Origin of the sequence: Terrabacter sp. NPDC080008, from assembly GCF_040702505.1 — a bacterium.
GTDB lineage: Bacteria > Actinomycetota > Actinomycetes > Actinomycetales > Dermatophilaceae > Terrabacter.
The window spans coordinates 557,644-613,207 of the sequence record NZ_JBFBLC010000002.1 but is presented as its reverse complement, the minus strand read 5'-3'; the positions used below and the strand labels follow the sequence as shown (position 1 = coordinate 613,207).

Sequence of the window (55,564 nt, the reverse complement as noted above, 5' to 3'; positions counted from 1 at the left end):
CGGTTCCGGGCGCTGGTCGTCGACCTGCTGGAGATCTCCCGCCACGACGCGGGGGAGGACCTGCTGCTCGAGCCCGTCGACGTGGGCGAGCTCGTGCGCCGGGCCGCGGACGGCACGGCGGGGCGACCGGTCACCCGCGTCGACCCCTCCTCCGACCTCGAGGGGCACGTCGACAAGCGCCGGCTGGAGCGGGTCGTGGCCAACCTCGTCGGCAACGCCGAGCACCACGGGGGCGGGTGCATCGCGGTGTCGGTGCGTCGGGAGGGCGACTTCGCGCGCATCTGCGTCGACGACGCCGGTCCGGGCATCCCCCGCGCCGAACGAGGCCGCGTCTTCGACCGCTTCGCCCGGGCCGGCGGCAGCGGCGAGCTGGGCGTCGGCCTGGGGCTGGCCATCGTCCAGCGCCACGTCGCGGCCCACGGAGGCACCGTCCACGTCGAGACGAGCGACCGGGGAGGCGCGCGTCTTGTCGTCGAGCTGCCGCTGCGTTGACCCTCTTGCGGGCACCGGCGGCCGTGCAGGCCACCGGGCCGCCGCAGCCAGGGGGTCGTATGCCGTGTGCCCGCCGACCGGGCCCAGGCGTCGGTGCGGCGTGCGCCTGGGTGTCGCGCTCGCGGTCGTCGGGCCGCTGCTGGCAGGGTGCACCCTCTCGGCGCAGTCGGAGCCGGAGCGGGTCGTGGTGTCGACGGCCGCCCAGGGCGGGGCGGCGTCGGGCGCCTCGAACGAGTCCGGCGTGCCCCTCAGCATGCAGGTCTACCTCGTGCGGGGGAACCGGCTCGAGCGGGTGACCCGCGTGGTGCCACCGGGCACGGGCCTGGAGCCGGCGCTGCGCGCGCTGGCAGCCCCGGTGAGCGCGGGGGAGCTGGCTGCCGGGCTGCGCACCGCCCTGCCGGCGACGAGCCGTAGCCTCGGGGGGACCATGGGGGACCCGCACACCGCCGACGTCGCGGTGCCGGTCGGCTACGACCGCCTGTCGCTGGGCGAGCAGCAGCTGGCGATGGCCCAGATCGTCTTCACGGTCACCGCCGACACGCTGGCCGACCGGGTCCGGCTCGTCAGCGGCTCCCGTCCGGTGGCCGTACCGGTGGCTCACGGCGATCTCGTGACCCGTCCGGTCTCCCGGCAGGACTACGCCGTCGTGGGGCCGACCCGCTGACCCGCCGCGCCGACCCTGCACAGAGGCTCCGGCGACGGGACGAGGGCCGCCTAGAGTTGGTTCATGGAGCGGCGGATCTTCGGGATCGAGAACGAGTACGGCGTCACCTGCACGACGCAGGGCCAGCGCCGGCTGACCCCTGACGAGGTGGCCCGCTACCTGTTCCGCCGCGTCGTGGCGTGGGGACGCTCGAGCAACGTCTTCCTCGGCAACGGCGCTCGCCTCTACCTCGACGTGGGCTCCCACCCGGAGTACGCCACGGCCGAGTGCGACTCGGTGCGGGAGCTCGTGGTGCAGGACAAGGCGGGGGAGCGGATCCTCGAGGGCCTCGTCGAGGACGCCCAGGGGCGCCTTCGCGACGACGGCGTCGAGGGCGAGATCTTCGTCTTCAAGAACAACACCGACTCGGCCGGCAACTCCTACGGCTGCCACGAGAACTACCTCTACGGCCGCACGGGAGACTTCCAGCGCGTCTCCGACATGTTCATCCCGTTCCTGATCAGCCGCCAGATCGTCTGCGGCGCAGGGAAGGTCGTCACGACCGCCCACGGCGCCAGCTTCGCCGTGAGCCAGCGCGCCGACCACATCTGGGAGGGCGTTTCCTCGGCGACGACGCGCAGCCGTCCCATCATCAACACCCGCGACGAGCCACACGCCGACGCCGAGCGCTACCGCCGCCTGCACGTCATCGTCGGCGACTCCAACATGTCCGAGACGACCAACCTGCTCAAGGTCGGCAGCGCCGACCTCGTGCTGCGGATGATCGAGGCGGGCGTGGTCATGCGCGACCTGTCGATGGAGAACCCCATCCGGGCCATCCGCACCATGAGCCACGACCCCAGCGGCCGCGCCACCGTGCGCCTGGCCAACGGCCGCGAGCTCTCCGCCCTCGACATGCAGCGCGAGTACCTCGACAAGGTGGTCGAGTTCGTCGACCGCGAGGGGATGCACAGCCCGGACACCAAGCAGGTCATCGACCTCTGGGGGCGCGCGCTCGACGCCATCGCGAATGGTGACCTCGGTGCCATCGAGACCGAGATCGACTGGGTCATCAAGTACCGCCTCATCGAGCGCTACCGGGCCAAGCACGGCCTGTCCCTGACCGACGCCCGGATCCAGCAGCTCGACCTCGCCTACCACGACATCAACCGGCGGCGCGGCCTCTTCTACCTGCTGCAGCGCCACGGCCGCACCGCCCGGGTCGCCTCGGACGTCGAGATCTTCGAGGCCAAGGTCCGGCCCCCGCAGACCACCCGCGCCAAGCTGCGAGGCGACTTCATCCGAGCCGCGCAGGCGCACGGCCGGGACTTCACGGTGGACTGGGTGCACCTGAAGCTCAACGACCAGGCCCAGCGCACCGTGCTGTGCAAGGACCCCTTCCGGGCCGTGGACGAGCGCGTCGAGCGGCTGATGGAGAGCATCGACCGCTCGCCGGCGAACCACCGCCCGCTCTGACCGGCGCCCCTACTCCGGGGCAGCTGAACCTGTCAGTGCGCTGTGCGACCCGCACAAGGGTGGGCGTTACAGTGGCCGGGCTCTGCCCTGCGAGGCCCTCCGGGCCCCGCCCACCCCGACCGAAAGTCTTCCCTGTGCGTTCCAACCGTCCGGCCTACCGCATGGCCGTCCTCCTGACCGCCGCTCTCGGGCTCGGCACCGTCGCCGCGTGCGGCACGAGCTCGAACGGGTCGGGCGCTGCCTCGTCCACCGCCGGCGCCACGGCCAGCGCCGGCGCCACCGGGGCCTCGCTCCAAGGCGTCACGGCCACCGGGCCGGTCGACTTCAAGACCGCACCCAAGGTGACGCTCGGCAAGACGCCGATCAGCTCCACGAACGTCGAGCACAAGGTGCTGACGCCCGGCTCGGGCAAGGCGGCGACCAAGGCCGACACCGTCAAGCTGCGTGCGGAGATCTACAACGGCACGAGTGGCAAGCTCCTCGACGACGGCTTCAAAGCAGGGCGTCCCGAGGAGAGCTACCGCCTGGCCCGCACCGACATCGTCCCCGGGTTCACCGAGGGCCTGGTGGGCGCGACCAAGGGCGGCCGCATCGCCTTCACCATCCCGCCGGCCAAGGGTTTCGGCTCCGCCGGCAACCAGCAGCTCGGCATCAAGGGCACCGACACCATCGTCGTCGTCGCCGACATCGTCGACGTGCACACCCCGATGACGAAGATCGACGGCGCCCAGTCCCCGTCGCCGGCGGGCCTGCCCACGGTCGAGTTCAAGAACGGCCCGACCAAGGCGCCGACCGTCACCGTCCCCAAGACCAAGGCGCCGACCACCACGCAGCAGGCGACCCTGGTGCAGGGCACCGGCCCCGTCGTGCAGAAGGGCCAGACCATCAGCGCCCAGTACGAAGGGGTGCTCTGGAAGGACGGCAGCGTCTTCGACTCCTCGTGGCAGCGCGGCACCCCCGCGGACTTCCCGATCGGCGTCGGCGGCGTCATCAAGGGTTGGGACTCCACCCTCGTGGGCAAGAAGGTGGGCAGCCGCGTGCTGCTCGTCATCCCGCCGGCCGACGGCTACGGCAAGGCCGGTAGCCCCCCGAAGATCTCCGGCACGGACACCCTGGTGTTCGTCGTCGACATCCTCGACGCGTACTGACCCCATCCCGACCCAGACCACCCAGACCCGAGCTCGACGAACGGAAGGCACCGCAGCATGGCACTCGACCCCAACCGCACGAAGCCCGAGATCGACTTCCCGGAGGGCGACGCGCCCGCCGACCTGGTCGTCGAGGACCTCATCGAGGGGGACGGCCGCGAGGCCAGGGCCGGCGACACCGTGCGCGCCCACTACGTCGGCGTCGCGCACTCGACCGGTGAGGAGTTCGACTCGTCGTGGAACCGCGGCGAGCCCCTGGCCTTCCGCCTCGGCGTCGGCATGGTCATCCCCGGCTGGGACAAGGGCATCGAGGGCATGAAGGTGGGCGGTCGCCGCAAGCTGACGATCCCCTCGCACCTGGCCTACGGCGAGCGTGGCGCGGGCGCCGCGATCAAGCCCGGCGAGGCCCTGATCTTCGTCGTCGACCTGGACGATGTGAGGTAAGGGCTCTACCCCTTCAGCAACAAGGCCGCATACCGCCCTGCGACGGCCGCGCCGAGGAAACCGGCGCGGTCGTCGTCGTATCCGCGGCCCATGGTGCGCAGCGGGACGGGGGTCTCGCGCAGCGCTGCCTCGAGGCCGTCGACGTCGACCTCGTGCAGGGCGAGCCTGCCTGCGCTGGAGTCGCACAGCCCGCGAGCCTGTTCGAGCACCCGCGTCCCCAGCGCGCCGGGCAGCCGAGGCACGGGCACGTCCGCCGGCACGAGCGAGACGCGGCCGTACGCCGTCAGGCTGTGGTGCGAGATGCCGCGGTGCCGCTCGCGCGGGTCGGCCTCCGAGATCCGCAGCGAGCACACGGGCCGGCCGCCCAGGGTGCCCGCGGCGTTGACGGCCTCACCGGCCGACGTGCCGGAGAAGCCCCAGCGGGTGCCGGTGCCGAGGTTTCCGGGCCCTTGCGAGACGACGGCCACGTCGGCGCCCACGACGTGGTGGGCGGCGAGCAGCCCGGTGTGGACGTTGACGGCCTCGAGGTCGCCGCCGTAGGCCTGCCCGACGGTGACCGAGGCAGCCAGCCAGCCGGCCTCGCGCAGCCCCGCGACGGTGCGGGAGAAGTCGACGGGCAGGGCGCCGCCGTCGGTCATGACGTAGGCGACGCGCATGGCGGGCGAGCTCTCCCGCAGGCCCGCCAGCACGGCAGGCAGCGCCGAGTGCAGGTCGGCGACGACCACCGGCATGCCCGCGAGGTCGTCGGCGTCCGCGAGGACCGCGTGGTGCTCGCTGTCCTGCTCGTCGACGCCGAGGACCATCGTCTGGCTCGGGGTGTAGCGCGCCTTGACCAGGTGCCCGGCCACCTCCGTGACGTCGTCGACCGGAGGGGGCAGCGCCTCGGGGGCCGCCACGACGAGGGCCAGACCACCCGTGCCGAGGCCCCGCTCGAGCGCCGTCGTGTTGAGCAGCACGTCGGTGCCCTGGGCCAGCGCGCCGACGGCGTCGACGTAGCCGAGCGCGCGGACGGTGTCGCCGGAAGGGAGGCGGACGGCATACTCGATCGCCCCCGCCCAGCGGGAACGCACCTGCACCACGACTCCCCGGCGCCACTGGATCATGCGGTGACCCTATTCGATCGCATGTTCGGGTAGCGTCGGACTGCCCGCGTGCCGCCCCCCGTCAGGAAGGTCTCGATGAGCCCTGCGTCTGCCTCGGCCGAGAAGACCGAACGGCTGCTCAACCTCATACTCGCGCTCAAGTCCGCACGCCGTCCCGTCTCGAAGCAGAAGATCCGCGAGTCCCTGCCGGCCTACGCCCAGGCGAGCTCCGACGAGGCGTTCGACCGGATGTTCGAGCGTGACAAGGACGAGCTGCGCGAGATGGGCATCCCGATCACGACGACGGTGCTCGACGTGCTCTTCGACGACGAGGTCGGCTACCGCATCGACGCGAGCGAGACGTCGCTGCCGGCCATCAGCTTCGAACCCGACGAGATGGCCGCCCTGGCCCTGGCCGCCCGCGCCTGGTCGACGGCGAGCATCTCCGGTGCCGCGTCGGCGGGCCTGCGCAAGCTGCGCCTGTCGGGCGTCGAGATCGATGAGTCGGTGGCCGCCGGGGCCGAGCCGCGCATCCGCACCAAGGAGCCGGCCTTCGAGGCCGTGCACGCCGCGGTGTCGGCGCTGCAGCCGATCACCTTCGAATACCGCCGCAACGACGGCGAGCTGACCACCCGGCACGTCCAGCCGTGGGCGCTGAAGAACTGGCACGGCCGCTGGTACCTCACCGGCTACGACCTCGACCGTCGCGGCGAGCGGGCCTTCCGCCTCAGCCGCTTCGAGGGCCCGGTGACCCGCAAGGGCCGTCCGGGGTCGTATGCCGTCCCGACCGGCCACGTGCCCGAGGTGGCCCTCGAGGCCGAGCAGCCCGAGCCCGAGGGCACTGCGGTGGTGCGGGTGCGGCATGGGCGCGGCCACACCCTGCGCCGCCACGCCACGCGCACCACCGAGCTGGACGACTCGTGGGCCGAGATCGAGCTGCCCTACCGCCGCGGCACGACCGAGCGCGACGTCGTGGCCCTCGGAACCCATGCGGTCGCCCTGTCACCGCCCGAGCTCGTCGACGGGGTCCGCTCGGCCCTGCTGGCGGTCGCCGAGGCGCACGGGGCTCAGGGGGCTGACGGGGACCAGGAGGCACACGAGGGCCTGCAGGCACGGACGGGGGAGGGCGCATGAGCGCGGCGCGACGCAAGACGGCTCGCAAGCCCGCCGAGACCGCCACCCAGCGGCTCGGTCGGCTGCTCGACATGGTCCCGTGGCTGCTGCAGCACCGCGGCGTGGCCATCGCCGACGCCGCCCGCGAGTTCGGGGTCGACGAGCAGCAGATCGTCGAGGACCTCGAGCTGCTCTTCGTGTGCGGCACGCCCGGTTACGGCCACTCCGAGCTCATCGACGCCCAGTGGGACAGCGGCTACATCTACCTGGACAACGCGGACGACATCGCGGCCCCGATGCGCCTGACCCGCGACGAGGCGGTCACGCTGACGGCAGGCCTGCAGGCGCTGGGCTCGACCCTCGTCGGCTCCGATGTTGCCGAGCGCACCCTCGACAAGATCCGGGCGGCCGCGGCCACCACCGTGGGCGAGCCGACGGGCCGCATCGCCCTCGACCTCGACGACGGCAGCCAGCACCCGGCGATGGCCCCCCTCAAGGACGCCTTCGCCCGCGGGCGCCGGGTGCACCTGCGCTACTACGTCGCCACGCGTGACGAGTCCACCGAGCGCGACGTCGACATCATGCGCATCCTCAACCTCGACGCGCAGTGGTACGTCGAGGGGTACTGCCACCGGGCCCGCGGGGTGCGCCTGTTCCGGCTCGACCGCATCGAGGACGTCACGGTGCTCGACGTGGACGGCACGCCGCCTCCAGACGCCCGTCCCCGCGACCTCGACGACGTGTTCGTGCCGGGGGAGAACGACGTCACGGTGGTGCTCGAGGCCAGCCGCTGGGCGGCCTGGATCGCCGACTACTACCCCAACGAAGGGGTCGAGCGCGGGGCCGACGGCTCCCTTCGGGTGACGCTCAAGGTCGCCGACCCGGCCCTGGTGCGCCGCCTCGTGCTGCGCCTCGGCGGTGAGGCGAGGGTGGTCGACCCGCCCGAACTCGTCGAGGCCGTGGCCCGTGAGTCGCGCGAGGCCCTGGCCGCCTACGGCGGCGCGACCACCTGACCCGCAGGCTGAGTCGCGGGCTGAGTCGCGGGCACGCGGTGGACACGTACACTGGGCGTGGCCCCGGACCTGTCCCGGAATCCGGCCACGGACCTCGCAAGGAGTCGCCGCCATGCTGCGGAACCTCACGCCAGCACACATCACGATCCTCGTCGTCGCCCTCGTCGTGCTCTTCGGCTGGAAGCGCCTGCCCGACATGGCCCGCAGCCTCGGGCGGTCGGCGCGCGTCTTCAAGTCCGAGGTCGACGAGCTGAAGAAGGACGGCAAGCCCGCCCCGAGCGAGGCCTCGCGGTCCACCGTGCCGGGCGACGTCGTGGACGCCGACGCGGAGCGCCGCGCCGCCGAGGCGCGCCTCGCGGAGGCCGAGCGGCGCGCCGAGGAGGCGCGCGCAGAGGCCGAGCGCCTGCGCGCTGCGGCGTCCGCGAGCCGGCCGTCCGCTCCGGCCGCCGGGTCCACGGCTGCCACCGGCAGCCGGCCCGACGCCGCCGACGAGCTGCGCACCGACACGACGCTCTGAGCCTGCCCGTTCCGCACACCCCTCACCCGGACCACTGAATGCCGTCACTCCGACGCCAGCGCGACCCTGACGGCCGCATGTCGCTGGCGGACCACCTGCGAGAGCTGCGCAACCGCATCTTCGTGGCCGCCGTCGCCATCCTCGTCGGTGCCGTCGTCGGCTGGCTCAACTACGAGCGTGTGCTCGGCAAGCTGACCGAGCCGCTCTACGACCTGGCCAAGCGCCGCCAGGGCGTCGTGAACATCAACTTCACGACGATGACCGACGCCTTCAGCATCCAGCTCAACGTCTCCATCTTCGTGGGCCTGATCCTCGCGTCCCCGATCTGGCTCTACCAGATCTGGGGCTTCATCGTCCCGGGGCTGACGAAGAAGGAGAAGCGCGTCGCGCTGCTGTTCATCGTCGCCTCGGTGCCGCTGTTCCTCGCCGGGTGCGCCCTGGCGTTCTTCTTCCTGCCGCACGCCGTGGACGTGCTGCTGGGGTTCACCCCGCCGGGGGCGTACAACCTGCAGCAGGCGACGGACTACCTCAACTTCGTGCTCAAGCTGGTGCTCGCGTTCGGGCTGGCGTTCCTGCTGCCGGTGTTCATGGTGGCCCTCAACCTGGCGCACGTGCTGTCGGCGAAGGCGATGATCCGTGGCTGGCGTCCCATGGTCATGGTCATCTTCGTCTTCGCGGCCGTGATGACTCCGACCCCCGACCCGTGGTCGATGCTCTTCCTGGCGATGCCCATCATCGCGCTCTACTTCGCGGCGGTCGGGGTGTGTGTGCTGCTCGACCGGCGCCGGGCCAAGGCCGAACCCTCCTGGCTGGAGCTGCCCGACGACGAGGCGTCGACCCTCTGACGTTTCGGCCCTGTAGCGTTCGGGTGTGTCCCAGCGTGTCGCCCTGATCGTCAACCCGACCGCGGGCAAGGGCGCGGGGCGTGTCATCGGCGGCCAGGCGGCGCAGCTGCTGCGGCAGGCGGGCCACGAGGTCGTCGACGTCTCAGGACGTGACTACGCGCAGGCCCGCGCGCGAGCGCGTGAGGTCGTCCGCGACGGAGTGGACGTCGTGGCCGTCGTCGGTGGCGACGGGATGGTCCACCTCGGTGTCAACCTGTGCGGCGGCACGTCCACGCGCCTCGCCGTCGTCGGCGCGGGGACGGGCAACGACTTCGCCCGCAACCTGGAGCTGCCGGTCCGTGACGCGCGCGCCGCGGTCGCGCTGCTCGACGAGGGCCGCACCCGCCGGGTCGACCTGGGTCGGGTCAGCCACGCGGTCGCGGGGGAGCGGTGGTTCGCCGGGGTGCTCGGTGCCGGCTTCGACGCGGTCGTCAACGCCCGTGCCCAGCGGATGCGCTGGCCGCACGGCCAGATGCGCTACAACCTGGCGGTCCTGCGCGAGCTGCCGGTCTTCCGGCCGATCCCGTATGCCGTGGAGCTCGACGGCGCTCGCTTCGAGACCCGTGCGATGCTCGTGGCCGTCGCCAACACCACCAGCTTCGGTGGCGGCATGCGGGTGTGCCCGAGTGCGGACGTGGCCGACGGGTACTTCGACGTCATGATCGTGGGTGCGCTGTCGATCCCGGCCTTCCTGCGGGTCTTCCCCAAGGTCTACTCCGGCACCCACACCACGCATCCGGCCGTCCAGATCCACCGGGCTCGACGAGTTCGACTGGAGGCGGCGGGCATCCACTCGCAGGCCGACGGCGAGATGTTCGCCGACCTGCCCATCGACGCGGAGGTCGTCCCCGGCGCCCTGCACGTCCTGACCCCGACGGAGGTGCCCTCGTGATCGCGAGCTGGCCACGCCTGACCGAGTTCGCTGCGCAGCTCGACTTCCCGCTCGACGACTTCCAGACCGAGGCCTGCCGTGCCGTCGAGGAGGGCCGCGGCGTGCTCGTGGCCGCGCCGACCGGTGCCGGCAAGACCATCGTCGGCGAGTTCGCCGTCCACCTGGCCCTCGCGACCGGGCGCAAGGCGTTCTACACGACGCCGATCAAGGCCCTGTCCAACCAGAAGTACGCCGACCTCGTACGCGTCCACGGCGCCGACCGGGTGGGCCTGCTCACGGGCGACTCGTCGATCAACGGGGAGGCCCCGATCGTCGTCATGACGACCGAGGTGCTGCGCAACATGATGTATGCCGGGTCGACCACCCTGCGGGGCCTGGGCTGGGTCGTCATGGACGAGGTCCACTACCTCGCCGACCGGTTCCGCGGGGCGGTGTGGGAGGAGGTCATCATCCACCTGCCGGCCGACGTCAGCGTCGTGTCGCTCTCGGCCACCGTCAGCAACGCCGAGGAGTTCGGCGCGTGGTTGGGCGAGGTGCGCGGTGACACCGAGGTGATCGTCTCGGAGCACCGGCCCGTGCCGCTCTGGCAGCACATGATGGTCGGCCAGACGCTCTTCGACCTCTTCGTCGAGGAGCGCCCGTCCGACGAGGACGAGGACCTCGACGCCGACCCCGGCTTCCTCCCGGTCAGCGTCAACCCCGACCTCGTCCACGCGATCCGCGGCTCGGAGGGCAGGGGGGCGTGGGACTCGCACTGGGTCAGCTCGAGGGGTGGCCGCGACAAGGGCCGCCCGCGTGGCAAGAACGGGCGCGGTGGCGGGCGCGGTAACGGGCACGGCAGCGGACACGGCAACGGCCGAGACGACTGGGGCGGCAGAGGTCGCCGCGGCGCGGACTCCTCGGGCGGCCGCGGCCCGGGAGGCGGCGACGGCAGTCGCGGGTTCGCCCGCGGTGGTCGTCCCGGCGGCCAGGCCACCCGCACGGAGGTCATCGACCGCCTCGAGCGCGAGGGCCTGCTCCCGGCAATCACCTTCATCTTCAGCCGCGCCGGCTGCGACGGCGCCGTGGGGCAGCTGCTTTCCAGCGGGATGCGGCTGATCTCCGAGGCCGACGGCGAGGCGAACCGCCGTCTCGTCGAGGAGCGCATCCAGGGCCTGGCCGAGGAGGACCTGTCGGTGCTCGGCTACTGGGACTTCGTCGACGGCATCTCCCGCGGGTTCGCGGCGCACCATGCGGGGATGCTGCCGACCTTCCGCGAGGTGGTCGAGGAGCTGTTCACCGCGGGACGGATCCGTGCGGTCTTCGCGACCGAGACGCTCGCACTCGGCATCAACATGCCGGCTCGCACGGTCGTGCTCGAGAAGCTCGTGAAGTTCAACGGCGAGAGCCACGTCGACATCTCCCCGGCCGAGTACACCCAGCTGACCGGCCGCGCCGGTCGCCGTGGCATCGACGTCGAGGGCCATGCGGTCGTGCTGTGGAACCGCGGGCTCGACCCGGCCGCGGTCGCCGGCCTCGCGTCGACCCGCACGTACCCGCTGCGCTCGAGCTTCCGCCCGACGTACAACATGGCGGTCAACCTCGTGCGCCAGTTCGGCCGGGAGAACGCCCGCAAGATCCTCGAGACCTCGTTCGCGCAGTTCCAGGCCGACCGGGCGGTGGTCGGTTTCGTGCGCACCGTGCGCCGCAACGAGGAGGCCCTCGCCGGCTATGCCGAGCAGATGACGTGCCACCTCGGCGACTTCTCCGAGTACGCCGCGATCCGCAACGAGATCCGCGACCTCGAGAAGGAGGGCGCGCGGGCGCGGTCCGCCTCGGCGCGTGCTGCGGCCGCCATCTCCTTGGAGTCGCTCAAGATCGGTGACATCGTCCGCATCCCGGCGGGGCGGCACAGCGGCCTCGCCGTCGTGGTCATGCCCAACCGTGGCGGCAAGGGTGAGGCGGCGTCGCCGGCCGTCGTCACCGAGGACCGCCAGCTGCGGCGGCTGACCCTGCACGACGTGCCGACCCCGCTCGAGCCGCTCGGGTCGATGCGCGTGCCGAAGCAGTTCAACGCGCGCAACCCGAAGGCGCGCCGGGACCTCGCGGCCACGCTGCGCACGACGATGCCGCACGACCCGCCGCCGCGCCGGCGCGACACCGGGCAGGACCCCACCGACGAGCGCATCGACGAGCTGCGCCGGCGCATGAAGGCCCATCCCTGTCACCGGTGCCCCGACCGCGAGAACCACGCGCGGTGGGCCGAGCGGTGGTGGCGGCTGCGTCGCGAGACCGACGGCATCCAGCGCAAGATCGACGGCCGCACCAACTCCGTCGCCAAGACCTTCGACCGCATCTGCGAGCTGCTCGTGACGATGGGCTACCTCGGCGACGGCGGGCAGACGGTCACCGAGGAGGGCAACCGGCTGCGCCAGCTCTACACGGAGAAGGACCTCCTCGCGGCCGAGTGTCTGCGGGAGGGCACCTGGCGCCGGCTCGACGCGGCGTCCCTGGCCGCGATCGTGTCGACCCTGATCCACGAGCCGCGCCGCGAGGAGGGCGGCCTCACGCCACGCTGGCCCAATGACGACGTGCGTGAGGCGTACGACCGGATGGTGGAGATCTGGTCCGACCTCGAGGACGCCGAGGGCGCCCTGGCGCTGCCTCGCACCGGTATGCCGGACGGCGGGATCGCCTGGGCCATGCACCGGTGGGCGAGCGGGCGGCGGCTCGAGGACGTGCTGCGCGGCACCGACCTGGCGGCGGGCGACTTCGTGCGGCGCTGCAAGCAGGTCATCGACCTGCTCGGCCAGCTGACCGACGCCGCCGATCCCGAGCTCGCCAAGACGGCCCGGCGCGCCACCGACGGCGTCATGCGTGGCGTCGTGGCGGCCGACCGGCTGGACTGAGCGGCCCGACCGACCGGCTCGACCGACCGGTTCGACCGACCGGTTCGACCCGGGGGTGCGATTGTCGCCGGAGTGCCCCGCTCGGCTATGGTTGCGGGACCGGTCGACGTTTTTGGTGCTCGTGTCTTCACACGCTCGCAAGGAACGACATTGCGAGCGCAACTGTTTCTTCAGGGTTTCTTGAAGTGGTCGCGTCTCTGCCGACCGGGGGTCGCTGACACGCAACGGCTCACTTCACCCCAAGGAGAGAAACATGGCACAGGGAACCGTCAAGTGGTTCAACTCGGAGAAGGGCTTCGGCTTCATCGCCCCGACCGAGGGTCCCGACGTCTTCGTCCACTACTCGGAGATCTCGGGCAACGGCTACCGCAGCCTCGAGGAGAACCAGGCCGTCGAGTTCGACGTCGAGCAGGGCCCCAAGGGCCCGCAGGCGATGCGCGTCCGCGCGCTCTGACCTCGCGCTGATCCTTCGCGGACCCACGGTCCGCACGACGAGGGCCGGTCCCCACACGGGGGCCGGCCTTCGTCGCGTTCGTGGTCGGGAGGGAGGCGGCGCGGGACGGCGCATCCTCCTCCGACCCGGCCGCCTCAGAGACGGGTCACACGTTCGAAGGGACTGTTGACGCGCACGGCTCCCGACTCGAAGCGCACCGTCAGCGTGTGGTCGGTCCGCGCGATGACGACCCCGAGGCCGTGGCGCTGGTGCGACACCCGGTCTCCCACGGCGAACTGCTCGACGTCCGGTGTCGGGGCCGGGCGGAACGGGCTGTTGGGGAGGTGGCGGCGGCGGTCTGCAGATCCGTGAGTGGGCACCCCCCAGTATGCGCCATGCGACGGGCGCGACCCGTCACTCGATGCCCAGCGCTGAGATGACGCGGTCGAAGGACGAGGTGAGGCCGTGCTCGAGCGCCAGCCTCGACATGAGCACGGGGTCAGCCACGGCCGCGGGCGTCGCGAGGTCGTGGTCGGGCACGGCGGCGTCCTTGGCCACCGCCACGACCCGCGGAGCGGCGTCGAGGTAGTCGGCCGCCGCCTCGAGCCGCGCACGCTGGGCGCCCTTGAGCGCCGGATCGCCGCCGTCGATCGCCGCGCGGATGGCCTCGAGCGTGCCGTAGGTCGCGATCAGCTTGGCGGCCGTCTTCTCCCCGATGCCCGCGACGCCCGGCAGGCCGTCGCTGGTGTCCCCGCGCAGCACCGCCATGTCGGCGTACGCCGGACCCGTGGGGACGCCGTACTTCGAGGCGAGGAACGCCTGGTCGACGAGGTCGGGCGAGCGCACTCCTCCTCGCGCGGTGTAGACGACGCGCACCTGGTTGGCGTCGTCGACGAGCTGGAAGAGGTCACGGTCGCCGGTGACGATGTCGACCGGCATCCGTCCGCTGTAGCGGGTGGCGAGCGTGCCGATGACGTCGTCCGCCTCGTAGCCGTCGACCCCGACGCGGGCGATCCCGAGCGCCTCGAGGGCCTGCACGATGATGGGCACCTGCACGCCCAGTGCCTCGGGCACCTGCTCGCCGGCGAGGTCGTCGTCGCCGGGCTCGGCGACGCGGTGCGCCTTGTACGACGGGATGGCCTCGACCCGGAAGGCGGGGCGCCAGTCGTTGTCCCAGCACGCCACGAGGTGGGTGGGCCGGCCACGCTCGACGAGCGAGGCGATCATGTCGAGCAGCCCGCGCACGGCGTTGGTCGGGACCCCGCTCGGGCCGACGACCTCGGGAACGCCGAAGAACGCGCGGAAGTAGAGCGACGCGGAGTCGAGCAGGAGCATCCGGGGGGCGGGGGACGGCATACGCGAGAGGGTACCGGCCCGCCACCGGAGGGACGGGGACGCGCGGGACGTACCGCGATGAGGAACGCGGGCTCCGGTGGACGGGCCCTGCACTAGCCTGCGCCCATGGAAGATCTCGACCGCCGCCTCGTCGGCCTGCTGCTCGCGGACGGCCGGATGAGCTACACCGACCTCGGCAGGGCCACGGGGCTGTCCACCTCCGCCGTGCACCAGCGGGTGCGCCGGCTCGAGGAGCGCGGGGTCATCACCGGCTACGCGGCTCAGGTCTCGCCGGACGCGCTGGGGCTGTCACTGACGGCGCTGATCTCCGTGACGCCCTTCGACCCGAGCGCCCCGGACGACGTGCCCGACCGGCTGCGGCACGTGGCCGAGATCGAGGACTGCCACTCCGTCGCGGGTGAGGAGAGCTACGTGCTCAAGGTGCGGGTCGGCACGCCCGCGGACCTCGAGGACCTGCTCGCCCGGATCCGGTCGGCCGCCAACGTGTCGACCCGCACCACGGTCGTCCTCTCGACCCCGTGGGAGGGGCGCAGCGCCTCGGCCCTGCCGCCCGAGAACGCCTGAGGCCCAGTCAGTTCCGGGCGATGCCGGCGCGGACGGCGCGGGTCGCGGTCGCGAGGTCCTCGGGCGCCAGCTCGATGTCGAAGCCGCGACGCCCACCCGAGACGAGGACCGTCGCGAACTCGTATGCCGTCTCGTCGAGGACCGTGGGCAGCGCGCGCTTCTGCCCGAGCGGCGAGATCCCGCCGACGACGTAGCCCGTGCTGCGCTCGGCGGCCGCGGGATCGGCCATGGTGACGCTCTTGGCGCCGAGCGCGCCGGCGAGCGCCTTGAGGTCGAGCTGGCGGTCGACCGGCACGATGCCGACGGCGAGGCCCCTGCCGGTGTCGACGAGCAGGGTCTTGAAGACCCGTGCCGGTTCGACGCCGAGGGCATCGGCGGCCTCGAGGCCGTAGCTCGACGCGGACGGGTCGTGGTGGTAGGGGTGTCGCTCGTAGGGGATGCCCGCGCGGTCGAGCGCGACGGTCGCCGGCGTGGCGGGGCCGGCGCCGGGCCGCTGGCGGGCCATCAGGCGCCGGGCACGGAGCAGAGCCCGTCCCAGATCGTCGTGACGACGAGGTCGGTCGCCTCTGCGGCCGAGGTGCCGGGATGGCTGGTGCGCCACACAGCGAGCCGCTCGCAGCCGCCGATGAGGATCTCCGCCATCACGGTGACCCGGCGCGGCTCCAGGCCGGCGAAGGCGGGCAGGGTGGCCAGCCCCTCGGCGAAGGCCTTGGCGGTCTGCTGGCGGATGCGCTCGACCGATGCCGAGGCCTCGCCGATGAGCGCCCCCTCGGTGCGCAGCAGGGCGAAGGCCTGGGCGTGCTCGTCGACGAAGCTGAAGAAGGCGTGCACGGCGCCGTGCACCCGCTCGCGGGGCGTCGCCGCCGGCCGTGCGACCCAGGAGTCGATGAGGGCGGTGAGCAGCTGACCCCGGGCGCGCTCGATCGTGGCGACGAACAGCCCCTCCTTGGAGCCGAAGTAGTCGTAGATGAGCGGCTTGGTGACGCCGACCAGCTCGGCGATCTCGTCCATGGTGGCGGCCTGCATGCCGCGCTCGGCGAAGACCTGCTCGGCCACGGCCAGCATCTGCGCCTCGCGTTCGAGACGGGGCACGCGGACGCGCGCGCCGGGGGAGCGGGTGGTCACCGGCGCAGTCTACGGTGACGGCGCCCGGCCCCTGCCTCAGCCGAGCTGGCTCTCCGCGGCGGCCCGGCTCCCGGCGGCGGCTGCGGCAGCGTGCGCCGACACCGACGCCTCGTCGACCCGGTCGCGCCACCACCGCTGCCCCGACTCGGGCAGGGTGTAGATGGGGTCGTAGTAGACGTACTCGCGCGACAGCGCCTCGGTGTCATCGCCCTCGATCGAGGTGCGGTAGTTCTTGCGCCAGTAGGAGATGCCGCGCTCGGTGTCGTACTCCTCGACCTGGTGCACCCAGCGCTTGCCGACGAACGGCACGTCGCAGACGATCCGCGGCGTGGAGAAGCCGGGGAGGTAGCCCATCATCGAGTGCTGCAGGTGCTGGGCCTCGGCGAGCGAGAGCCGCCAGTGCTCGGCGAACGGGATCATGTCGCACATGTAGAAGTAGTACGGCGTGACCGAGGCGCCGTCGGCCAGGGCGAAGCACAGGTCGAGCAGCTGCTCGGTCGAGTCGTTGACGCCGCGCATGAGCACGCCCTGGTTGCGCACGTCGCGCACCCCGGCCTCGAGCATGGCCCGGGCCGCGCGGGCGACGGACGGCGTCACCGACTGGGCGCTGTTGACGTGGGTGTGGATGGCCAGGGACACGCCTCGGGACCGGGCCTTGGTCGCCACCCGCGCCACGCCCTCGACGACGTCGTTCGCGAACCAGTGCTGCGGCAGCCCCATGAGCGCCTTGCTCGCGAGGCGGATGTCGCGGATGTTGTCAATCTCGAGCAGCTGGTCGACGAACGACTCGAGGTGCTTCCACGGCATGTTGGCGACGTCGCCGCCCGACACGACGACGTCGCGCACGACGGGGGTGGCGCGGAGGTAGTCGAGGATCGCCTCGTGCCGGGCGACCGGCTTGAGGTCGAAGCGCAGCTTGGCGACCTGCTGCGTCGAGTTGCCGACGAGATCCATGCGCGTGCAGTGCCCGCAGTACTGCGGGCAGGTCGGCAGCAGCTCCGCGAGGACCTTGGTCGGGTAGCGGTGCGTGAGCCCCTCGGCCACCCACATGTCGTGCTCGTGGAGGGAGTCGCGCACCGCGTGGGGGTGCGAGGGCCAGTCGGTGCGCCGGTCCGAGAACACCGGCAGCATGTAGCGCCGGACCGGGTCGGCGTAGAACGCCTCGGTGAAGTCGTGACCTGCCGCCGGCGGCGGCGCGTCGGTCGCAGGGACCATCGTGTTGAGCATCTGCGGCGGCAGGAGCATCGACATCGTCGCGCGCTCTGCCTGGTCCCGGACGAGGTCGTCGTAGAACCGCTCGTCAAGCAGGTCGCCCATGACCGCGCGCAGCTGCCTGACGTTCTTGACGCAGTTGGCCCGCTGCCACTGGGCGCTGTCCCAGTCGGCCTGGGCCACGTGGGCCCAGCCCGGCAGCCGGGTCCAGTCCGGCTCCACGAGCTCACGACGGGTGTACGCGTACGGCTGTGACACCAGTGTCATGAATCGACGATAGCCGAAGGGTCTGCCCGTCCGGCCCCTATGATGCGAAAGGATCTCGCCCCTGCGTCCCATGCGACCGAAGGATCTTCGCCGTGACCCGACCGACCCCACCGAGCCCGGAGAGCCCGGAGAGCCCGGAGAGCCCACCGTTCACGCGTGCCTCCTCGCCGGTCGGCCTGCATCGCGTGCTCGACCCCAGCAGGGACGAGATCACGCTGCCCCAGGCGGCGCGACGCCTCGACGCACGCCCGCAGCTGTGGCCCGACGAGGTCCGCATCGCCGTCGACACGCTCAACCTCGACGCCGCCTCCTACCGCCAGCTCGCCGAGAAGCACTCGACGGGCGGGCGCGTCGACGGGAGAGCGGTGCGCCAGGAGGTCCTCGACATCATCGCGACGCGCGGCAAGATGCAGAACCCCGTGACCGGGTCGGGCGGCATGCTCATCGGCACGGTCGAGGAGGTCGGCCCCGAGAGCCCCCTCGGCCTGCACGTCGGCGACCGGGTCGCGACGCTCGTCTCGCTGTCGCTGACCCCGCTCGTCGTCACCGACGGCCTGGAGCGCTGGGACGGCCTCTCGGAGCAGGTGCCGGCCCGGGGACACGCGATCCTCTTCGGCCGCAGCATCGCGGCCACGCTCCCGGCCGACCTCGACCCGCGGCTCTCGCTCATGGTCATGGACGTCTGCGGCGCGCCGGCGCTCGTCGAGCGGGTCGTGGGGGAGTATGCCGCCCGCGGCGTCGCGCCCACCGTGGCCGTCCTCGGCGGGGCGGGCAAGTCCGGCTCGCTGTCGCTGGCCGCGGCGCGCGCCGCCGGCGCGGCCCGCACGATCGGAGTCGTGCCGGTCGAGTCCGAGCGGGCGGCGCTCGAGGCGAGCGGCCTGGCCGACGCGGTCGTCCTCGCCGACGCCCGCTCGCCGCTGGGTCTGGCCGCGGCCGTCGAGTCGGCCGGCGGCCCGGCCGACATCACCGTCGTCTGCGTCGACGTGACCGGGTGCGAGCAGCCGGCGATCCTGGCCACGGCCCAGGGCGGCACCGTCATCTTCTTCAGCATGGCCACGAACTTCGCCGCCGCGGCGCTCGGCGCCGAGGGGCTCGCCGCCGACGTGCGGATGCTCGTCGGCAACGGCTACACCCCCGGCCACGCGGAGCTCGCGCTGTCGCTCGTGCGCGACGTGCGCGCAGTGCGGTCGCTGTTCGAGGCGCGCCTGGCGCAGGAGACAGGCGACGAAGCGGGCACCGAGACGGCAGGATCGGACGCGTGACCTCCCGACCCGCGCCGCTGCTCGAGCTCGACCCGGCCGTCGTGCGCCGGGCCCGGTCCCTGGCCCGCAAGGCGGCCGCGCCGGTCGTCGAGATCGCCCGGAGCCACACGACCGTCTCGGTGGAGCGCGCGACGCTGCGCCTGGCCGGCCTCTCCGGCGCGGACCACGAGCGGGTGCCGTGGGTCAACCACCTCGTCACCGCGGTCCGCGACGAGGTGGGCCTCGAACACGGCGTCACCACCCCGGTCTACGACGCGCTGCGGCGTGGGGAGGCGCCCGACCTGACGACCCTCGCGCAGAAGGCCGCGAGCGGCAACGTCTCGTTCCGGCTCCCCGCGGGGCGGGACGCCGCGGCGGCGCGGCGCGCGGCGGCCAGGGGCGTTGGCGCCGGCCTGCGCAAAATCGACCGGGCCCGCGCGACCCGCGAGCGGCTCGTCAAGCGGCTCGGCGACCCCCCGTCGAAGCCGTGGGTCTACCTCATCGTCGCCACCGGCGACATCCACGAGGACATCCCGCAGGCCCAGGCCGCGGCCCGGGAGGGCGCCGACGTCATCGCCGTCATCCGCTCGACCGGCCAGTCCCTGCTCGACTACGTCCCCGAGGGTGCGACGCGCGAGGGGTTCGCCGGCACGTACGCCACGCAGGAGAACTTCCGGCTCATGCGGGCCGCGCTCGACGACGTGAGCAAGGAGCTCGGCCGCTACGTGCGCCTGACCAACTACGCCTCGGGCCTGTGCATGCCCGAGATCGCGGCGCTCGCCGGCATGGAGCGCCTCGACATGATGCTCAACGACTCGATGTACGGCATCCTCTTCCGCGACATCAACCCGATCCGCACCTTCGTCGACCAGCGCTTCTCGCGCCAGGTCCACGCCCGTGCCGGGATCATCATCAACACCGGCGAGGACAACTACCTCACCACCGCCGATGCCGTCGAGGCCGCGCACACGGTGACCGTGAGCCAGCTGCTCAACGAGGAGTTCGCCAAGGAGGCCGGCCTCGAGGACTGGCAGCTCGGGCTCGGGCACGCCTTCGAGATCAATCCCGACCTGCCCGACAGCTTCCGGATGGAGCTGGCCCACGCCCTGCTGGCCCGCACACTGTTCCCCGACGCGCCGCTGAAGTGGATGCCGCCCACGAAGCACATGACCGGCGACATCTTCCGCGGCTACCTGCTCGACGGCTTCTTCAACCTCGTCGGCGCGATGACCGGCCAGGGCATCCTGCTCGTCGGGATGATGACCGAGGCCGTCGTCACCCCGTTCCTCTCCGACCGCGACCTGGCCCTGCAGAACGTCCGCTACGTCATGAACGCCGCCGGCGGGCTCGCCGAGGACTTCCACCCGCCCCGCGACGGCTTCATCCAGACCCGCGCCCGGCAGGTGCTCTCCGAGGCCGTCGACCTGCTCGACCGGATCGTCCACGACTCCGACCCCGCCGGGGACGCACCGTTGCTGGCCGCCATCGCCGACGGCACCTTCGGGCTGATGAAGCGGCCACCCACGGGCGGCAAGGGCCTCGACGGGGTCTGCGAGCGCGCCGACGACTACGACAACCCGGCGATCACCGCCCTCGACGCCTGCACACCGCCCGCGGGCACACGGCATACGTCCTCGGAAGGGGGCGAGCTATGAGCAGGGTGATCCGGCCCTACGGCGACACGACGGGCGACGGGATGGTGCAGGTGTCCTTCACCCTGCCGCTGCCGCACGACAAGCTCGCCGAGGGCGCCGCGCTGCAGCTCGCGCGCAAGATGGGCCTCGACCCGGCCCTGCTCGTCCACGCCAAGGCGATGGGACCCGACTTCACCTTCTTCGTCGTCTACGGCAGCTCGACCCACCTGGTGAACCTGGGCGATGTGCACGTGGTCGAGCGCGAGTACCCCCTGCTCTCGGCCAAGGACGCCAACCTCGCGATCCGCAAGCAGCTGCGTCGCAAGCTGGTCGTCGTGGGGGCCTGCATCGGCACCGACGCGCACACGGTCGGAATCGACGCGATCCTCAACATCAAGGGGTTCGCGGGGGAGAAGGGCCTCGAGTACTACCGCGAGGTCAAGGTGGTCAACCTCGGCGCCCAGGTCCTCGTGCCCGACCTCGTCGCCCGGGCCCGCGCCGAGAAGGCCGACGCCGTGCTCGTCAGCCAGGTCGTGACGCAGAAGGACGCCCACGTCCACAACACGACCCAGATGTCGGCCGCCTTCCGCGAGGCCTACCCGGCCGGCCAGGTGCCGATCCTCGTCGTCGGCGGCCCGCGCTTCGAGGAGGGCTCGGAGCAGAGCCTCGGCGTCGACCGGATCTTCGGCCGCGGCACCACGCCCGCGGAGGTCGCCAGCTACCTCGTCCACGAGATCACCGAGCGAAAGGCGAGACGATGAGCGCACCGGAGTCGGAACGGGCGACCACGGCCAACGTCGGGATGCGGGTGGTGCACCGCCGCTACGTGCCCTACTCCCACGCGCACTACGCCGGCAACCTCGTAGACGGCGCGTACTCGCTCGCCGCCTTCGGCGACGTCGCCACCGAGATGTGCATCCGCGCCGACGGCGACGAGGGGCTCTTCGCCTCCTACAGCGACGTGCAGTTCCGCGCACCCGTCCGCGCCGGCGACGTCATCGAGATCTCGGCGGAGCTTGTCCGCGTCGGGCGCCGCTCCCGCGAGATGGATTTCGAGGTCCGCGTCGTCGCGCGCGGCGACGAGCAGCACGGCAGCTCGGCGTCGCGGCTGCTCGACCCGCCGGTCGTGGCCACCACGGCGCGCGGCGTCGTCGTCGTGCCCTGAGGGCGGCGTTCGCAGCGGGGCCGATTACGGTGATCCCGTGCTGCCACTCCTGCTGTCCCTGCTCGGCGGGGGTCTGCTGTGCTTCGCCTTCCCCACGTTCGACGTGTGGGTCGCGGCGCCGCTCGCCCTGACGCTGTGGGCGTGGTCGTGGACCGGCGCGCCCGGCCGCCGCGGCTTCCTGCTCGGCCTGGCCGGTGGCCTCGTGTTCTTCGTGCCGACCCTCAGCTGGTCGGGCATCTACGTCGGCTCGCTTCCGTGGCTCGCGCTCGCCACGCTGGAGAGCCTCTTCCTCGGCCTCGCCGGGGCGCTCTACGGCTGGCTGAGCCGGCGTCGGGGGAGTGTGCGCCCGCTTGCCTTCGCGCTCGTCTGGGTGGTGACGGAGGGGCTGCGGGGCCGCGCGCCCTACGGCGGCTTCCCGTGGGTCAAGCTCGCCTTCAGCCAGGCCGACTCGCCCTTCGGGCGCCTCGTCGCGCTGGGTGGTGCACCGTTCGTCGGCTTCGTCATCGCGCTCACCGCCGGCCTGCTCGCGCTCGCCGTGCAGCGCCGGCTCACCCCGCCGGCCGGCAGGGGAGGGCGTGCCCCAGAGGCCCCGGCCGCGCGCCGATTCCGTATGCCGTCCCGCACGGTCTGGGCGCCGGCGCTCGCCGTGCTCGTGCTCGCCCTCGCAGGCTTCGCCGTGCCGCTGCCCACCGACGGCCCGACCGCGCAGTTCCTCGGCGTGCAGGGCAACGTCGCCCGCCCGGGACTCGACTTCAACTCCGAGCGCCGTGCGGTCCTCGACAACCACGTCGTGGCCACGCTCCAGGCCCAGCAGGACGTGGCGGCCGGGCGGGCACCGGCCCCCGACCTCGTCGTGTGGCCCGAGAACGCCTCGGACATCGACCCGCTGCGCAACGCCGACGCCAAGGAGGAGATCCTCGAGACGGTGCAGACGCTGCAGCGGCCGCTCATCGTCGGCGGCCTGCTCGAGGAGCCCGTCGGGTTCCTTTCGAACGTGGCGCTGCTCTTCGAGCCGGGCAAGGGCAACACCGCCCGCTACGTCAAACGGCACCCTGTCCCCTTCGCCGAGTACATCCCCGACCGGTCCTTCTGGCGCCGGTTCAGCGCCGAGGTCGACCTCGTGCGTCGCGACTTCGTGCCGGGCACGAAGCCCGGGGTCTTCACGGTGACCACCACGTCGGGCCAGCAGGTGCGGGCGGGCCTGGCCATCTGCTTCGAGGTCGCCTACGACGACATCATGCGCGATGCCGTGCAGGCCGGCGCCAACGTGCTCGTCGTGCAGACGAACAACGCGACCTTCGGCTACACCGCGGAGTCGCCGCAGCAGCTCGCGATCAGCCGGGTGCGGGCCATGGAGTTCGGTCGCTCGGTCGTGCACGTCTCCACCGTGGGGCAGAGCGCCCTGATCACCCCCGACGGAACCGCACACCAGGTCACGTCGTTGTTCACACAAGCGGTGGTCCGTGGGGCATTACCCTTGCGGGACGCCACGACCCTCGCCACCCGGGTGGGGGAGGCGCCGGAGTGGCTCGCTGCGGCCGCGTTGCTCGTGACGCTCGTCCTCGGGCTTCGCGGCGGCCGCCCCGTCGGCCGCACGGAGCCGGCGGCGCCGGCGCCGCAGCGGCTGCGCGAGACCGTGCCCCAGACACCGAAGGAAGAGGATGACGACGACCCAGCGTGAGCCCGTGACCCGAGTGGCCGTGCTCATCCCGACGTACAACGAGCGGGACAACCTGCCCGGCATCGTCACACGCGTGCGGGCCAGCGTACCTGCGGCCGACGTCTTCGTCCTCGACGACGGCTCGCCCGACGGCACCGGCCAGATCGCCGACGACCTCGCAGCCTCCGACCCGCAGGTCCACGTCGTGCACCGTTCCGGCAAGGAGGGCCTGGGCAAGGCCTACCTCGCCGGTTTCGCCCTCGTGCTCGACCAGGGCTACGACGCCGCGGTCGAGATGGACGCCGACGGCTCCCACCTGCCCGAGCAGCTGCCCTCGCTGCTGGCTGCCCTCCCGGAGGCCGACCTCGTCATCGGCGCGCGGTGGGTCAAGGGCGGGCAGGTGCGCAACTGGCCGGCGCACCGCAAGGTGCTCTCCGTCGGCGCCAACATCTACACCAAGGTGATGCTCGGCATGGCCGTCAACGACGCGACGGCCGGCTACCGTGTCTACCGCTCGAGCGCGCTGCGCACGATGGGCCTCGAGGGCGTCGAGTCGCAGGGCTACTGCTTCCAGATCGACCTCACGCTGCGCGCCGTGCGCGCGGGGCTCACGGTCGTGGAGGTGCCGATCACGTTCGTCGAGCGCGAGATCGGCGTCTCCAAGATGGGCCGCGACATCGTGCGCGAGGCGCTCACCAGCGTCACCCGGTGGGGCCTCGAGCACCGGGTCGGGCAGATGCGCTCGCTCGTCGGCTCCGTCCGCGAGCGCAAGCCGGTGGGGAAGCGGCCGTGACCGCCGCGCCCCGGCCCTCGCGCACCCGGCGCCCGCGACTGACGCGGCTGGCCGTGGCCGGCCTGCTCCTGCTGCCCGTCATCGAGATCGTCGTCATCGTGGCGGTCGGGCACTGGATCGGTGCCTGGGCCACCTTCCTGCTCCTCGTCGCCACCTCGCTGCTCGGCGCCTGGCTGATCCGCCGCGAGGGCGGCAAGGCCTGGCGCGAGCTGCAGCAGGCGGTACGCAGCGGCCGGATGCCGGCCCGCGAGATCGCCGACGGCATCGTCGTGCTCGCCGGAGGGAGCCTGCTCGTCATCCCCGGCTTCGTGACCGACGTCGTCGGGCTCGTCCTCGTCCTGCCCTTCACGCGCCCCATCGCCCGGAGCATGCTGGCAGCGGTCATCTCCCGGCGGCTGCTCGCCCAGTCCGAGCGCTTCACCGGCCCCCGGGTCACCGGGCAGCCGAGCGGAGCCGGCTGGGACGAGCCGGACCCGCACGGGCCCCAGCACTCGAGCAGCAGCGACGAGGTCGTCGAGGGCGAGATCATCGACGAGGACTGACGGTCCCGAGACACCGGACAACCCCGGTTCGAGGTGATCCTGGTGCTGGTGGGCGCGCGAGATCACCTCGAACCGGGGGAGCGCGGCCACGGCATACGGCATACAAGAAGCCCGCCCCCACGAACGGGGCGGGCTTCTCGGTGGTGCAGTCTGTGGGTCGGCGCTCAGGCGGTCTTCTTGCGACGCGGCTTCTCGCCGCGGGACTCGCGCAGCAGCGTCAGTCGCTCCTCGAGCAGCTCCTCGAGCTCGGGGATGGAGCGGCGCTCGAGCAGCATGTCCCAGTGGGTGCGCTGCGGCTTGACGGGCTTGGCCTCCGGCTCCGGGCCGTCGCCCTGCAGCTTCGCGTCCAGGCCGCAACGGCACTCCCAGGTGGATGGGATGTCGGCCTCGATGGAGAAGGGGAGCTCGGTGCGGTGTCCCTGCGGGCATACGTAGACCGTGAGCTGGCGCTCACTGGGGACGACGTTCTCGTCGGATTCCATGCTCCTCGCACCGAGGTTGGAACCGCGTAGTGCTCGATCGGCCATGTGGACCCCTCCAAGATCTGCCCTGTGACACCACTGCCAGTGTCATACCCTCACAGACCCTTGAACGACCGAATCCGCAGTGTTGTTCCCGGGGGAGCGGTTGTCGGGCGTCGGAGTGCCTCACACGACGGCGGGCACCGGGTTGCCGGCCTGCTCGATGCCCTCGCGCATGCGCACCCGCGAGAGCAGCACGCCGCCGACGGCGAAGAAGACGACGAGGGTCACGATGGCCCAGCGGTAGCTGTGGCTGAACTGGTAGACGAGGCCGAAGATCAGGGTGCCGAACCAGCTCGTGCCGCGCTCCATGGCCTGGTAGAGGCTGAAGAACTCGGCCTCCCGCCCCTGCGGGATGAGCTGGCTGTAGAGCGAGCGCGACAGCGCCTGGGTGCCGCCGAGGACGATGCCGATGAGCAGGCCGAGGGCGAAGAAGAGCGCCAGCTGCTTGGCCGGCACGAAGAACGCGATGACCACGACGACGGTCCACATGACGATGCCGGACAGCACCGTGCGCCAGGCGCCGATGCGGGCGGCCACCACGCCGAACAGGCGCGCACCGCCCCAGGCGACGAACTGCACGAAGAGGAAGAGCCCGAGCACGGTGCTCTGCGAGAAGCCGAGCTCCTCCTGGCCGTAGAGGCTGGAGTTGCCGATGACGGTCTGGATGCCGTCGTTGAAGAAGAGATAGGCGACGAGGAACAGGAGCGTCTGGGGGTAGTTGCGCAGCTCGCGGAACGTCTTGCGCAGCTGCGCCAGGCTGCCGCCGACCACGCCCGCCGAGCGCTCGACCGGGGTGACCACCGTGCCGGTCAGGTGCCGCAGCCCGAGGTAGGGGATCAGGGTGAAGCCGCCCCACCAGAGCCCGGCACTGAGGATGTTGATCCGCACGGCCATGCCCTCGGTGAGCCCGAGCGGCTCGTAGAAGCTCATGAGCGCGAAGTTGAGGGCGAGCAGGAGGCCACCACCGAGGTAGCCCAGGGCCCACCCCTTCGAGGACACCCGGTCACGCTCGTTCTCGTTCGCGATCCGGATGAGCAGGGAGTCGTAGATGACGAGGGAGGCGCCCAGGCACAGGGTCGCGACGATGACGAGCGCAACGCCGAGCTGCCAGTTCGTGCCCGCGACGAAGAACATGAGGGAGCCCGCGATGGCGCCGGCCCACGCGAACCCGGCGAACAGGCGCGTCGGGCGGGCGCTGCGGTCGGAGATGGCCCCGACGAAGATGAGGAAGATCGCCGAGATGATCGTGGAGACGGTGACCGTGTACGGGTAGACCGAGCCCGGCGAGATCGGGATGCCGAGCAGCGAGAGGTTCGTGAGGCAGTCCTGGCCGCTCGCGATGCCCGGGCAGGCGGCCTGCTTGGCGATGGCAGTGAGGTAGGGGCCCATGAGCACGGTCGCGGTGGTCGTGACGTAGGCCGAGTTGGCCCAGTCGTACCAGTACCAGGAGCGCTGCTCCTTGGTCTCCGGTCGGGCGGCGTTGACGACGGCGTGCGACATGGCAGGACTGTCCCACACCGCGCAGGGACAGGTGCGGGGCGCGTCCACAACACGCCGTCGCAGGTCGGGCACCACGTCCTGAAGGAAGTTTAGTGCTAAAATGTATGGATGAGCGAGGTGTCGGGGGATGAGGTCGGGGCGATCATCGAGGGGTGGAGGCGCGAGCGGCCCGACGTCGACGTCGCCTCGATCGGCGTCATCACCCCGGTGTGGCGGATCGCGTCCATCGTCATGGACAACCGCGCCCACGTGCTGGCGCAGCACGGGCTCGACCAGAGCCACCTCGACGTCCTGGCGACCCTTCGGCTCGGCGGGCCGCCGTACCGCCTGAGCGCCGGTGAGCTGTCGCGGCGGTGCCGGGTGACGCCCGGAGCCACGACGCAGCGCGTCCAGGCCATGGAGCGGCTCGGTCTCGTCGAGCGGGTCCGTGAGGAGCCGGACCGTCGGACCGTGCACGTACAGCTGACCGCCGACGGGTCGTCAAGGCTCGACGGCATCATCGCCGAGGTGATGGCGGCCGACGAGGCGCTGCTCGCGGGACTCGAGCCGTCGCAACGCACGTCGCTGGAGGCGTTGCTGCGGCACTGGCTCAGAACGCTGAAGTCGGGGCCAGCCCCATGGCCGAGCACTACTGCATAACGCCGATAATCGACATTATGTCACATCGGCGTGAGAGGGCCCTCCCCACGGGTCTAGCCGTGGTCGTAGACGACGCCGGTGCGCCGTAGCCTTGACCGCGATGCAGTGCGACTACTTCCACGCGGCGCGGTGCCGCTCGTGCACCCTCATGGGCGTGCCGTATGCCGTCCAGCTGGCCGACAAGCAACGTCACGTGGCCGACGTGCTCGCCGCGGTGGCACCCGACGTTGAGTGGCTGCCCGCACACGCCGGCCCCGAGGCCGCCTTCCGCAACAAGGCCAAGCTCGTCGTCGGCGGCTCCCCCGGCGCCGTCACGGTCGGCATCCTCGACCGCGGCGGCAGCGGCATCGACCTGCGCCATTGCGGGCTCTACGAGCCGGGCCTCGCCGAGCTGGTGCCACGGGTCGCGGACCTGCTCGACCGACTGGGACTGGAGCCCTACGACGTGCCGAGGCGGCGCGGCGAGCTCAAGCACGTCCTGCTCACCCACTCCCCCGACGGGGAGGCGATGCTCCGCTTCGTCCTGCGCTCCCAGAAGCACCTGGCGCTGCTGCGCTCGCGGCTGCCGCTGGTCCTCGACACCCTGCCCGAGGTCCGGGTCGTCTCGGCGAACCTCCAGCCCGAGCACAAGGCGGTGACCGAGGGCGAGGTCGAGATCGTCCTGACCGAGGCCGACGTCCTGCCGATGCGGGTGGGCGACGTCGAGCTGTTCCTGCGTCCCAACAGCTTCTTCCAGACCAACACCGGCGTCGCCACGGCGCTCTACCGGCAGGCCGGTGAGTGGGTGGCCCGCGTCGACCCGGGCATCGTGCTCGACCTCTACTGCGGCGTGGGAGGTTTCGCCCTCCAGGCTGCCCTGGCGGCCGGCCGTCGCGATCGTGTCGTGCGGGGCGTCGAGGTGGCTCCCGAAGCCATCGTCTCGGCTCGCCGCAGTGCGGCCGCACTCGTCGCGTCCGGCGCCACGCGGGCCGACCTCGACTTCGCCGTGGGCGACGCGACCGACGTCGCCGTGCTGCCCCCGGTGTCTGGGGTGGACGTAGAGGTCGGGACCGCGGGCGCCAAGGAGACATCGCTCGTCGTCGTCAACCCGCCCCGGCGCGGCATCGGTCCCACGCTGGCTGCCTGGCTCGACGGATCGGCGGCCTCGCACGTGGTCTACTCGAGCTGCAACGTCGAGAGCCTGGCCCGCGACCTCGCCCGCATGCCGTCGCTGGGCGCGCGTGAGGCACGGCTGTTCGACATGTTCCCGCAGACCGGCCACCACGAGGTGGCGGTGCTCCTCGAGCGTCGGCCATGACGTCGGGGCGAGGCACGGACGGCTCACAGGCTGCGATAGGCGAAGACGGCGTCGCCGCTGCTGAGCGCCTCGACCGGGTGCGTCGCCGGTTCCGCGAGTTCGCCGTGGAGTACTCGTCCCTGCCGCTCTACGGCGTCGTGAGCCGCCACGTCGCCGACGACCCGGCCACCGCGGTGCTGCTGACCGGGGCGCGGCCCGGCCAGGCGCGTCCCGTGCTGTGGTTCGCCGCGCTGCACGACCTCGTCCTGCGCCGGCCGGAGGTGCCTGCCGCGCGCTGGTACGCCAGTGTCGCCGGCCGCGACGCCCTGCCCGTCGGCGACCCGTGGCCCGACGTCCGCGCAACGGTGCTGGAGCATGCGGACGAGATCGCTCACCTCATCGCCACGCGCACGACCCAGACGAACGAGGTGAACCGCAGCGTCTACCTCGCGGCCGGGCTGGCTGCCGCCACCCGAACCGGAGACCGGTCTTCCTCCTCACCCTCCGCGGCCGCCGGCTCGAGGGGCATCTCGGACGCCCGGCACCGGACCCGGGTCGCCCTCGTCGAGCTGGGAGCCAGCGCCAGACTGCTGCTGGGCCTCGACCGCTACCGCATCACGACCGTCTCGGAGAGCGGGCTGCGCAGCGTGGTCGGCGACCCCGCCTCACCGGTGCGCTGCGAGGGCGTCGACCGCTCGGTCGGTCGCCAGGCCCTGCAGCCGCTTCCGCAGGTGGTCGCGCGGGTGGGACTCGACCGCCATCCCGTCTCGCTCGACGACGAGGACGCCGTCCGCTGGCTGCTCGCCTGCCTGTGGCCCGACGTACCGGGCCGCGTCGAGCGCTTTCAGGCAGCCCGGTCGCTCCTGCTCCCCGACCCTCCCCTCGTCCTGCAGGGCGACCTCGTCGAGGATCTCGGTGCGGCGTTCGACGCGGCCCTCGACGGTGCCGCGGTGGGCGGCGGCGCCGACCACGTCGTCGTCTACAGCTCGTGGGCGCTGACCTACGTCGCGCCGGAGCACCGCTCGGCCCTGGCCGAGGAGCTGTCGCGGCGCGCGCGCAGCGTGCCTCGCCTGACCTGGCTCACGGCCGAGCCGCCCGGGTGCGTCCCTGGCCTGCCGCACGAGTCGCGCGCGGCGGAGGCGCCCACGGTGCTGGGCCTGCGCACGTGGTTCGAGGGCGTCGAGACCCCGGCGCGGGTCGTCGGCGTGGCGCACCCGCACGGGGCGTGGGTGCGGGCCTGGTGACGTCGTCAGGCCCCTGTGGCCGGAACATCATAATGTCGATTATGGGCGAAACGCATTGGCGCACAAGCGAATTCGCACGACGCACCGCCTGGCCCGCGCCACGGCCCGTCAGGCGGGTGCGTCCACGACCCACCACGCGGCATACGGGCTGAGCGATACGAGGCCGTCCGCGCTGCCGAAGACCGGGTGACCTCCGAGGGCGTCGTAGGGCCGGGTGATGCCGGCCTCGGTGAAGAGCCTGACCTCCAGGGTGCGCCACGATTCGGTGACGTTGTACGCGCACACCATGGGCCCGCTCGCGTGCGAGCGCACCACGACCAGGACCCCGTCGTCGGTGTCGGCCACGACGCGCACGGGCGCCCCCGCGTGCAGCTGGGGCAGTCCCGCTCGCACCCTCGCCAGGTGCCGCAGCCCCTGGAAGACCTTGCCGGGGACGGCCTCCGGGTCGTCCCGTCGCGCAGCCGCGTCCCAGTCCAGGCGCTCCCGGTGGGCCCAGCGGTTGTCGTCCTCGTGCCCGGGCTCCCGGTCCCACAGGGGGTCGTTCGGCAGGCCGAGCTCGTCGCCGCTCCAGGCGACGGGGATGCCGCCCCAGCCCGCCACGACGGCGTGCGCGAGGAAGAGCCGGGCCAGGCCCAGGTCGATCGCCGCGCGATCGCCGGCCTTCTCCCCCGCCTGCAGCCCGGTCAGCGCGGCGGCCGTCCCGCTGATGCGCTTGTCGCCCGTGGCCGGGTTGGCCTGGAAGACGAGCCCGCGCGCCCACGAGCCCGGAAAGTCCCCCGCATACCAGTCCGACAGGAACCGCCGGTGCGCGAAGCCGTCGAGGCCCGCGCGGGCGGCGTCCGCGTCGTCGATCGCCCACCCGATGTCGTCGTGGCACCGGACGTAGCAGATCCAGGTGCCGCTGGGCGGGGTCGGTGGCAGCGCTGCCAGGGCGACGCGCGCGAGCCGCGTGCTGCCGGTCGCGAGCATCGACCAGACCTGCACCATGAGGCTGTTGTGGTAGGCGAGGTCGCTGACGCGCCCGACGTGGGAGCCGAGGCCGAGGTACTGCACGAGGTCGCGCGGTCCCACGATGGCCTCGGCCTTGAACGCGAGCGCCGGGCAGGCGATGCGCGCCACGGCCCTCAGCGCCTGGGCCACGGCGTGCACCTCGGGCTGGTTCTGGCAGTTGGTGCCCAGGCGTTTCCACGTGAAGGCGATGGCGTCGAGGCGCAGCACCTCGACGCCGAGGTTGGCCAGGTGCAGCACGATCTCGGCGTACTCGACGAGGACCTCGGGGTTGGACCAGTCGACGTCCCACTGCCACTCGTTGAAGGTGGTCCACACCCAGCCCTGGAGCTGCTCGTCCCAGGTGAAGTTGCCCGGCGCGAAGTCGGGGAAGACCTCGGGCAGCGTGCGTTCGTAGGCGTCCGGCATGACGCGGTCGGGATAGACGTGGAAGTAGTCGCGGTAGCGCGACTCCCCCGCCCTCGCGCGGCGCGCCCACTCGTGCTCGCGGGCGACGTGGTTGAGCACCAGGTCGAGCACGAGCGAGATGCCCTGGCCGCGCAGTGTCCGGGTCAGCCCGCGCAGGTCGTCGTTGTCGCCCAGGTCGGGGCGCACGCGCCGGTAGTCGGCCACGGCGTAGCCGCCGTCGTTGTCGCCCTCGCGTGGCAGCAGGAGCGGCATGAGGTGCAGGTAGGTGACGCCGAGGTCGCGCAGGTAGTCCACGCGACCGGCGACGCCGCGCAGGTCGCCGGCGAACCGCTCGGTGTAGCAGGCGTATCCGAACATGTCGGGTTGCTGGAGCCAGTCCGGGCGCAGCAGCCGCCGCTGGTCCAGGCGGCGCAGCTCCGGGTCGCGGTCCCGGAAACCCGAGACGGCCGTCTCGAGCAGCCGCGTCGCGAGGGCGGTCACGTCGTGCTCCGGGTAGAGCGTCGCGAGCGCCGCGACGAGGTCGTCGGTCCAGCGCTCCAGGCGCAGCTCGAGGGTCTCGCGCTCGGTGGGGTCGAGCCCCGCGAGCAAGGCCGTGGTCGACTCCTGCGTGGGCGCGTGGCTCATGGCCCGATTGAACAGCACCGGGGGCAGGGGCGACAGGGGCGCGCCCGGCCCCGTGTCACACCCTGTTACACCGGGTCACACCGGCGGGGTCACTCGAAGGGTGACGGGTCTCCGGCGCCGACGCGGGTGACCACGGGGTAGCCGTCGGAGAAGTCGACGACGGTGGTCGGCTCGAGCCCGCACTCCCCCGAGTCGATGACGGCGTCGATGACGTGGTCGAGGCGGTCCTTGATGAGCCAGCCCTCGGTCATCGGGTCCTCGTCGTCGGGCAGCAGCAGCGTGCTCGACAGGATCGGCTCCCCCATCGCCTTGAGCAGCTCACGGACCACGGGGTGCTCGGGGATGCGGACGCCCACGGTCTTCTTCTTGGCGTGCAGCAGTCGCCGAGGCACCTCCTTCGTCGCCGGGAGGATGAACGTGTAGGGGCCGGGCGTCGCGGCCTTGACGGCACGGAAGACGGCGTTGTCGAGGTGCACGAACTGGCCCATCTGCGCGAAGTCCGAGCACACGAGCGTGAAGTGGTGCTTCTCGTCGAGGTGGCGGATGCGCAGGATCCGCTCCTTGCCCTCGGGATTGTCGAGCGAGCAGCCGAGCGCGAAGCACGAGTCGGTCGGGTAGGCGATCAGGCCACCGGAGCGCAGGATGTCGACCGCCTGCCCGATCGCCCGGGGCTGGGGGTCAACGGGGTGCACGTCGAAGTACTTCGCCATGCCGCCCACCCTGCCATGCTGGGCGGATGACGGAGCAGACGGGTGAGCAGACAGGCGACCAGACCGGGCAAGGCACGCAGGACGGGGAGGGCCCCGCCGGCAGCTCCCCGGGTGGTTCCCCGGACTCCGTCGAGGTGACGGACAACCCCGCCGAGCACCGGTTCGAGCTGCGCCACGGCGACGAGGTGATCGGGGTGGCCGCGTACGCCGTGGTCCCCGGAGGCGCCGACCAGGCCGACCGGCTCGTCCTCTTCCACACCGAGGTGCGACCGGAGTACGAGGGGCAGGGTCTCGGCGCGCGCCTCGCGGCGCACGCCCTCGACAGCGCGCTCGCCTCCGGCCGGGACGTCGTCGCGCTGTGCCCGTACATCAAGGCGTACGTCGAGCACCACCCGGAGCCGTATGCCGCCCGCCTGGTGAAGCCGACGCGGGCAGACGTGGAGGCGGCCGAGCAGGCCAGCGCACGATGACCCGCGCGCACGTCGTCGTCGTCGGTGGCGGCATCGTCGGATCCGCGGTGGCGCGCCGGCTGGTGCTCTCCGAGTCGCGGCCCGACGTGACGCTGGTCGAGAAGGAGGTCGAGCCGGCGCGGCACCAGACGTCGCGCAACAGCGGCGTCGTGCACGCCGGCATCTACTACGCGCCCGGATCGGCGAAGGCGACCCTGTCGCGGGAGGGGGTGCGCCGGCTCAAGCAGTACTGCACGGAGCGGGGCCTTCCCTACGAGGAGGTCGGGAAGCTCGTCGTCGCGCTGGACGAGACCGAGGAGGTGCGGTTGCGCGAGATCGAGGCCCGGGCCCGCGCGAACGGGGTCCCGGGTCTGCGCCGTCTCGATGCCCAGCAGCTGCGGGAGATCGAGCCGTATGCCGTGGGCCGGGCCGCGCTGCACTCCCCCACGACGGCGATCACCGACTTCACGCGCGTGGCAGCAGCCATGCTCGAGGACGCGAGGTCCGGCGGGGCCGAGGTCGTCACGGGCTTCGAGGTGATCGCGATGCCCCGCCGCGGTGAGCGGGTCGAGGTCCGTGCCGCGGACGGGCGGACTCTGCTGGCCGACCGCGTCGTAATCGCGGCGGGCCTGCACGCCGACCGCCTGGCGAGACTCGCCGGTGACGGCCCCAGTCCGGCGATCGTGCCGTTCCGCGGGGAATACCACCGGCTGGCGCCCTCCGCCGGGCACCTCGTGCGGGGCCTGGTCTATCCGGTGCCGGACCCGCGCTACCCGTTCCTCGGCGTCCACCTCACGAGGCGGGTGGACGGCACCGTCCTGCTGGGCCCCAACGCGGTGCTCGCCACGGCGCGCGAGGGCTACCGCAAGCGTGACGTCGACCCGGGCGTGCTGCGCGACCTGGCCATCTCGCCCGGTTTCCGGCGGCTGGCGCGCGCCAACGTCAGGACCGGGGCGCACGAGGTCTGGGGATCCCTCAGCCGGCGGGCGTTCGTGCAGCGTGCTCGCCGCTACGTCCCCGCCATCGCCGACTCCGACGTGCTGCCCGCCGGTTCAGGGGTGCGGGCCCAGGCGATGGACCCGGACGGTTCGCTCGTCGAGGACTTCCGCTTCAGTCGGGTGGGTCCGGTCTTCTGCATCCGCAACGCGCCCTCGCCGGCCGCCACGGCCTCCTTGGCGATCGCCGACATGGTGGTGACCCAGCTCGACGTCGGTCGAGCGGTCTCCTGACGGTGCGGGCTCGCGCAGACCGGCGCCGGGGTCAGTGCTTGCCGAAGTAGGCGCTGGCCTCCATCGCCTCGATGACCGACGGTGCCTGGTGCTGGCCGATGGCGTAGCCGCCGAGGTCCTTGACCGTCTCGACGACCCCGGCGGCAGGGCTGACGAGGCTCCAGGGGCTGACGTGCACCTCGGGCGGCTTGGCCGGGTCGAGGGCGATCTGGGTACCGAGAGCGTCGGGGAGACGATCCGGCCCCAGGTGTGGCACGTGGTCGACGAAGGAGCCCACCGGGTTCTGCAGGGTCGTGAGCACCTCACCTCGCACGTGGTAGTTGCGGATCTGCCCCGAGGCCAGCCCGCCGTCGCCGTGGCCGAGCCGCGTCGCGAGCTCGACGGTGTTGGGGTGCACGCCCGCGGCGTTGAACGTGACGGCCGGGACGTCGGTGGCGACCGAGGCCGTGCTGGCCAGGCCACCGCCCAGGGAGTGCCCGGTCAGCACCATGTTCTCGCTGCCCACGACGGCGGACAGGCGCTGCGCCAGGGTGATGGCCTGCACGTGCTGGGAGCTGAAGAGGCCGACGCCCTGCTGCAGGTTGGCGCCCCAGTCGTCGAGACTCGACGGGTCGGTGCCCTGGAAGGCGAGCACGTAGTGGCCCTGCGCGTCGCGGTAGACGGTCGCGGCGAAGCCTTGCGGCCCGGTGAGCGTGCCGGGGTCGATGCCCAGCGTCCGCAGGTCCGAGGGTTGCAGCGGGTGGTAGGTGGCGGTGCCCTCGCCGTTGTAGACGCCCTTGGCGAGCTCGGCCAGCTCGAGGTCGATCTCGTGCGGCTTCGTCCCTCGCACGCTGTCGGCGAAGGGCGGCGGGGTGGGGGCGAGCGGTGACCCCGGCGGGAAGGCTCCGCCCAGCGGGCCTCCCGGCGCCAGGGGGAACAGCGTGCCGGGGCCGAGCAGCGGGCTCTGTCCGGTGCTCGCCGTCCGCTGCGCACGGGCGTTCTCGGTGAGGCGACGGGCCAGGCTGTCGAGGGTGGAACCCAGCGAGGAGAGGGCGTCTGCCGTCGATCGCCACTGCTGCTGGGCCGCCTCGGCGTCGGCGCCGCCCCACGACCGGCCGATGACGGCCAGGGCCCTCGTGCCGTTGGCGCGGATGCCCTGGACCTCGCCGGCAAACGCGCTCAGCTCGCGGGCGGATCGGTCCAGGGCCTCGGGGTCAGCACCCTTGCGGTAGAGCACGCGGTCCTCCTGTCGACGGTGGCCCCACCGTAGGTGCTGGCCGAGCGCACCGTCCATGGGGAGCACTCCCCACCGGCCGTGTCCGGCGGTCGCTGCAATCTCTGCCCCTCTGCCCGCGCGCCCCGGGTCTCGTCACGACCGCGCCCGGACGCGCAGGGTCACGAGCCGCCCGGCGACGCCGACAGCCAGGACGCCCAGACCGGCCAGGAGGGAGCCGACCGGCACGGCGAGGGCCAGGACCAGGCAGCCGACGAGACCGAGGCCCGCGAGCGCGCGCGGGTAGCGCCGGTGCGCACGGTCCTGGGTCAGCGCCGACGCGTTGGCGACCGCGTAGTAGAGCAGCACCCCGAACGAGGAGAACCCGATGGCACCCCGGAGGTCGGTCGTCAGCACGAGCACGCACACGACGACGGCCACGGTCACCTCCGCAACGTGCGGCACGGCATACCGCTCGTGCACGGCGGGCGAGGGGTGCGGGGAGGTCGCCGTTGCGGGCCATGGCGAGGGCGGTGCGGCCGATGCCGGCCACGAGGGCGAGCAGCGCGCCGAGCGCGGCGAGCACGGCGGCGGCGGACGCCGCCCACGGCAGCCAGCCGTCCGGGCCTTGCGCGACCCACGCGAGAAGACGCACGGGCGCCTGCGTGGAGGCGGTCACGGTCGGCCCCAGCACGCCCAGCAGCAGCACGGCCGTGACGGCATACAGCACGACGACGACCGCGAAGCTCAGCACGACGGCCCGTGGGATCGTCCGCGCCGGCTCGACCACCTCCTCCCCCAGCGTCGCGATCCGCGCATAGCCGGCGAAGGCGAAGAAGATCAGGGCCGCTGCCTGCAGGACGCCCCCGACGCCGCCCGCGCCCGGCAAAGCCACCCCCGAGTCGATGGCCGGCTCGCCCCACCGGGACACGGCGGACACCACCAGCACGACGGCGACGAGCACGACGACGACCGTCACGATCCAGCGCGTGAGGGCAGCCGTGCGGGTGATCCCGCGGTAGTTGACGGCCGCGACCGCCACGACGACGAGCGCCGCGAGCGGGCGCTGCCAGGCGGGCGGGACCAGGTAGACCGCCACGGCGGGCGCCATGGCCGCGCAGCTGGCGGTCTTGCCGATGACGAAGCCCCAGCCTGCGACGAAGCCCCACCACGGCCCGAGGCGCTCGCGGCCGTAGACGTAGGTGCCGCCCGAGGTCGGGTACTGCGCCGCCAGCTGGGCCGAGGACGTCGCGTTGCAGAAGGCGATGACGGCAGCGACGGCGAGCGCGGCCGGCAGCCACGAGCCGGCAGCGGCGGCAGCGGGCGAGAAGACGGTGAACAGGCCGGCTCCGACCATCGATCCGACCCCGATGAAGACGGCGTCTCGCGTGGTGAGCCGGCGGGCGAGGGCCGGGCTCGACCCGCGGGATGTCATGCACCGAGTGTGGTGGATGGTGGGGGCTCGGCGGCCACCCGACACCCTCCGCGGCGGGCGCACGCGCGAAGCGCCCGGCCGGCCGCAGTGGCCGACCGGGCGCCGAAGGCGGGTGTCAGGCCCGCAGGTCGGTGAGCATCGCCTCGAACGGGGTCACCTGCTCGAAGGGGTCGACGCGAGCCGTGCGGGGCGCCCCGGAGACGAGGGCCGCGAAGGCCGTGCCTGCCCGCTCTATGCGCTCGCCGAGGCGACCGGCATCGACACTCCCCCAGTCCTCACTGGCTGCGAAGACCGCGACCGGGGCCACGAGGGCGCCGAGGTGGGCGAAGAGCGGACGGAGCGCGTGGTCGATGGCGAGCGAGTGGCGCGCCGTACCGCCCGTGGCGCCGAGCAGGACCGGGGTGTCGCGCAGGGCGTCCTTCGGCAGGACGTCGACGAGCATCTTGAACAGCCCGCTGTACGACGCCGCGTAGATCGGGGTGGCGACGACGAGCGCGTCGGCCTCGGCGATCGCGTCGAGCCGGACCTGCAGCTCGGGGGACGCGAAGCCGGTGAGGACGTTGTTCGTCACGTCGTGGGCGACGTCGCGCACGTCGACGACCTCGACGACGACCTCGCCGACGCCCTGGCCGGCGAGCGCCCGCACGGTCGCCTCGGTGAGGCGGTCGGCGAGCAGGCGCGTCGACGAGGGGTCGGTGACGCCGGCCGTGATGACGGCGAGGCGGAAGGGGCTCTGCGTGGTCACTTGGTCACCTCCAGCGAGACGGGAGTGCGGGTGGGGTCGGGCGAGGCGCCGGTGACGTCGTCGCCCTCGGCGTACACGGTCGTGTCGTGCGCGCCACCGGCGGCAGCGACGCGGGCGGCGTGGGTCGGGGCGTCCGGCACGTGCGCCGGCTTGAGGGCCGCGAACTCCTTGCGCAGCACCGGCACGACCTCCTCGCCGAGGATGTCGAGCTGCTCGAGGACCGTCTTCAGCGGGAGCCCCGCGTGGTCGATGAGCCACAGCTGGCGCTGGTAGTCGCCGGCGTAGTCCCGGAAGCTCAGGGTCCGCTCGATGACCTCCTGCGGGCTGCCGACGGTCAGCGGCGTCTGGCGGGTGAACTCCTCCAGGGAGGGGCCGTGGCCGTAGACCGGGGCGTTGTCGAAGTACGGCCGGAACTCGCGCACGGCGTCCTGGCTGTTCTTGCGCATGAACACCTGGCCGCCGAGACCGACGATCGCCTGATCGGCGCGCCCGTGGCCGTAGTGCTCGAAGCGCCGACGGTAGAGCTGCACCATCTGCTTGGTGTGGCTGGCCGGCCAGAAGATGTGGTTGGAGAAGAAGCCGTCGCCGTAGTAGGCGGCCTGCTCCGCGATCTCGGGGCTGCGGATCGAGCCGTGCCACACGAACGGGGGTATGCCGTCGAGCGGGCGGGGCGTCGAGGTGAAGCCCTGCAGTGGGGTGCGGTTCTTCCCCTGCCAGTTCACGACGTCCTGGCGCCACAGCTGGTGCAGCAGCGCGTAGTTCTCGATCGCCAGCGGGATGCCGTCGCGGATGTCCTTGCCGAACCAGGGGTAGACCGGGCCGGTGTTGCCGCGGCCCAGCATGAGGTCCATCCGGCCGTTGCTGAGGTGCTGGAGGTACGCGTAGTCCTGGGCGATGCGCACCGGGTCGTTCGTCGTGATGAGCGTCGTCGACGTCGAGAGGACGAGGCGCTCGGTCTGCGCGGCGATGGCCGCGAGCAGCACGGGCGGGTTGGCCGGAGCGGCGAAGGGCGGGTTGTGGTGCTCACCGGTGGCGAAGACGTCGAGCCCGACCTCCTCCGCCTTCTTGGCGATGGCGACGGTGGCCTGAATGCGCTCGTGCTCGGTCGGCGTCCGTCCCGTGGTGGGGTCGGTCGTGACATCACCGACGGTGAAGATCCCGAACTGCATGTGTCCCAGCTCCTTTAGTTGACGATTCAATCGTATCGAACGCCGGGAGGCGCTCCCCCATTCCCGCGGCCCCGGCGTGGCGCGGGAGGCGTAACGGGGCTGTGGGATCCTGTCGCGGTGACTGCAGAGACCTCACCGAAGGACCGCTTCATCACGGTCTACGGCCGCAACCCGGTGCACGAGGTGCTCCTCGACGAGGACCTGCACGTCGACAAGGTCGTCATCGCCGAGGGCGCTCGCGGCAGCGGCCTGCGCGAGATCCAGCAGGCGGCGCGCCGGCGCGGGGTGGTCCTGTCGTATGCGAGCGCCGAGCGCGTCAAGAAGCTGGCCGGCAACGGGCGCCAGGACCAGGGCGTCTTCGCCGACGTCGTCGCACCCCGGATGCGGCCCCTCGAAGCGGCGCTCGCAGACGACGCCGCTGGGCTGCGCACCGTGCTGGTTCTCGACGGCGTGACGACGCCGGCCAACGTCGGCATGATCCTGCGCTCGGCCACGGCGGCCGGCGTCGACGGGATCGTCGTGCCCCGAAAGGGGGTGGCCTCGCTCGACCCGCTCGTGGTGAAGGCCTCCGCCGGTGTCGCCTTCCGCTCACCGATCCTCAAGGCCTTCACCGCCGGCGAGGCGGTGCGCGAGCTCAAGGAGCACGGCTTCCACGTCGTCGGCCTCGACGCCTCGGGGGACGACGACCTCTTCGCCGCCCACCTGCCCGAGCCGGTGGCCTTCGTGCTCGGCAGCGAGACGGCAGGGCTCACGCCTGAGGTCGCCCGGCAGGTCGACACGTGGGTGTCGATCCCGATGGCCGCGGGCGTCGAGTCGCTCAACGTCTCCGCGGCCGCCGCCGTGGTCTGCTTCGAGCTCGTGCGCCGCTCCCGCCTCTGAGGTGCGCCGGCGGGCCGTCGGACCGCCACGAGGTATGCCGTCGGCCCGGGCCGCGCACGCCCGTGCGGCGGCGCCGCGGTCCGTGGCGGTCCGTAGGGCCGGGAACCGGTCAGCTGCCCCACTTCTCGGCGAGCGCGCGCACGACCTTGATGTCGCGGGCCGTGCCGGTCGCGCCCGTCAGCTTCTCCAGGCGCGCGTTGGTCAGCTTGATCCCGTGCGCCGGTTTCGTCAGGAACAGCACGACGTCCGGGCCGAGCACGACCGCGCGCTCGCCGGGCTCGGCCCACTCCTCGAGCGCCGAGCGCCCGGAGGGCGTGATGCCGCCGGTGGTGAAGGTGACGTAGCGTCGCGCGTGCGCCCCGAGCGGCGACTCCAGGGCGTCCGCCTCGGCCGCGGTTCGTCGCAGGTCAGCGGGTGACCGGACGATGACCGGGACGTCGAAGCCGAACTCCTCGCTGATGAGCTCGCGCAGGGCGACCTCGACCTTGGACGTGCTGCGCATCGGGGTCGTGACGCGCACGTTGCCGCTCTGGATGTGCGTGACCACCTCGCCGAAGCCGTTGGCGCTCAGATGGGTCCGCAGGCGCTCCATCTTGACCCAGCGCTGGCCGACGTTGACGGCGCGCAGGAAGGCAATGTAGGTGCCCACCGTCAGCGCCCTTTCTCGCTGAGCCCAGACCGGCTGCGCCCGGGGCCGCCGTGCACCGCCACGCCCTGGCCCACCGCGTCGACCCGACCGCCGACGTGCACCCGGCCGTGCGCGTCGACGTCGAGCAGCAGCCTCGAGGGCCGTCCGACCGCGGCGCCCTGGCTGACCTCCACCGAGACGTCCCGCCGGCCCTGCGCAGCGAGCCAGCCGCCGAGGTTGGCACACGCCGAACCGGTGGCCGGGTCCTCGAGCACCGACTGCCCCTCGGTGTAGAACAGCCGCGCCTCGACGCTGCCCGGTCCCGTCCACGCCCACGCGTAGACGTGGGGCGGCCGCCCGGGCGAGGTCATGTGGGCCGCCATCCCGGAGGCCACCGGAGCGCACGCGCGCACCGCCTCGGCCGAGTCGATGTGCACGACGAGCTGCTCGACGCCCGCGTCGACCCACGAGGCGTCCTGCCGGACCACCGACGCCTCCTGCACACCGAGGGCGAGGGCGAGGTCGGCAGCGCTGGACCCGACCTCGCGCAAGGTCGCCGGTCGGGCGGTCAGGCGCCAGCCGTCGGCCGTGCGCACCACGGGGATGCGTCCGGCCGGCATGCTCAGGTGCACCTCGTCGACGTCGCCGGCCATATCGGCCACCACCTCCGCCGTGCCGAGGGTCGGGTGTCCGGCGAAGGGCATCTCGTGCCCGGGGGTGAAGATGCGCACCTGAGCCTCTCCCGCAGCCTCCCCCGTCACCGCCGAGGTGACGAACGCCGACTCGCTGAGGTTGAACTGGCGCGCCCAGGCCTGCATCGCTGGCTCGTCCAGGCCGGCCGCCTCGGGGAAGACGCACAGGGGGTTGCCCGAGAAGGGATCGTCCTCGATGGCGAAGACGTTGAGCAGGCGGAAGGGCAGGTCCATGGCCGAAGTCTGCCCCAGCACGCCTCCGAGCGGGTGCGGGACGGGCCCCCCACGGCGAGCCCCAGGGCGCGGACCACCGCCGCCCGCGGATACTGTGCAGGCATGGCCTCCCCCGACGGCGTCGTGCCCGGCAACATCTACCTCTTCCGGCACGGCGAGACGGAGTGGTCGCTCACCGGCCAGCACACCGGCACGACGGACCTGCCGCTCCTGCCCGAGGGCGAGGCGGCGGCGAAGGAGCTCGCGGGTGTCCTGCGCAGCCACCGGTTCGAGCGGGTGCTCGTCTCACCGCTTCAGCGGGCCAAGCGCACGGCCGAGCTCGCGGGGCTCGGCGACTTCGAAGTCGAGCCGCTGCTGCGCGAGTGGGACTACGGCGCCTACGAGGGCATCACGACCAAGCAGATCAGCGCCGAGCTCGGCCACCCCTGGGAGGTCTTCGTCGACGGGGTCAAGCCGGGGGTGACGCCCGGCGAGACGATCCACGACGTGGCCGACCGGGCCCAGCAGGTCCTCGACAAGATCTGGCCGGACCTCGAGCGCGGCGACGTCGCCCTCTTCGGCCACGGCCACGCCCTACGGGTGCTGACCGCCACCTACCTCAAGGTCGACCCGTGCTTCGGCCAGCAGCTCGTTCTCGACGCCGGCTCGATGAGCGTCCTGACGCACCACCGCTCCACCCGCTGCCTCGGGATGTACAACCTCTCCCCCTGGCGCCTGCTCTCCGACTGAGCCCGTCCGGGAGGTCGCGTATGCCGCCTGCCCCGGGCACACGGCATACGCGAGCTGCGTTGTGGCGCAGCCTCCCCGGGCTGGCTCAATCGCCGGGGAGCTCCCAGGTGTGGACGGGCTCGTTGGCCATCATCCCCTCGATGTAGCGGGCCAGCATCTCGCGCAGGGCCTTGTCGCGCGTGAGTCCCCGCGCCTCGAGGCGTGCCACGCACTCGGTCTGCCACGAGGCGCCGTTGACCCCCTGCAGGCAGCGCTGCTCGATGATCGTCAGGAACCGGTCGCGCACGGCTGTCGACACGCCCCAGCGCTGCAGGCCCTCGTGGGCCATCGGCAGCAGCCGGCGCAGCACGAGCTCGGTGGCCGGGACGTCACCGAGGCCGGGCCAGTAGGTGCGGGCGTCGATGCCGAGGCGCGCGCCCTCCTCGAAGTTGGACTCGGCCGCCGAGAAGCTCATCCGGGTCCACACCGGGCGGTCCTCCTCGGCGAGGACGCGCATCGTGCCGTAGTAGAAGGCGGCGTTGGCCATGACGTCGGCGATGCTCGGGCCTGCCGGCAGGACGCGGTTCTCGACTCGGAGGTGCGGGCGCCCGTGCACGATGTCGTAGATCGGCCGGTTCCAGCGGTAGACCGTGCCGTTGTGCAGCCGCAGCTCCTTGAGCTCGGGCACCTCGCCGCGCTCGAAGACCTCCTCGGGCTCCTCGTCGTAGAGCTCGGGCAGCAGGGCCGGGAAGTAGCGGACGTTCTCCTCGAAGAGGTCGAAGATCGAGGTGATCCAGCGCTCCCCGAACCAGACCCGCGGGCGCACGCCCTGGTTCTTCAGCTCGACGGACCGGGTGTCGGTGGCCTGCGTGAAGAGCGGGATGCGGGTCTCGGCCCACAGCCGCTGGCCGAGGAAGTAGGGCGAGTTGGCCCCGAGCGCGAGCTGCGGGCCGGCGAGCACCTGGGCGGCGTTCCAGTGGTCGGCGAAGCGCTCCGGCTGGACCTGCAGGTGCAGCTGGATCGAGGTGCAGGCCGACTCGGGGGCGAGGCTGTCGGAGTAGCGCGCGATCCGCTCCCCCGTCGGCCCCTCGAGCTCGAGCCACACGTCCTCGCCGCGCGCGTCGAGCACGGCGTTGTTCAGGGCGGCGTAGCGGATGTTCTCGCTGATCCAGTCGCCCTCGAAGTGCTCGGGCATGACGGTCGGCAGGATGCCGATGGCCACGATGCCGGCGTGCGCCTCGGCCGCCTTCTCGGACGCGCGGTTGAGCGACTCGCGCAGGTGCTCCTCGAGCTCGAGCGCGGCGTCGCCCGGCAGCGGCCGGGGGTGGACGTTGAGCTCGATGTTGTAGCGGGCCAGCTCGGTCTGGTAGTTCTCGTCGGCGATCTGCTCGAGCACCGACTTGTTGTCGAGCTTGGGACCGAGGTCCTCGGTGACGAGGTTGAGCTCGATCTCGAGGCCGGTCATCGGCCGGTCGAACTCGAACTCGCTCTTGCCGAGCATGCGCTCGAAGACGTCGAGGTCGCGGCGCACCTTCTCGCGGTACTGCTGCCGCTGCTCGCGTGTGTACCTGGCCTGCTCGACATCCGCTCCCACGTGCCGAGACAACCACACTCGACGGGCTCGTGCGAGCCCGTCGAGCGGAGTGTCAGCCTTCGAACGCCTCCGGCGGCGGGCACGAGCACACGAGGTTGCGGTCACCGTAGGCGCCGTCGATGCGGCTGACCGGCGGCCAGTACTTGTCGGCGGCCTCGACGCCCACCGGGAAGGCGGCCTGGATCCGGTCGTAGGGGTGGTCCCACTCGCCCGCGATGTTGAGGGCCGTGTGCGGGGCGTGGCGCAGCATGCTGTCGCCCACGGCCACCTTGCCGGCGCGGATCTCTTCGATCTCGCCGCGGATGGCGATCATCGCGTCGCAGAACCGGTCGAGCTCGTAGAGGTTCTCGGACTCGGTGGGCTCGACCATGAGGGTGCCGGCGACGGGGAAGCTCATCGTCGGGGCGTGGAAGCCGTAGTCGACGAGGCGCTTGGCGATGTCGTCGACCGTCACGCCGGTCTCGGACGTGATCTGGCGGACGTCGAGGATGCACTCGTGCGCCACCAGGCCCTCGTCACCGGAGTAGAGCACCGGGTAGTGCTCGCGCAGCCGGGCGGCGATGTAGTTGGCGCCGAGGACGGCCATCTGCGTGGCGTGCTTGAGGCCCTCGCCGCCCATCAGCCGGACGTAGGCCCACGAGATCGGCAGGATGCCCGCGGAGCCGTACGGGGCGGCCGAGACCGGGCCGACGCCGGTCTCGGGGCCGGCCTCCGGGGCGAGCGGGTGGTTGGGCAGGTGCGGCGCGAGGTGGGCACGGACCGCGACCGGGCCCACGCCGGGGCCGCCGCCGCCGTGCGGGATGCAGAAGGTCTTGTGCAGGTTGAGGTGGCTGACGTCGGCGCCGAACTTGCCGGGCTGGGCGAGCCCGACGAGCGCGTTGAGGTTGGCGCCGTCGACGTAGACCTGGCCGCCGGCGTCGTGGACGAGCTCGCACAGCTCGGTGATGGTGTCCTCGTAGACCCCGTGGGTCGAGGGGTAGGTCACCATGATCGCGGCGAGGTCGTCGCGGTGGGCCTCGATCTTGGCCCGCAGGTCGTCCATGTCGACAGTGCCGCCGGCTGCGGTCTTGACGACGACGACCGTGAGGCCGGCCATGACGGCGGAGGCCGCGTTGGTGCCGTGGGCGCTGGCCGGGATGAGGCAGATCCGTCGGTGCCCCTCACCGCGCGCCTGGTGGTAGGCGTGGATGGCGAGCAGGCCGGCGAACTCGCCCTGCGAGCCGGCGTTGGGCTGCAGCGAGACCGCGTCGTAGCCGGTGATCTCGCACAGCCACGCCTCGAGGTCGGCGATGAGACCGCGGATGCCCTCGGTCTGCTCGGCGGGCGCGAACGGGTGCAGGTTCGCGAACTCCGGCCAGGTGATCGACTCCATCTCCGTCGTCGCGTTGAGCTTCATCGTGCACGAGCCGAGCGGGATCATGCCGCGGTCGAGCGCGAAGTCGCGGTCGGAGAGGCGGCGCAGGTAGCGCAGCATCGCCGTCTCGGAGTGGTGCGCGTGGAAGACGGGGTGGGTGAGGAAGTCGGACGAGCGCTCGAGCCCCTGCGGTATGCCGTGTGCTCCCTCGTCGAGGAGGTGGGAGTGGCGCTCCGGCGAGCTCTCGAGGCCGAAGGCCTGGAGCACCGCGCCGACCGTGCCGAGGTCGGAGGTCTCGTCGAGGCTGAGTGAGACGCGGTCGTCGTCCACGCCCCGGACGTTGATGCCGCGGTCGGCGAACGTGGCGACGACGTCGGCGGCCCGGCCCGGGACGACGACCGTCAGCGTGTCGAAGAAGGAGGTCGTCTCGACGTCGAGGCCGCCGTCGACGAGGGCCTCGCGGAGGGCGGTGGTGAGCCCGGCCACGCGCTTGGCGATGGCCACCAGCCCCGCGGGACCGTGCCACACGGCATACATGCTCGCCATGACGGCGAGGAGCACCTGCGCGGTGCAGATGTTGGAGGTGGCCTTCTCGCGGCGGATGTGCTGCTCGCGCGTCTGCAGCGCGAGGCGGTAGGCCTGGTGGCCCTCAGCGTCGACCGAGACGCCGACCAGGCGGCCCGGAATCTGGCGCTCGAGGCCGCGGTGCACCGACATGTAACCGGCGTGCGGGCCGCCGAAGCCCATCGGGACGCCGAAGCGCTGGGCGCTGCCGACGGCGATGTCGGCGCCCCACTCCCCCGGTGCGCTCACGAGCGTGAGGGCCAGCAGGTCGGCGCAGGCCGTGACCAGGCCCTTGGCCTCGTGGACCGCGTCGGTCAGGGCCGACCAGTCGACGATCTCGCCGGTGGCGTCGGGGTACTGCACCATGGCGCCGACGACGGCCTTGCCGTCCGCCGCGGCGGAGAGCGACTCGGCGTCGCGCACGGAGCGCAGGTCGGTCACGACGAGGGGCAGGCCGATGGCCTCCGCACGGGTGCGCATGACGGCGATCGTCTGCGGGAAGAGCCGCTCGTCGACGAGGACGACGCCGTCGGTGGCCGCCTTGCTCGCCCGGCGCATGAGCGACATCGCCTCGGCAGCGGCGGTCGCCTCGTCGAGCAGGGACGACCCGGCGACGTCGAGGCCGGTGAGGTCGGTGACGACGGTCTGGAAGTTGAGCAGCGCCTCGAGACGGCCCTGGGAGATCTCCGGCTGGTACGGGGTGTACGCGGTGTACCACGCGGGGTTCTCGAGGACGTTGCGCCGCACGACCGGAGGCGTGACGGTGCCGTAGTAGCCGAGGCCGATCAGGGAGGTCAGCACGGTGTTGCGCGAGGCGAGGGCGCGCAGCTCCTCGATGACCGCGCTCTCGCTGGCGGCTGCCTGCAGCGTCAGCGGGGCGTCGGAGCGGATGGCGCCCGGGATCGCCCGGTCGCACATCGCGTCGAGGCTGGGCTGCCCGACCACCTCGAGCATGCGGCGCACGTCGTCGCCCGCAGGCCCCACGTGGCGGCTGACGAAGTCGGCCATGGCCGTCGGGGCGGAGCTTCCGGTGGTGACGGGCACGAGATGGTCGATCGACATGGGGACTCCTGGCGGGATTCGAGCGGACGACACACGCTCCCCGTCTGTCGAGCGCCCGAGAACGGTGCCTCCAGAGTTGCCTCGCCCGCGTGGTCCTGGCGCCTGAGAGGTTCCGGGGATGTTGCCCCTTCGGCGCCTCGCAGGTGCCTGGGCACCCCGAGGACTCTCCCACGCAGGGTCGATCGGCACATCAAATCTAGCAGCCGGCGCGCGAGGTGGTGACGTCCCGCGCCCGGCTCGGCGCTGGGCGCGCCTCGGGACCGGCTCGGTGGCCTCAGGCCAGGCGGCGCGCCTGGCGGCGGGCGGTCAGCTCGTCGCCGGGGTGCTCGCCCTGGTGCTCGGGTGTCTCGTCGACGCGCTCGCTCGGGAGCATCGCCAGCTCGCCCTCGACCTCGCGCCACACGCGCCCGACGGCGATGCCGAAGACGCCCTGTCCGCCCTGCACGAGGTCGATGACCTCGTCGGCGGAGGTGCACTCGTAGACGGAGGCGCCGTCGCTCATCAGGGTGATCTGGGCGAGGTCCTCGACGCCGCGCTCGCGCAGGTGGCTGATGGCGACGCGGATCTGCTGCAGGGAGACGCCGGTGTCGAGGAGGCGCTTGACCACCTTGAGCACGAGGATGTCGCGGAAGCCGTAGAGGCGCTGGGTGCCCGAGCCGGTGGCGCTGCGCACCGAGGGCTCGACCAGCCCGGTGCGGGCCCAGTAGTCGAGCTGGCGGTAGGTGATGCCGGCCGCCTTGCACGCCGTCGGACCGCGGTAGCCGCTGTCCTCGGCGAGGTCGGGCAGGTCGTCGGTGAACAGCAGGCCCTGCGAGACAGCGGGCACGGCCCGGCTCGCGTCGTGCGCGTCCTCGATGGCGGCCATGCCGTCCTCCTCGTGCTCAGGCTGCGCGGCGACCGACGCCGGCGCAGACGACATGGGGATAACTACAGTCACGTCGTTCTCCGACGGTAGGCCGCGTGTTGGCTCTGGTCAATCACCGGGACCGCCGGGAGCCCGGCGTGTCGGCGCCAGCGCCGAACCTTCAGCCACTACCTCAAGGTGAGGGTTGGCACGGAGGGGTGGGGCTCACTCCGGCAGGTCGGGGCGGTCCCCCGGCTCTCCCTCGGGTGCCGGGCCCTCGAAGTCCTCGGCAGAGACGTGGTCGAGGAACTCCTTGAACTTCTCGACCTCGTCGTCCTCCTCGGAGGACACGACGATCGCGGCCTCGTCGAGGATCGAGGGCTCGACGAGCACCTTGGCTCCGGTGCGCAGCGCCAGCGCGATGGCATCGCTCGCGCGCGAACTGACCTCGGTCTTGCCGCCGTCGATGACCAGGGACGCGTGGAAGACGGAGTCCTTGAGGGCGACGATGCGCACCTCGGTCAGCTCGTGGCCGAGGACGGCGAGGATGTCGCGCATGAGGTCGTGGGTCAGTGGCCGGGGCGGCACCACCCCCTGCTGCGCATACGTGATCGCGGCTGCCTCCGCTGCGCCGATCCAGATCGGCAGGTAGCGGCCACCGTCCCTCTCCCGCAGCAGGACGATCGGGTGGTTCGTGGGCATCTCGACGCGGACGCCCAGGACATCGACCTCTCTCACTCCTCCACCGTACCTCGCGCCTCGTATGCCCGGGACGGCCCTAGCGGCCCAGGCCCTCGCGGACCAGCGCCACGTGGAGCGCGATGCAGGCAGAAGCGATCTCGGCTGCGCGCTCGTCGCGGGAGCCGTCCCCACGGCGCGTCGCCAGGACCTGGTCCACCAGGCCGATCTCGCGGTCGGCAGCGGTGCGGAAGGGCCGCAGGTGGCGAGCCTCGAGACCGTGGGCGGCGAGCGCTCGCGCCGCGGCGGCGACTGCGAGGGACTCGTGGCCGAAGTGGCCTCGCTCGTCGCTGCGGAGCAGGCCGTACGTCTCGAGCGCGTGCATGGTCTCGCGGTCGATGCCGGTGGCCTCGCGCAGCTCCGGTCCCGTCAGCGACACCTCCCGCCGGCCGAGGAGCTCGTGTGGTGAGGGCACCTCGGGGTCGACCGTCGGGGCAGGCGGACGCGGTCGACCGTCCGTCTCGTCGGCCGGCTCCGACAGGCCGCGATCGAGGGCGTCGAGCGCCTCACGGATCACCTTGAGCGGCCAGTAGCGGTCGCGCTGCGCGGCCAGGATGTAGTGCAGACGGGCCACGTCGTCGTCGGTGTAGGTGCGGTAGCCGGACGCGGTGCGGTGCGGCCGGACCAGCCCCTCTGCCTCGAGGAACCGGATCTTCGAGGCGGTGACGTCGGGGAACTCCGGCGCCAGGCTCGCGAGGACCTTCCCGATGGTGAGGCGCCGTGGCGGCGGCGCAGCCCCCTCCCCCGTGGCGGAGGCCGTGCTCATGCCGGAGCGTGCTGCGCTGCTCCGGACGTGTAGTAGACGAGGCGGAACTTGCCGATCTGCACCTCGTCACCCTGGTGCAGCGGTGCCTCGTCGATGCGCTCCCGGTTGACGTAGGTGCCGTTGAGCGAGCCGGAGTCCCGCACGACGTAGCCGCCGCCGCGCGCGAGGAACGTCGCGTGCTTGCGGGAGACGGTGACGTCGTCGAGGAAGATGTCGGAGTCGGGGTGGCGGCCGGCGGCCACCTCCTGGTCGTCGAGCAGGAACCGTGCGCCGGTGTTGGGGCCGCGGAGCACGACGAGCAGCGCCGTGCCCGGCCGCAGCGCCTCGATCGTGGCCTGGTCCTCGGCGGTGAGTCCACGCGGGACGGACTCGACGTGCTCGAGGTCCTGCGCGGGCACGCCTTGGAACCGCATCGTGCGGGGTTCGACGTTCAGGTCGTCGGGCTCGGGCGTGTCGCTGGACATGCGCCGCTCCTCCTCTGTGGCTCGGGCGAGACCGGGTCCGTCCACTCTAGTTGACCAGCACGGATCCGAACCCGGCCGAGGCGGCGGGGTCGCCGCCTCGGTAGGGCCCGTTCCGGCCGGATCAGCGGCGTGGACTCGGGCTGCGGTGGGGTCCGGAGTGGACCCGTGGCTCGGGCCCTGGGAGTCCAGGACCCGTCTGGGCTGCGTCGGTCAGGACAGGGACGCGGTGTAGGCGTCGGCGTCCATGAGGCCGTCGACGGAGGAGGGGTCGTTCAGGCGGATCTCGAACATCCAGCCCTCACCGTAGGGGTCCGAGTTGATGAGCTCGGGAGAGCTGTCGAGGGCCTCGTTGGTCGCGGTGACCTCGCCCTCGAGCGGGGCGTACACGTCGCTGACCGACTTGGTGGACTCGACCTCGCCGCAGGAGTCGCCCGGGGTGACCGTGTCGCCCACCGCGGGGAGGGAGACGTAGACGACGTCGCCGAGGGCGTCCTGGGCGAACGACGTGATGCCGATGCGGACCACTCCGTCCTCGCCCACGCGGACCCACTCGTGGTCGCTGGTGTAGCGCAGGTCAGAGGGGTACTGCAGGTCGCTCATGTCGCTCCTTGTCGGTGGTGTGCCAGCTGCTGGCAGGTCGGACGGCGTGTGGTGCACGGGCGCCTGCAAGCGCGGGTCGATGCGTCGGCACCTGAGAGGATGCCACGTCGGGCCCGTCCGCGCAGGCACTGGGCCGACGACAGGCCGAGCGCGTCGCCGTCGGACAAATCGGCCCGCTCATTCCACGGGCTTCGCGTGGGTCATCGGGGTGGGCTGGTGGATCGAGGTGATCTCGATGAGGTCCGACTCGGCGACGGAGGCCTCGGCCCCCTTCTGGCGCACCGACTCGACGATCCCGCCGGGGATGGTCATGGCCGACGACAGGGTCTTGGAGTCACCGATGGCCTTGATCACCAGGGGCCGGCTCACCTGCTTGCCGTCGACGAGGATCGCCCCGTTGCGGTCGCCGACGAAGGTCGAGGCGACCACGCGGACTCCCCCGACGTCGATGGACTCGGCGCCGGCGTCGCGGAGCTCCTGGATCATGTCGAGCACGATCGGGCCGGTCAGGGCGTTCGTGGGGTCGGACACCCGCATGGTGATGCCCGGCCCCTTGGCCGCGAGCGTGCCGGCGAGGATGCCGAGGGTGTCGACCCGGCGCTGCGCCTGGTCCTGGGCCTCGGCGGCCGTGCCCGTGCCGTTCTTGAGCCGGTCGCGGGTGGCCTCCAGCTCGCGTACCTGCTGGTCGAGCCTGGAGGAGCGCACGGAGATGTCGTCGAGCACGCGGACGAGGTCGGTCTGGCTCAGCTCGTCCAGCCCGCGCTCGTTGGTCAGCTGCACCTGGGCGGCGATGCCCACGCCGAGCAGCAGGGCGAGCAGGGCGCCGAGCACGTTGGCCCGGGTCGCCCGCGGGCGGCCCATGCGCACCAGCCGCCGCCAGGCACCGCGACCCTCGACAGCGACGGGCGGAGGGCCCGGCTGCGACGCCTCGGCCGCGGTGAAGTCCGGGTCGGCCCCGTCGTTCACGCTCGTGCCGAAGACCGGAACGGTCCTCGCCGGTGCGATGGCCGGCTCGGGCTCCGGTGCGATGTGGGGCTCCGCCGCGATGTCGGGCTCCGGTGCGACGTGGGGCTCCGCCGCGGTGGCGGGCTCCGGTGCGGTGGCCGGCTCGGGCGCGACAACGGGCTCCGACGCGGTGCTCGCCCGGGGTCCGGTGGCGTCTCCCGGTGAGGTGGCGCCCTTCGGTCCGGGGCGGCGCTTCCTGCTCTTGCCCATGCTCAGGCCTTGAAGAGGTGCCGACGGATCGAGGCGACGTTGGAGAAGATCCGCACGCCCAGGACGACGACGACACCGGTCGAGAGCTGCGAGCCGACGCCGAGCTGGTCGCCGAGGAACACGATGAAGGCGGCGACCACGACGTTGGACAGGAACGAGACGACGAACACCTTGTCGTTGAAGATGCCGTCGAGGATGGCCCGGATGGCGCCGAACACGGCATCGAGTGCGGCGATGACGGCGATCGGCAGGTAGGGCTGGAGCCACACGGGCACCGACGGATCGAGGAAGAGCCCCACCGCGAGTCCGGCCAGCAGGCCGAGAACTGGGATCACGAGTGGTTCCTCTCAGTGGTCGGGGACGACGAGCGGGTGCCGCTCGGGGTGCTCGGCGCTGACGAGCCTAGGGGGCGTGCGACCTCCAGCCTCAGGGAGGGGTCTCCGGGCACGGTGAGCGAGTCGCTGCCGGTCAGCGTGGACCGGATCTTGTACTGGTCGGCCAGCTGCGAGAGGTAGAGACCTGCGAACGAGGGCTCGAAGAGCTGCTGCATGCCGCGCGCATCGCCGAGGGCGGTGATGACGTAGGGCCTGGCCAACGGCCGGAAGTCCACGATGATCGCCTGCCCCGCGAAGCGGATGGCAGCGGTCGAGCTGAGCCGGTGCCCGTTGATCGAGATGGCCTCCGCGCCGGCAGCCCACAGGCCGTTGACCACCACCTGGAGGTCGCCGGAGGTCACCCTCCCCTCCTGGAAGCCGCTGCTGGGGCGGCTGCCCGCGTCTCCCTGGCCGTTGGCGGACGCCGCGTCGTCGAGGGTGAGGGTGACTCCGGGGCCACGCATCGCGACCGCGGCGGCCTGCACCTCGAGGTCCTTGACGGTGCTCGTGAGATCCGGGCCGCCGGACTGCTGCAGGGCCAGGGCCTCGTAGTCACGCACCTCCTTCCCGAGCGCCGCGGCCTTGGCCTCCTGCTCGGTCCCGTGCTGCTGGAACGCCTCGATGCGGGTGACCAGCTCCTTCTTGACCGCAGCGGCCGCTGTCGGCTTGGGACGCAGCGACTGGGCCGCGACCGCGAAGAGGAAGCCGGTCAGGAGCGCGAGGACGACGACGAGGACGGTGCGTGTCGACGTGGCCGGCGGCAGCCCGGCCGCGGTACGCCGGTCGGCGGCCTCCTGGTAGCCGGCATCGAGGGGACGCTCCATCATCGTCGTGAGCAGGGTCATCGACTCGTCGGGCCTACGGGGCACGGTCAGGCGCCCACCGTCCGAGAGGTGCGCGGGGTGCGCGAGAGCACGATCCGCGCGTGGACCGCATACAGCACTGCCGACAGCCAGTAGAGGACGACCCCCCACCACGCGAACGCCCAGCCGACGGGCCTGGCAAGGTCGCCGAGCCAGTCGTCACGGTTGGCCAGGAGCAGAAGCGGGAACGCGTAGAGCAGGTTGAAGGTCGCCGCCTTCCCGACGAAGTGCACCGGCAGGCCCAGCTGTCCGCGCGAGCGCAGGTAGAGCAGCATCAGGCCCATCACGGCCTCGCGGGCGAGCAGCGCCACCACCAGCCAGGCGGGGATCAGGTCGCGCCAGAGCAGCCCGACGAGGGTCGTGAGGATATAGAGGCGGTCGGCGATCGGGTCGAGGAAGGCACCGAGCCGGCTCTCCATGTTGAACTGACGGGCGATCTTGCCGTCGAGGTAGTCGGTGACCCCGGACACCATGAGCAGCAGGAGGGCCAGGCCGTCGTGCTCCGAGACGATCGCCCACAGGAAGAAGGGGACGCCGACGAGCCTCAGGACCGACAGGACGTTGGGGATCGTCAGCAGCCGCTCCGAGACGACGGGCTCGCGGTGCGCCGCGTTCTGGACCTCCACGGCGGCAAGCCTAACCGGAGCCCACAGGCCCCGATGCACCTCGTCGGCATCGATCCGGACACGGTGTCGCCGAGCGTGTGCGGCCCTCGGCGACCGTCACCGCGAAGGCCCGGTGGCGGCTCCGGACACTCTGCGCGTACGGCGAAGGGCCGCCCTCTCCGGTGGAGAGTGCGGCCCTTCGTCGATCGGTCGGGCTGACAGGATTTGAACCTGCGACCCCTTGACCCCCAGTCAAGTGCGCTACCAAGCTGCGCCACAGCCCGATGCCCCTCGGGGCGAAAGGAACAGTAGCGCACCGGGCACTACTGGTCCCAATCGGCCCCCGACGGCCCGCCTTCGGAAGTCTTTCAGCGGCGGCGCTTCTCGCGGACGCGCACGGACACCTCGATCGGCGTGCCCTCGAACCCGAACTCCTCACGCAGCCGGCGCTCGACGAACCGGCGGTAGCCGGCCTCGATGAAGCCGGACGCGAAGATCACGAAGCGCGGCGGGCGCGTCGAGGCCTGCGTGGCGAAGAGGATGCGCGGCTGCTTGCCGCCGCGCAGGGGGTGTGGGTGCGAGGCGACGATCTCGCCGAGGAAGGCGTTGAGGCGTGCCGTGGGCACGCGGGTGTCCCACGACTCCAGAGCGGTCTCGATGGCCGGGACCAGTCGGTCCATGTGACGTCCGGTGCGGGCCGAGATGTTGGCCCGCGGCGCCCACGGCACCTGGACGAGCTCCTTCTCGATCTCGCGCTCGAGGTAGTAGCGGCGCTCCTCGTCGAGGGTGTCCCACTTGTTGTAGGCGATGACGAGGGCCCGGCCCGCGTCGATGACCTGCTGCACGACGCGGATGTCCTGCTCGGCGATGGGCTGCTCGGCGTCGATGAGCACGACGGCGACCTCCGCCTTCTCGAGGGCGGTCTGGGTGCGCAGCGAGGCGTAGAAGTCTGCCCCGCGGGTCTGGTGCACGCGGCGCCGGATGCCCGCGGTGTCGACGAAACGCCACGTCTTGCCGCCGAGCTCGATCAGCTCGTCGACGGGGTCACGGGTCGTGCCGGCCACGTTGTCGACGACGACGCGCTCGCTGCCGGCGAGCTTGTTGAGCAGGCTGGACTTGCCGACGTTGGGGCGGCCGATGAGCGCGACGCGCCGCGGGCCGCCCTGGGCGTATGCGCCGTGCGCGGACACGTCGGGCAGCACCTCGAGCACGGCGTCCAGGGCGTCACCGCTCCCCCGGCCGTGCAGCGCCGAGACCGGCCACGGCTGGCCGAGACCCAGGCTCCACAGGACCGCTGCGTCGGCCTCACCGCGCTGGTCGTCGACCTTGTTGGCCACGAGCACGACGGGCTTGCCCGAGCGGCGCAGCAGCTTGACGACGGCCTCGTCGTCGTCGGTCGCCCCGACCGTGGCGTCGACGACGAACATCACGACGTCGGCCAGGTCGATGGCGATCTCGGCCTGCTCCGCGACGCGCAGGTGGATGCCGGTTGCGTCGGCCTCCCAGCCGCCCGTGTCGACGATCGTGAAGCGGCGGCCGCCCCACTCCGCCTCGTAGGAGACGCGGTCGCGGGTGACACCGGGCACGTCCTCGACGACGGCCTCGCGCCGGCGCAGGATGCGGTTGACCAGGCTGGACTTGCCCACGTTCGGGCGTCCCACGACCGCGACGACGGGCAGCGGCCCCTGCTCGGCGCCGTCGGCGGCATACGGCCCCTCGGCATCGAGGAGCGCCTGGTCCTCGGGACTCAGCTCGAAGTCGGCGAGCCCCGCACGGAGCGCGCGCTCGACCGACGCGTCGTCGGTGGCGCTGGAGGGGGCCTCGGGGTCGGCGGTCGAGATCGGAGCGCCCTCGTCGATGGGGCGGGCGGTCTCGTCAGTCACGGTGTCCTCGAATCAGTGAACGTGCGTTGAGGGACCATTCTCCACCCGCGAGCGGCGTACGTGTGACGCGAGCGCGTCGCGCAGCTGATCGCTGGCCATGCGCAGGCGTATGCGGCCCGGTGCGTCGGTCGGGACGGCGAGCTCGAACGGCTCGCCGAAGACGACGTCGAGCCGGGCCCCGGGACGCGGCCACGCGTCGGCGGAGGACCCGGGGACACGCGTACCGCTCACGGCCACGGGCACGATGGTGGCGCCCGTGCGCAGCGCGATCCAGGCGGCGCCCTGGTTGACCTGCTCGACGTCGCCGGTGCCGCGGTTGCCCTCGGGGAAGATGCCGACGGCTCCCCCGCGCTCGAGTACCGCGGCTGCGGTGGCCAGAGCGGTCCGGTCGCCCACGGTGCGGTCGATCGGGATCTGCCCGACGGTGCGGATGAGCCAGCCGAAGAACCCCGTGAAGGCCTCCTGCTTGACGAGGAAGTTCACCGGGCGGGGAGCGAGCGAGAAGACGAACGGGCCGTCGAGGAAGGCGGCGTGGTTGGCGACGAGCACCACGGGGCCGGTGCGGGGCACCCGGTCGGCGTGGTGGGCCCTGCCCCGGTAGAGGCTGTGGAAGATCCCGATGCCGATCCACCGGCCCACGGTTGCCCGCCGGGGGTGCGGCGCCCTGGCGGGAGTTGCGGCCGAGCTCACGCCCGAGCCGCCTCGACGACCCGGAGCACCGCCTCGACCGAGCCCTGGAAGTCGAGGTGCGAGGTGTCGAT

57 protein-coding genes, 1 tRNA gene, 1 pseudogene and 1 riboswitch (2 of these 60 running past the window's edge) are annotated in these 55,564 nt (G+C 72.3%); of the genes and pseudogenes, 27 read left to right on the top strand and 32 right to left on the bottom strand.

All coding sequences use genetic code 11. The annotated features are described in order from the left end of the window. The 5 genes from AB0316_RS08880 to AB0316_RS08860 all read left to right on the top strand — a co-directional run. Positions 1-492: the 3' portion of a HAMP domain-containing sensor histidine kinase gene (locus tag AB0316_RS08880; protein ID WP_366272325.1), read on the top strand. Its footprint begins 927 nt before the window's first position; only the last 492 of its 1,419 coding nucleotides appear in the window; the start codon falls outside the window, past its left edge; it ends in the stop codon at positions 490-492. Positions 493-592: 100 nt separating this feature from the next. Then, positions 593-1,156, top strand: a complete 564-nt coding sequence (locus tag AB0316_RS08875) for a hypothetical protein (protein WP_366272323.1) — start codon at positions 593-595, stop codon at positions 1,154-1,156. Between the two features lie 63 nt (positions 1,157-1,219). After that, positions 1,220-2,611 carry a Pup--protein ligase gene (gene pafA, locus AB0316_RS08870; protein WP_366272321.1) on the top strand — a complete coding sequence of 464 codons (1,392 nt, stop codon included), beginning with the start codon at positions 1,220-1,222 and terminating at the stop codon, positions 2,609-2,611. 134 nt (positions 2,612-2,745) lie between these two features. Then, complete coding sequence (locus AB0316_RS08865) at positions 2,746-3,759, top strand: FKBP-type peptidyl-prolyl cis-trans isomerase (RefSeq protein WP_366272320.1); 1,014 nt, start codon at positions 2,746-2,748, stop codon at positions 3,757-3,759. Positions 3,760-3,816: 57 nt separating this feature from the next. Next, positions 3,817-4,203 carry an FKBP-type peptidyl-prolyl cis-trans isomerase gene (locus tag AB0316_RS08860; protein WP_366272318.1) on the top strand — a complete coding sequence of 129 codons (387 nt, stop codon included), beginning with the start codon at positions 3,817-3,819 and terminating at the stop codon, positions 4,201-4,203. 5 nt (positions 4,204-4,208) lie between these two features. Here the strand turns inward: AB0316_RS08860 and AB0316_RS08855 are convergent, their stop codons facing one another. Next, entirely contained in the window at positions 4,209-5,306 is a 1,098-nt protein-coding gene (locus tag AB0316_RS08855; RefSeq protein WP_366272316.1) for a DUF3866 family protein, read from the bottom strand. A 75-nt stretch (positions 5,307-5,381) separates the two neighbouring features. Between AB0316_RS08855 and AB0316_RS08850 the strand changes: the two genes are divergently transcribed. The 7 genes from AB0316_RS08850 (at position 5,382) to AB0316_RS08820 (ending at position 13,046) form a co-directional block, all read left to right on the top strand. Next, complete coding sequence (locus AB0316_RS08850) at positions 5,382-6,419, top strand: WYL domain-containing protein (protein ID WP_366272314.1); 1,038 nt, start codon at positions 5,382-5,384, stop codon at positions 6,417-6,419. Further along, on the top strand, positions 6,416-7,411 hold the full coding sequence (locus tag AB0316_RS08845) for a WYL domain-containing protein (RefSeq protein WP_366272312.1): 996 nt from the start codon (positions 6,416-6,418) through the stop codon (positions 7,409-7,411). Before AB0316_RS08850 ends, AB0316_RS08845 begins: the two co-directional genes overlap by 4 nt. Before the next feature lie 112 nt (positions 7,412-7,523). After that, a complete protein-coding gene (tatA, locus tag AB0316_RS08840; protein WP_366272310.1) occupies positions 7,524-7,928 on the top strand; it encodes a Sec-independent protein translocase subunit TatA in 405 nt (134 codons plus the stop codon). Positions 7,929-8,005: 77 nt separating this feature from the next. Continuing rightward, complete coding sequence (gene tatC, locus AB0316_RS08835; protein ID WP_366272308.1) at positions 8,006-8,773, top strand: twin-arginine translocase subunit TatC; 768 nt, start codon at positions 8,006-8,008, stop codon at positions 8,771-8,773. Positions 8,774-8,798: 25 nt separating this feature from the next. After that, positions 8,799-9,704, top strand: a complete 906-nt coding sequence (locus AB0316_RS08830) for a YegS/Rv2252/BmrU family lipid kinase (protein ID WP_366272306.1) — start codon at positions 8,799-8,801, stop codon at positions 9,702-9,704. Continuing rightward, on the top strand, positions 9,701-12,592 hold the full coding sequence (locus AB0316_RS08825; protein ID WP_366272304.1) for a DEAD/DEAH box helicase: 2,892 nt from the start codon (positions 9,701-9,703) through the stop codon (positions 12,590-12,592). Before AB0316_RS08830 ends, AB0316_RS08825 begins: the two co-directional genes overlap by 4 nt. A gap of 253 nt (positions 12,593-12,845) precedes the next feature. Then, positions 12,846-13,046 carry a cold-shock protein gene (locus AB0316_RS08820; protein ID WP_366272302.1) on the top strand — a complete coding sequence of 67 codons (201 nt, stop codon included), beginning with the start codon at positions 12,846-12,848 and terminating at the stop codon, positions 13,044-13,046. A 134-nt stretch (positions 13,047-13,180) separates the two neighbouring features. Here the strand turns inward: AB0316_RS08820 and AB0316_RS08815 are convergent, their stop codons facing one another. Beyond that, positions 13,181-13,405, bottom strand: coding sequence for a hypothetical protein (locus AB0316_RS08815; protein ID WP_366272300.1), 225 nt, complete (start codon positions 13,403-13,405; stop codon positions 13,181-13,183). Positions 13,406-13,439: 34 nt separating this feature from the next. After that, positions 13,440-14,381, bottom strand: a complete 942-nt coding sequence (locus tag AB0316_RS08810) for a 5'-3' exonuclease (RefSeq protein WP_366272298.1) — start codon at positions 14,379-14,381, stop codon at positions 13,440-13,442. 105 nt (positions 14,382-14,486) lie between these two features. Here AB0316_RS08810 and AB0316_RS08805 point away from each other — a divergent pair, with 105 nt between their 5' ends. Further along, positions 14,487-14,945 (top strand): Lrp/AsnC family transcriptional regulator, encoded by a 459-nt coding sequence (locus AB0316_RS08805; protein ID WP_366272296.1) that lies wholly within the window; start codon positions 14,487-14,489, stop codon positions 14,943-14,945. A gap of 7 nt (positions 14,946-14,952) precedes the next feature. On the opposite strand, the gene ybaK is transcribed toward AB0316_RS08805, so the two are convergent. Genes ybaK through AB0316_RS08790 form a run of 3 tightly spaced genes read right to left on the bottom strand, consistent with a single transcriptional unit; the run spans position 14,953 to position 17,549 of the window. After that, positions 14,953-15,450, bottom strand: a complete 498-nt coding sequence (gene ybaK, locus AB0316_RS08800) for a Cys-tRNA(Pro) deacylase (RefSeq protein ID WP_366272294.1) — start codon at positions 15,448-15,450, stop codon at positions 14,953-14,955. Then, positions 15,450-16,070 carry a TetR/AcrR family transcriptional regulator gene (locus AB0316_RS08795; protein WP_366272292.1) on the bottom strand — a complete coding sequence of 207 codons (621 nt, stop codon included), beginning with the start codon at positions 16,068-16,070 and terminating at the stop codon, positions 15,450-15,452. The genes ybaK and AB0316_RS08795 overlap by 1 nt, the downstream gene beginning before the upstream one ends. A 36-nt stretch (positions 16,071-16,106) precedes the next feature. Then, entirely contained in the window at positions 16,107-17,549 is a 1,443-nt protein-coding gene (locus AB0316_RS08790; RefSeq protein WP_366272290.1) for a lysine 2,3-aminomutase, read from the bottom strand. A 92-nt stretch (positions 17,550-17,641) separates the two neighbouring features. Between AB0316_RS08790 and AB0316_RS08785 the strand changes: the two genes are divergently transcribed. Genes AB0316_RS08785 through AB0316_RS08755 form a run of 7 tightly spaced genes read left to right on the top strand, consistent with a single transcriptional unit; the run spans position 17,642 to position 24,584 of the window. Beyond that, positions 17,642-18,811, top strand: a complete 1,170-nt coding sequence (locus tag AB0316_RS08785) for an L-erythro-3,5-diaminohexanoate dehydrogenase (protein ID WP_366272288.1) — start codon at positions 17,642-17,644, stop codon at positions 18,809-18,811. Continuing rightward, positions 18,808-20,445 (top strand): lysine 5,6-aminomutase subunit alpha, encoded by a 1,638-nt coding sequence (locus AB0316_RS08780; protein WP_366272286.1) that lies wholly within the window; start codon positions 18,808-18,810, stop codon positions 20,443-20,445. The genes AB0316_RS08785 and AB0316_RS08780 overlap by 4 nt, the downstream gene beginning before the upstream one ends. Beyond that, a complete protein-coding gene (locus tag AB0316_RS08775; RefSeq protein ID WP_366272284.1) occupies positions 20,442-21,185 on the top strand; it encodes an OAM dimerization domain-containing protein in 744 nt (247 codons plus the stop codon). The genes AB0316_RS08780 and AB0316_RS08775 overlap by 4 nt, the downstream gene beginning before the upstream one ends. Then, entirely contained in the window at positions 21,182-21,589 is a 408-nt protein-coding gene (locus tag AB0316_RS08770) for a hotdog domain-containing protein (RefSeq protein WP_366272282.1), read from the top strand. The genes AB0316_RS08775 and AB0316_RS08770 overlap by 4 nt, the downstream gene beginning before the upstream one ends. Positions 21,590-21,626: 37 nt before the next feature. Then, positions 21,627-23,270: an apolipoprotein N-acyltransferase gene (lnt, locus tag AB0316_RS08765; RefSeq protein WP_366272280.1), complete on the top strand. Its 1,644-nt coding sequence runs from the start codon at positions 21,627-21,629 to the stop codon at positions 23,268-23,270. Then, positions 23,251-24,042 (top strand): polyprenol monophosphomannose synthase, encoded by a 792-nt coding sequence (locus tag AB0316_RS08760; protein WP_366272278.1) that lies wholly within the window; start codon positions 23,251-23,253, stop codon positions 24,040-24,042. Before lnt ends, AB0316_RS08760 begins: the two co-directional genes overlap by 20 nt. Next, complete coding sequence (locus tag AB0316_RS08755; RefSeq protein WP_366272276.1) at positions 24,039-24,584, top strand: FxsA family protein; 546 nt, start codon at positions 24,039-24,041, stop codon at positions 24,582-24,584. Before AB0316_RS08760 ends, AB0316_RS08755 begins: the two co-directional genes overlap by 4 nt. Positions 24,585-24,748: 164 nt before the next feature. Here AB0316_RS08755 and AB0316_RS08750 read toward each other — a convergent pair whose 3' ends face one another. Further along, entirely contained in the window at positions 24,749-25,111 is a 363-nt protein-coding gene (locus AB0316_RS08750) for an RNA polymerase-binding protein RbpA (RefSeq protein WP_142185442.1), read from the bottom strand. 120 nt (positions 25,112-25,231) lie between these two features. After that, positions 25,232-26,608, bottom strand: coding sequence for an MFS transporter (locus AB0316_RS08745; RefSeq protein WP_366272274.1), 1,377 nt, complete (start codon positions 26,606-26,608; stop codon positions 25,232-25,234). Positions 26,609-26,716: 108 nt separating this feature from the next. Here AB0316_RS08745 and AB0316_RS08740 point away from each other — a divergent pair, with 108 nt between their 5' ends. The 3 genes from AB0316_RS08740 (at position 26,717) to AB0316_RS08730 (ending at position 29,767) form a co-directional block, all read left to right on the top strand. Further along, positions 26,717-27,247, top strand: a complete 531-nt coding sequence (locus tag AB0316_RS08740; protein ID WP_366272272.1) for a MarR family transcriptional regulator — start codon at positions 26,717-26,719, stop codon at positions 27,245-27,247. 100 nt (positions 27,248-27,347) lie between these two features. Beyond that, positions 27,348-28,544 carry a methyltransferase domain-containing protein gene (locus AB0316_RS08735; RefSeq protein WP_366272270.1) on the top strand — a complete coding sequence of 399 codons (1,197 nt, stop codon included), beginning with the start codon at positions 27,348-27,350 and terminating at the stop codon, positions 28,542-28,544. Beyond that, on the top strand, positions 28,541-29,767 hold the full coding sequence (locus AB0316_RS08730; RefSeq protein ID WP_366272268.1) for a DUF2332 domain-containing protein: 1,227 nt from the start codon (positions 28,541-28,543) through the stop codon (positions 29,765-29,767). Before AB0316_RS08735 ends, AB0316_RS08730 begins: the two co-directional genes overlap by 4 nt. Positions 29,768-29,875: 108 nt before the next feature. Here the strand turns inward: AB0316_RS08730 and AB0316_RS08725 are convergent, their stop codons facing one another. Together AB0316_RS08725 and AB0316_RS08720 are read right to left on the bottom strand one after the other, a co-directional pair. After that, positions 29,876-31,807, bottom strand: coding sequence for an alpha-amylase family protein (locus AB0316_RS08725; RefSeq protein WP_366272266.1), 1,932 nt, complete (start codon positions 31,805-31,807; stop codon positions 29,876-29,878). 89 nt (positions 31,808-31,896) lie between these two features. Then, entirely contained in the window at positions 31,897-32,517 is a 621-nt protein-coding gene (locus tag AB0316_RS08720; protein ID WP_366272264.1) for an L-threonylcarbamoyladenylate synthase, read from the bottom strand. Between the two features lie 26 nt (positions 32,518-32,543). On the opposite strand from AB0316_RS08720, the gene AB0316_RS08715 reads away from it, so the two are divergent. Together AB0316_RS08715 and lhgO are read left to right on the top strand one after the other, a co-directional pair. Beyond that, positions 32,544-32,987, top strand: a complete 444-nt coding sequence (locus tag AB0316_RS08715) for a GNAT family N-acetyltransferase (protein WP_366272262.1) — start codon at positions 32,544-32,546, stop codon at positions 32,985-32,987. Then, entirely contained in the window at positions 32,984-34,195 is a 1,212-nt protein-coding gene (gene lhgO / locus AB0316_RS08710; protein ID WP_366272260.1) for an L-2-hydroxyglutarate oxidase, read from the top strand. The genes AB0316_RS08715 and lhgO overlap by 4 nt, the downstream gene beginning before the upstream one ends. A gap of 31 nt (positions 34,196-34,226) precedes the next feature. Here lhgO and AB0316_RS08705 read toward each other — a convergent pair whose 3' ends face one another. From AB0316_RS08705 to AB0316_RS08685, 5 genes and pseudogenes are all read right to left on the bottom strand, one after another. Then, a complete protein-coding gene (locus AB0316_RS08705; RefSeq protein WP_366272258.1) occupies positions 34,227-35,468 on the bottom strand; it encodes a WXG100 family type VII secretion target in 1,242 nt (413 codons plus the stop codon). 75 nt (positions 35,469-35,543) lie between these two features. After that, the gene (locus AB0316_RS08700) at positions 35,544-35,852 is read right to left on the bottom strand and encodes a hypothetical protein (protein ID WP_366272859.1); all 309 of its coding nucleotides are present in this window, start codon (positions 35,850-35,852) and stop codon (positions 35,544-35,546) included. A 79-nt stretch (positions 35,853-35,931) separates the two neighbouring features. Then, positions 35,932-36,744 (bottom strand): annotated as a pseudogene (locus AB0316_RS08695) (APC family permease); the annotation flags it as partial. A 193-nt stretch (positions 36,745-36,937) separates the two neighbouring features. After that, positions 36,938-37,567, bottom strand: a complete 630-nt coding sequence (locus tag AB0316_RS08690; RefSeq protein ID WP_366272256.1) for a CE1759 family FMN reductase — start codon at positions 37,565-37,567, stop codon at positions 36,938-36,940. Then, entirely contained in the window at positions 37,564-38,736 is a 1,173-nt protein-coding gene (locus tag AB0316_RS08685; protein ID WP_366272254.1) for an LLM class flavin-dependent oxidoreductase, read from the bottom strand. The genes AB0316_RS08690 and AB0316_RS08685 overlap by 4 nt, the downstream gene beginning before the upstream one ends. A 117-nt stretch (positions 38,737-38,853) precedes the next feature. On the opposite strand from AB0316_RS08685, the gene AB0316_RS08680 reads away from it, so the two are divergent. Further along, positions 38,854-39,615: an RNA methyltransferase gene (locus AB0316_RS08680; protein WP_366272252.1), complete on the top strand. Its 762-nt coding sequence runs from the start codon at positions 38,854-38,856 to the stop codon at positions 39,613-39,615. Positions 39,616-39,724: 109 nt separating this feature from the next. Here the strand turns inward: AB0316_RS08680 and AB0316_RS08675 are convergent, their stop codons facing one another. Together AB0316_RS08675 and AB0316_RS08670 are read right to left on the bottom strand one after the other, a co-directional pair. Next, positions 39,725-40,264: a DUF1697 domain-containing protein gene (locus tag AB0316_RS08675; protein WP_366272250.1), complete on the bottom strand. Its 540-nt coding sequence runs from the start codon at positions 40,262-40,264 to the stop codon at positions 39,725-39,727. A 2-nt stretch (positions 40,265-40,266) separates the two neighbouring features. Beyond that, a complete protein-coding gene (locus AB0316_RS08670; protein WP_366272248.1) occupies positions 40,267-41,169 on the bottom strand; it encodes a PhzF family phenazine biosynthesis protein in 903 nt (300 codons plus the stop codon). A gap of 102 nt (positions 41,170-41,271) precedes the next feature. On the opposite strand from AB0316_RS08670, the gene AB0316_RS08665 reads away from it, so the two are divergent. Next, complete coding sequence (locus AB0316_RS08665; protein WP_366272246.1) at positions 41,272-41,898, top strand: histidine phosphatase family protein; 627 nt, start codon at positions 41,272-41,274, stop codon at positions 41,896-41,898. 85 nt (positions 41,899-41,983) lie between these two features. Here the strand turns inward: AB0316_RS08665 and AB0316_RS08660 are convergent, their stop codons facing one another. From AB0316_RS08660 to cmk, 15 genes are all read right to left on the bottom strand, one after another. Further along, positions 41,984-43,471: a glutamate--cysteine ligase gene (locus AB0316_RS08660; RefSeq protein ID WP_366272244.1), complete on the bottom strand. Its 1,488-nt coding sequence runs from the start codon at positions 43,469-43,471 to the stop codon at positions 41,984-41,986. A 52-nt stretch (positions 43,472-43,523) separates the two neighbouring features. Further along, complete coding sequence (gcvP, locus tag AB0316_RS08655) at positions 43,524-46,451, bottom strand: aminomethyl-transferring glycine dehydrogenase (RefSeq protein ID WP_366272242.1); 2,928 nt, start codon at positions 46,449-46,451, stop codon at positions 43,524-43,526. An 80-nt stretch (positions 46,452-46,531) separates the two neighbouring features. Then, positions 46,532-46,632, bottom strand: a riboswitch (glycine riboswitch). A gap of 93 nt (positions 46,633-46,725) precedes the next feature. Then, positions 46,726-47,316, bottom strand: coding sequence for a MerR family transcriptional regulator (locus AB0316_RS08650; protein ID WP_366272835.1), 591 nt, complete (start codon positions 47,314-47,316; stop codon positions 46,726-46,728). A 204-nt stretch (positions 47,317-47,520) separates the two neighbouring features. Continuing rightward, positions 47,521-48,033, bottom strand: coding sequence for a bifunctional nuclease family protein (locus AB0316_RS08645; RefSeq protein WP_142185471.1), 513 nt, complete (start codon positions 48,031-48,033; stop codon positions 47,521-47,523). 40 nt (positions 48,034-48,073) lie between these two features. Then, the gene (locus AB0316_RS08640) at positions 48,074-48,799 is read right to left on the bottom strand and encodes a MerR family transcriptional regulator (RefSeq protein ID WP_366272240.1); all 726 of its coding nucleotides are present in this window, start codon (positions 48,797-48,799) and stop codon (positions 48,074-48,076) included. Beyond that, positions 48,796-49,212: an FHA domain-containing protein gene (locus AB0316_RS08635; protein WP_366272833.1), complete on the bottom strand. Its 417-nt coding sequence runs from the start codon at positions 49,210-49,212 to the stop codon at positions 48,796-48,798. Before AB0316_RS08635 ends, AB0316_RS08640 begins: the two co-directional genes overlap by 4 nt. Before the next feature lie 261 nt (positions 49,213-49,473). Then, positions 49,474-49,863 (bottom strand): glycine cleavage system protein GcvH, encoded by a 390-nt coding sequence (gene gcvH, locus AB0316_RS08630; protein WP_366272238.1) that lies wholly within the window; start codon positions 49,861-49,863, stop codon positions 49,474-49,476. Positions 49,864-50,040: 177 nt separating this feature from the next. Continuing rightward, positions 50,041-51,078 (bottom strand): DUF881 domain-containing protein, encoded by a 1,038-nt coding sequence (locus AB0316_RS08625; RefSeq protein ID WP_366272237.1) that lies wholly within the window; start codon positions 51,076-51,078, stop codon positions 50,041-50,043. A gap of 2 nt (positions 51,079-51,080) precedes the next feature. Continuing rightward, positions 51,081-51,413 carry a small basic family protein gene (locus tag AB0316_RS08620; protein ID WP_028785606.1) on the bottom strand — a complete coding sequence of 111 codons (333 nt, stop codon included), beginning with the start codon at positions 51,411-51,413 and terminating at the stop codon, positions 51,081-51,083. Continuing rightward, complete coding sequence (locus tag AB0316_RS08615) at positions 51,410-52,321, bottom strand: DUF881 domain-containing protein (protein ID WP_366272235.1); 912 nt, start codon at positions 52,319-52,321, stop codon at positions 51,410-51,412. Before AB0316_RS08615 ends, AB0316_RS08620 begins: the two co-directional genes overlap by 4 nt. Before the next feature lie 2 nt (positions 52,322-52,323). Then, a complete protein-coding gene (locus tag AB0316_RS08610; RefSeq protein WP_366272233.1) occupies positions 52,324-52,941 on the bottom strand; it encodes a CDP-alcohol phosphatidyltransferase family protein in 618 nt (205 codons plus the stop codon). 189 nt (positions 52,942-53,130) lie between these two features. Next, a tRNA-Pro gene (locus tag AB0316_RS08605) sits at positions 53,131-53,204 on the bottom strand. An 84-nt stretch (positions 53,205-53,288) separates the two neighbouring features. Next, positions 53,289-54,779, bottom strand: coding sequence for a ribosome biogenesis GTPase Der (gene der / locus AB0316_RS08600; RefSeq protein WP_366272831.1), 1,491 nt, complete (start codon positions 54,777-54,779; stop codon positions 53,289-53,291). 36 nt (positions 54,780-54,815) lie between these two features. Beyond that, a complete protein-coding gene (locus tag AB0316_RS08595) occupies positions 54,816-55,493 on the bottom strand; it encodes a lysophospholipid acyltransferase family protein (protein ID WP_366272231.1) in 678 nt (225 codons plus the stop codon). Beyond that, positions 55,490-55,564 carry the 3' portion of a (d)CMP kinase gene (gene cmk, locus AB0316_RS08590; RefSeq protein ID WP_366272230.1) on the bottom strand. Its footprint extends 633 nt past the window's final position, so the window shows 75 of its 708 coding nt (coding positions 634-708); its start codon lies off the right edge, out of view — the gene reads right to left on this strand; the stop codon is at positions 55,490-55,492. Before cmk ends, AB0316_RS08595 begins: the two co-directional genes overlap by 4 nt.

What these genes read in the sequence shown, in the direction of transcription:
- pafA (WP_366272321.1), top strand. Translation starts at nt 1,220, where the DNA reads ATGGAGCGGCGGATCTTCGGGATCGAGAACGAGTACGGCGTCACCTGC.
- AB0316_RS08860 (WP_366272318.1), top strand. Translation starts at nt 3,817, where the DNA reads ATGGCACTCGACCCCAACCGCACGAAGCCCGAGATCGACTTCCCGGAG.
- AB0316_RS08855 (WP_366272316.1), bottom strand. Translation starts at nt 5,306, where the DNA reads ATGATCCAGTGGCGCCGGGGAGTCGTGGTGCAGGTGCGTTCCCGCTGG.
- AB0316_RS08850 (WP_366272314.1), top strand. Translation starts at nt 5,382, where the DNA reads ATGAGCCCTGCGTCTGCCTCGGCCGAGAAGACCGAACGGCTGCTCAAC.
- AB0316_RS08845 (WP_366272312.1), top strand. Translation starts at nt 6,416, where the DNA reads ATGAGCGCGGCGCGACGCAAGACGGCTCGCAAGCCCGCCGAGACCGCC.
- tatA (WP_366272310.1), top strand. Translation starts at nt 7,524, where the DNA reads ATGCTGCGGAACCTCACGCCAGCACACATCACGATCCTCGTCGTCGCC.
- tatC (WP_366272308.1), top strand. Translation starts at nt 8,006, where the DNA reads ATGTCGCTGGCGGACCACCTGCGAGAGCTGCGCAACCGCATCTTCGTG.
- AB0316_RS08820 (WP_366272302.1), top strand. Translation starts at nt 12,846, where the DNA reads ATGGCACAGGGAACCGTCAAGTGGTTCAACTCGGAGAAGGGCTTCGGC.
- AB0316_RS08810 (WP_366272298.1), bottom strand. Translation starts at nt 14,381, where the DNA reads ATGCCGTCCCCCGCCCCCCGGATGCTCCTGCTCGACTCCGCGTCGCTC.
- AB0316_RS08805 (WP_366272296.1), top strand. Translation starts at nt 14,487, where the DNA reads ATGGAAGATCTCGACCGCCGCCTCGTCGGCCTGCTGCTCGCGGACGGC.
- ybaK (WP_366272294.1), bottom strand. Translation starts at nt 15,450, where the DNA reads ATGGCCCGCCAGCGGCCCGGCGCCGGCCCCGCCACGCCGGCGACCGTC.
- AB0316_RS08790 (WP_366272290.1), bottom strand. Translation starts at nt 17,549, where the DNA reads ATGACACTGGTGTCACAGCCGTACGCGTACACCCGTCGTGAGCTCGTG.
- AB0316_RS08775 (WP_366272284.1), top strand. Translation starts at nt 20,442, where the DNA reads ATGAGCAGGGTGATCCGGCCCTACGGCGACACGACGGGCGACGGGATG.
- AB0316_RS08770 (WP_366272282.1), top strand. Translation starts at nt 21,182, where the DNA reads ATGAGCGCACCGGAGTCGGAACGGGCGACCACGGCCAACGTCGGGATG.
- AB0316_RS08760 (WP_366272278.1), top strand. Translation starts at nt 23,251, where the DNA reads ATGACGACGACCCAGCGTGAGCCCGTGACCCGAGTGGCCGTGCTCATC.
- AB0316_RS08750 (WP_142185442.1), bottom strand. Translation starts at nt 25,111, where the DNA reads ATGGCCGATCGAGCACTACGCGGTTCCAACCTCGGTGCGAGGAGCATG.
- AB0316_RS08745 (WP_366272274.1), bottom strand. Translation starts at nt 26,608, where the DNA reads ATGTCGCACGCCGTCGTCAACGCCGCCCGACCGGAGACCAAGGAGCAG.
- AB0316_RS08740 (WP_366272272.1), top strand. Translation starts at nt 26,717, where the DNA reads ATGAGCGAGGTGTCGGGGGATGAGGTCGGGGCGATCATCGAGGGGTGG.
- AB0316_RS08735 (WP_366272270.1), top strand. Translation starts at nt 27,348, where the DNA reads ATGCAGTGCGACTACTTCCACGCGGCGCGGTGCCGCTCGTGCACCCTC.
- AB0316_RS08730 (WP_366272268.1), top strand. Translation starts at nt 28,541, where the DNA reads ATGACGTCGGGGCGAGGCACGGACGGCTCACAGGCTGCGATAGGCGAA.
- AB0316_RS08725 (WP_366272266.1), bottom strand. Translation starts at nt 31,807, where the DNA reads ATGAGCCACGCGCCCACGCAGGAGTCGACCACGGCCTTGCTCGCGGGG.
- AB0316_RS08720 (WP_366272264.1), bottom strand. Translation starts at nt 32,517, where the DNA reads ATGGCGAAGTACTTCGACGTGCACCCCGTTGACCCCCAGCCCCGGGCG.
- AB0316_RS08715 (WP_366272262.1), top strand. Translation starts at nt 32,544, where the DNA reads ATGACGGAGCAGACGGGTGAGCAGACAGGCGACCAGACCGGGCAAGGC.
- lhgO (WP_366272260.1), top strand. Translation starts at nt 32,984, where the DNA reads ATGACCCGCGCGCACGTCGTCGTCGTCGGTGGCGGCATCGTCGGATCC.
- AB0316_RS08705 (WP_366272258.1), bottom strand. Translation starts at nt 35,468, where the DNA reads ATGGACGGTGCGCTCGGCCAGCACCTACGGTGGGGCCACCGTCGACAG.
- AB0316_RS08685 (WP_366272254.1), bottom strand. Translation starts at nt 38,736, where the DNA reads ATGCAGTTCGGGATCTTCACCGTCGGTGATGTCACGACCGACCCCACC.
- AB0316_RS08670 (WP_366272248.1), bottom strand. Translation starts at nt 41,169, where the DNA reads ATGGACCTGCCCTTCCGCCTGCTCAACGTCTTCGCCATCGAGGACGAT.
- AB0316_RS08665 (WP_366272246.1), top strand. Translation starts at nt 41,272, where the DNA reads ATGGCCTCCCCCGACGGCGTCGTGCCCGGCAACATCTACCTCTTCCGG.
- gcvP (WP_366272242.1), bottom strand. Translation starts at nt 46,451, where the DNA reads ATGTCGATCGACCATCTCGTGCCCGTCACCACCGGAAGCTCCGCCCCG.
- AB0316_RS08650 (WP_366272835.1), bottom strand. Translation starts at nt 47,316, where the DNA reads ATGGCCGCCATCGAGGACGCGCACGACGCGAGCCGGGCCGTGCCCGCT.
- AB0316_RS08640 (WP_366272240.1), bottom strand. Translation starts at nt 48,799, where the DNA reads ATGAGCACGGCCTCCGCCACGGGGGAGGGGGCTGCGCCGCCGCCACGG.
- AB0316_RS08635 (WP_366272833.1), bottom strand. Translation starts at nt 49,212, where the DNA reads ATGCGGTTCCAAGGCGTGCCCGCGCAGGACCTCGAGCACGTCGAGTCC.
- gcvH (WP_366272238.1), bottom strand. Translation starts at nt 49,863, where the DNA reads ATGAGCGACCTGCAGTACCCCTCTGACCTGCGCTACACCAGCGACCAC.
- AB0316_RS08625 (WP_366272237.1), bottom strand. Translation starts at nt 51,078, where the DNA reads ATGGGCAAGAGCAGGAAGCGCCGCCCCGGACCGAAGGGCGCCACCTCA.